Genomic DNA, 56642 nt, shown 5'->3' with positions numbered 1-56642 from the left:
GCGATCTTCGCGAGCGGCAGGCTCGTCGCCTTCGACACGTACGGCACCGTGCGCGACGCGCGCGGGTTCACTTCGAGCACGTAGATCACGTCCTCTTTCGTGCCGTCCGCGCGCGGCACCTGCTGGATCGCGAACTGCACGTTCATCAGGCCGACCACGTTCAGCGCCTTCGCCATCGCGGCGGTCTGGCGCTTGAGTTCAACCACGGTTTCCGTCGACAGCGAATACGGCGGCAGCGAGCACGCCGAATCGCCCGAGTGCACGCCCGCCTGCTCGATGTGCTCCATCACGCCGCCGATGAACACCGCGTCGCCGTCGCAGATGCAGTCGACGTCGCATTCGATCGCGTCGTTCAGGAAGCGGTCGAGCAGCACCGGCGAATCGTTCGACACCTTCACCGCCTCGCGCATGTAGCGCTCGAGGTCGCGCGGCTCGTGCACGATCTCCATCGCGCGGCCGCCGAGCACGTACGACGGACGCACGACGAGCGGATAGCCGATCTCGTCCGCGAGCTTCAGCGCCTCGTCCTCCGCGCGCGCGGTGCGGTTCGGCGGCTGGCGCAGGCCGAGTGCCTGCAGCAGCTTCTGGAAGCGCTCGCGATCCTCGGCCGCGTCGATCATGTCCGGCGACGTGCCGATGATCGGCACGCCGTGCGCCTCGAGGTCGAGCGCGAGCTTCAGCGGCGTCTGGCCGCCGTACTGCACGATCACGCCGGCCGGCTTTTCCTTGTCGACGATCTCGAGCACGTCCTCGAGCGTCAGCGGCTCGAAGTACAGGCGGTCGGACGTATCGTAGTCGGTCGACACCGTTTCCGGATTGCAGTTGACCATGATCGTTTCATAGCCGTCCTCGCGCATCGCGAGCGCCGCGTGAACGCAGCAGTAGTCGAACTCGATGCCCTGGCCGATCCGGTTCGGGCCGCCGCCCAGCACCATGATCTTCTTGTTCGTCGTCGGCTGCGCCTCGCACTCTTCCTCATACGTCGAGTACATGTAGGCCGTCTTCGTCGCGAACTCGGCCGCGCAGGTGTCGACGCGCTTGTACACCGGGCGCACGTTCAGCTCGACGCGGCGCACGCGCACGTCCTCCGGCTTCGCGCGGAGCAGCTTCGCGAGGCGGCGGTCCGAGAAGCCGCTCTGCTTCAGATAGCGCAGTTCGTCGCGCGAGAGCGACGCGAGCGTGCGACCCGCGAGCGCCTTCTCCTTCAGCACGATCTGTTCGATCTGCGCGAGGAACCACGGATCGATCGACGTTTCCGCGAAGATTTCCTCGGCGGTCATGCCGATCCGGAACGCGTCGCCGACGTACCAGATGCGGTCCGGGCCCGGCTCGTGGATCTCGATTGCGATCTCGTCGCGGTTCGTCGACTTCTCGTCGAGGCCGTCGACGCCGACTTCCAGCCCGCGCAGCGCCTTCTGGAACGATTCCTGGAACGTGCGGCCGATCGCCATCACCTCGCCGACCGACTTCATCTGCGTGGTCAGGCGCGAGTCGGCCTCGCGGAACTTCTCGAACGCGAAGCGCGGAATCTTCGTGACCACATAGTCGATCGTCGGCTCGAACGACGCCGGCGTCTGGCCGCCGGTGATCTCGTTCTTCAGCTCGTCGAGCGTGTAGCCGACCGCGAGCTTCGCGGCGACCTTCGCGATCGGGAAGCCCGTCGCCTTCGACGCGAGCGCCGACGAACGCGACACGCGCGGGTTCATCTCGATCACAACCATCCGGCCGTCCTTCGGGTTGATCGAGAACTGCACGTTCGAGCCGCCGGTGTCGACGCCGATCTCGCGCAGCACCGCGAGCGACGCGTTGCGCAGGATCTGGTATTCCTTGTCGGTCAGCGTTTGCGCCGGGGCGACCGTGATCGAGTCGCCGGTGTGCACGCCCATCGGGTCGAGGTTCTCGATCGAGCAGACGATGATGCAGTTGTCGGCGCGGTCGCGCACGACTTCCATCTCGTATTCCTTCCAGCCGAGCAGCGATTCCTCGATCAGCAGCTCGCGCGTCGGCGACAGGTCGAGGCCGCGCTTGCAGATCTCCTCGAACTCCTCGCGGTTGTACGCGATGCCGCCGCCCGAGCCGCCGAGCGTGAACGACGGACGGATCACGACCGGGTAGCCGCTGCCGCCGGTGACCGCCATGATCTCGCCCTGCACCTTCGTCGCCTCTTCCATCGAGTGCGCGATGCCCGACTTCGCGGAGCCGAGGCCGATCTTCGTCATCGCGTCCTTGAACTTCTGGCGGTCCTCGGCCTTGTCGATCGCCTCGGGCGACGCGCCGATCAGCTCGACGCCGAACTTCTCGAGCACGCCGTGGTGATGCAGGTCGAGCGCGCAGTTCAGCGCGGTCTGGCCGCCCATCGTCGGCAGGATCGCGTCCGGGCGCTCCTTCTCGATGATGCGCGCGACGACTTCCCACGTGATCGGCTCGATGTACGTGACGTCGGCCGTGTTCGGGTCCGTCATGATCGTCGCCGGGTTGCTGTTCACGAGGACGACCTTGTAGCCCTCCTCACGCAGCGCCTTGCATGCCTGCGCGCCCGAGTAGTCGAACTCGCACGCCTGGCCGATGATGATCGGGCCGGCGCCGATGATGAGGATGCTGTTGATGTCTGTGCGTTTTGGCATGGCGTTATATGCAATAAGTAATCGTTGATGCGCGCGGGCGGCGAGGCGCGCGGTCAGTTCATCGTCGCGAGCGCGAGCTTCACGGAAAAGCCGACGAACAGCGTGCCGACGCTGCCCGACGCGCCGGCCGCGAGCCTGCGGCGGCGGCGGAACTGCTCGGCGAGGCGGGCACCCGCGAAGATCAGCGTGCTCAGGTACAGGAAGCTCGCGACCTGCGCGATCGCGCCGAGCACGACGAACGACAGTGCCGGGTGCGCGAACGCCGGATCGACGAACTGGATGAAGAACGACACGAAGAACAGGATCGCTTTCGGGTTCAGCAGGCTCACGACGATCGCCTTGCGGAACGGTCGCTCGCTATCGACCGCGCGCGGCGCGCCGGGCGCTGGGTCGGCCACCGCACCGTCCGGCTGCCGCAGCCTGCGCCACGCGGCGCGCAGCATCGAGCTGCCGATATAGAGCAGGTACGCGGCGCCGCCGTACTTGACGACCGAGAACAGCAGCGGGTTCGCCTTCAACAGCGACGCGACGCCCGCGGCCGACAGCGCCATCAGCACCGTATCGCCGAGAAACACGCCGCACGCGGCGCGGTAGCCCGTCTTCACGCCGCGCTGCGCGGCGAGCGACAGCACGTACATCGAGTTCGGCCCCGGCAGCAGGACGATGACGATCACGCCGAACACGTAGGTCCAGAGATCCGTGATGCCGAGTGCGTGGCCGAACATGATGCGTGTGCTCCTGTCGTGACGTTGTGTGACGTGACGTCGCCCGTTACGCGACGCGCGGCGCCTTCGCGGCGTCCATCAGCGCGGTGAAGCGGTCGAACAGATAGCCGATGTCGTGCGGGCCCGGCGACGCTTCCGGGTGGCCCTGGAAGCAGAACGCCGGACGGTCGGTCAGCTCGAAGCCCTGCAGCGTGCCGTCGAACAGCGACACGTGCGTGACGCGCGCGTTCGCGGGCAGCGAATCGGCGTCGACCGCGAAGCCGTGGTTCTGCGACGTGATCACGACGCGGCCGTCGCCGAGATCCTTGACCGGGTGGTTCGCGCCGTGGTGGCCGGTCTTCATCTTCAGCGTCTTGCCGCCGACCGCGAGCCCCATGATCTGGTGGCCGAGGCAGATGCCGAACGTCGGCACGCCGCGCTCGAGGAACGTCTTCGTCGCCGCGATCGCGTAATCGCACGGTTCCGGATCGCCGGGGCCATTCGACAGGAAGATGCCGTCCGGATTCAGTGCGAGCGCCTCTTCCGCGCTCGCCTGCGCGGGCAGCACCGTCACGTGGCAGCCGCGCTCCGCGAGCATCCGCAGGATGTTGTACTTGACGCCGAAGTCGTACGCGACGACACGGTATTTCGGCGTGGCCTGCATGCCGTAGCCGCTGCCGAGGCGCCATTCGGTCTGCTTCCATTCGAACGGCTTGCTCGTCGACACGACCTTCGCGAGATCCATCCCGGCGAGGCCCGGGAACGAGCGCGCGAGCTCGATCGCTTTCGCCTCGTCGTCGGAGCCGGCGAGGATGCAGCCGTTCTGCGCGCCCTTGTCGCGCAGGATGCGGGTCAGCTTGCGGGTGTCGATGCCGGCGATCGCGACGACGCCTTCGTCGCGCAGATAGTCGCCGAGCGTGCGATCCATCCGGAAGTTCGACGCGAGCGTCGGCAGATCGCGGATGATCAGGCCCGCCGCATGGACTTTCGTCGCTTCGACGTCCTCGACGTTCACGCCGACGTTACCGATGTGCGGATACGTGAGCGTGACGATCTGGCGCGCGTAGCTCGGGTCGGTGAGGATTTCCTGATAGCCGGTGATCGCGGTATTGAACACGACTTCGCCGATCGTGTGGCCTTCGGCCCCGATCGAATAACCACGAAAGACCGTGCCGTCGGCGAGTGCGAGCAAAGCGGGAGAAAAAGACGGCAACACGGGAGGCTCCTTGGGGAGCACCCAGCGGCCGACCTGTCTACCCGGCCGCGCGAGCGACGCGCGGCGAACGCGCGCGAGGTCGCTGGCTTGGCGCGATCCGCGGCGCGAATCCGGTACGCGGCGCGAATCCGGCGCACACGCGGCGCGGGATGTCGCGCCGTCGCCCGATAGACGGCGCGCGGCGGATGAACGGGATGAAGGGGTAGGCGCTAGGGTGCGAGGTTGATCAGCACAAACTTACAAATTATAGCGCGAAAATGCCCCTCTTTTCAATCCAGATTGCGACACGATGCCGCTGGCAATGTCGCTAGCAATGTCGCTGGCACTACCCGCGCGCGCCGGCCCGGGCAGCGCCGGCGCGCGCGGGCCACGCGTACCAGAGCGCGCTCGCGATCTGCAGCGCGATCAGCACGCTCCACGCGCTCAGATGCGCGGCCACCGGATAGCGGCCGTCGACGGGCGACCAGAACGCCAGCACCTCGCCGACGCCGATCTGGAACCCGAAGATCAGCAGGAAGATCACGAGCGTGAGCGTCGTGTTCACGCGGCCGATCAGATGCGGCGGGAAATGCTCGGCCAGCACCGCGTAGCTCAGGATTCCGACCCCGCCGAACATCCCGTACGCGATCCACAGCGCCGATGCCGGCAGCGGCACGCGCACGACGATCGCGAGCTGCGTGACGACGAACAGCGCCATCCCGATCCCGCAAAACGCGTAGACCGACACGCCGCGCCGCTCGAACAGCCGCGCGGCCGCGCCGAAGCCGACGCTGCCCGCCATCATCGCGAAGCCGAGCAGCGACACGAGGCGCGCGGCCGCGTGCGCATCGAAGCCGGCGACGTCACGCAGATACGCGCCGACCCACAGCGACTGCATCGCATAGAACACGCCCTGCGTGACGATCGAGAACGAGCCGATCTTCCAGAACGCGGCGCTCTTCAGGATGTGCCACGTGCCCTTGAACTGGCTGACGAGCGTGCCCTGGTGGCGCGTTTGCCGCGCGTCGGGCGCGCCGGCCCAGATCGCGCCGGCGACCGCGACGGTCAGCACCGCGAGCGCGACGCAGATCGCGCGCCAGTCGAGCACGCCGAGCAGCCAGGTCAGCGGCGAACCGACCGCGACGCCGCCGAGCCCGCCGACCGCCATCACGACACCGTTCACGAGCGGCAGCCGCTCGACCCGGAAGTGCTGCGCGAGCGCCTTGAACGCGGCGCCGAGGCTGACCGACACGCCGACGCCGATCAGCAGGCGCCCGAGCATCATCGCGCCGATCCCGTGCGCGGCGCCGAACACGAGCGCGCCCGCCGCCGCGAACAGCAGCATGCCGGCCGTCACGCGGCGCGGACCGAAATGGTCGAGCAGCACGCCGGCCGGCAGCTGCGCGCCCGCGAAACCGAGAAAGTAGAGGCTCGTCAGCAGACCGAGATCGGCCGCCGACAGCCCGAGATCGCGCGTGATGAACGGCGCGAAGCCGAGATTGACGCCCCGGAACACGTACGACACGAAATACCCGAGCGCGAACAGCACGAGCACCCTCCACTGCATCGACGACATGCACCCTCCTTCAGGCCAAATGCGCTGCACAAACGAAAAACGCCGTCACCTCGGTGACGGCGTTTCGTCGGACGTTTCGTCGAATGTTAGCAAATTCGGGCCGCGCGGGCCCGGCGCTCATTTCTTCTTCTTGCCCTTGTGCGACTCGGTCGACTTCGACGCGGCCTTCGGTTCGGACTTGGAAGCGGCGGCTTTCGCCGGCGCGGCGGCCTTCGGCGCCTTCGCGCCCTTCGATGCCTTCGCGGGGGCGGACTTGCCGCCGCTCGCCGCCCGCTCGCCGCGCCCGGCCTTGCCGCCGCCGACGTGCAGGCTCGCGCGCTCGATCCGCGCGCCGCCGATCGACGTCGCGATCCGCTCCGGCCCCGGCTCCGCCGGCACCGCGCGGCCGACCGGCACGTGCAGCACCATCGTCTGGCCCGGCATCACGATCTCGCGGCGCGTCTTGTTCCACGCCCGCAGCTGGCCGACCGACACGCCGTAGCGGCCCGCGATCGCCTCCATCGACTGCTTGCGGCGCACGCGGATCAGCATCTTGCGCGTGTCCGGCACGTCCGGCTCCATCGCGAGCACCGCGTTTTCGGCGACGTCCGCGCTGATGTCCTCGTCGTCGTCGTCGGTGCGCGGCACGACGAGCGTCGAGCCCGACTTCAGCCGCATCCCGGCCGGAATCTTGTTCACGCTCATCAGCGTATCCGCGTCGACGCCGATCTTCTCGGCAAGCGCCTGCGGCGTGATCCGCTCGTCGACCGTGTACGTCGTCCACGTCGACAGCTGGCCGCCGTACGCCTTCAGATTCTTCTCGAACGCGGACGCATTGTCGAACGGCAGCAGGATCTGCGGATCGGTCGCGCCGAGAATCACCGGTTTCTTGAACGACGGGTTCAGCGACTTGAACTCGTCGAGCGACAGGTTCGCGAGCTGCGCGGCGACGTTGACGTCGATGTCATGCGACGTCGTGACGGTCACGAAATACGGGTGGTTCGGGATGTCCGGCAGCGTGAGGCCGTACTGCTGCGGGTGCGCGATCAGATTCTTGACCGCCTGCAGCTTCGGCACGTAGTTGCGCGTCTCGCTCGGCAAACGCAGGCTCTGGTAGTCGGTCGGCAGGCCGGCCGCCTGGTTGCGCGCGATCGCGCGCTGCACGTTGCCCTCGCCCCAGTTGTACGCGGCGAGCGCGAGATACCAGTCGCCGAACATGTCGTGCAGGCGGGACAGATAGTCGAGCGCGGCGCTCGTCGACGCGAGCACGTCGCGGCGCTCGTCCTGCCACATGTTCTGCCGCAGGTTGTACGTGCGGCCGGTGCCGGGCACGAACTGCCACATGCCGGCCGCCTTCGCGACCGACAGCGCCTGCGGGTTGTACGCGGATTCGATGAACGGCAGCAGCGCGAGCTCGGTCGGCATGTGGCGCGCCTCGAGCTCCTCGACGATGTGATACAGGTATTTCTGCGACCGCTCGGTCATCCGCTGCACGTAATCGGGGCGCTGGACGTACCACTGGGTCTGCATGTCGACGAGGTCGCTCTGCAGGTCGGGCATCTGGAAGCCGCGGCGGATGCGCGCCCACAGATCGGTGTCGGCGCTCGTGAGCTCGCCGACGGATTGCTTGTCGACGTCGACGGTTTCTTTGGCGGTGGCGGACTTGCGGAGGAAGTTGGACGCCGCTTGCGGATCGGCGGCGGTATTGGCGGTGGGTCCCTGGCTCGCGCACGCGGCGAGCAGCAGGACCAGCAACGCACTCAGTAATAGTCGCATGAAAATCTCGGATTACGGCGGCGGGTAAATTGGAGGCGATGGTACGGAAGTGCGTCCTTCACGTCAATAAAAACGCCGAAAATCTAGGCAAATCCAGTATTTGGGGCCGATTTTGCAGATTCGGGATGAACTTTTTTCCGATGCGGCGACGCTCATCGGAACCGGTTTTTCCACTCCCGCATCAGCGTGAATGCGGCCAGCCGATCCGGCACCGTTTCGTGCAGCTGCGCCTCGAGCGTCGCGCGGATCTCGCCGCTGTCCGCGCGCAGGAACGGGTTCACCGCGCGCTCGTGCGCGATCGTCGTCGGCAGCGTCGGCACCCCTTGCGCGCGGCGTGCCTGCGCGGCGTCGCGCCACGCGGCGAGCGCCGCGTTGCCCGGCTCGCACGCGAGCGCGAAGCGGATGTTCGACAGCGTGTATTCGTGCGCGCAATGCACCCGCGTATCGCCGGGCAGCGCCGCGAGCGCGTCGAGCGACGCGAGCATCTGCGCGGGCGTGCCCTCGAACAGCCGCCCGCAGCCGCACGAGAACAGCGTGTCGCCGCAGAATACGTGCGGTGACGTCGGGCCCGGGCCGGCCGGGCCTGCGCCGGCCGCGCCTACCCCGGCCGGGCCTGGGCCGGCCGCCTGAAAATACGCAATGTGGCCGCGCGTGTGGCCAGGCACGTCGATCACGTCGAACGTCAGCGCGGGCGACGCGAGCGTCACGCGATCGCCGCCCGCGAGCGGCCGCGTGACGACGCCGATCCCCTCGGCCGCGGGGCCGTAGACGGGCAGCGGCCGGTCGGCCGATTGGCCGGCGATCAGCGCGGCAACGCCGCCGACGTGGTCGGCATGGTGGTGCGTGAGTAAAATAGCGGTCAGCCGCCAGCCTCGTTCAGCGAGGGCGCGGCGCACCGGAGCGGCTTCGCCCGGATCGACGGCGATCGCGTCGCTGCCGTCCGACACGAGCCAGATGTAGTTGTCCTCGAATGCCGGGACCGGCATGTATTCCAGCTCGTTCATGGCACGCAACAATCGATATGGCTGATCGTCCAATTATAGACTGGCCCGAATGGACCGACTCCCCGCCCGGGCGCTACGTGCTCGGCTGGGAGCAGGCGCAGCTCGATCGCTTCGTATCCGACGTGTTCGGTTTTCACGCGCTGCAGCTCGGCCTGCCGCAGCTCGACGCACTGCGCGAGAACCGGATGCCGTACCGCGGGCTCGTGCTCGATCCGGCCAGCGGCGCGAGCGCGCCGTACCAGTACCCGTGGGCGCGCGAAACGCCCGGCCCGGAGCATGCGCCGGCCGGGCGCAGCACGCTCTGGTGCGATCTGCTCGACCTGCCGTTCGAGTCGCAGAGCGTCGACCTGATCGTGATGCCGCACACGCTCGAGTTCACGTCCGACCCGCACCGGCTGCTGCGCGAGGCCGAGCGCGTGCTGATGCCCGAGGGCCAGCTCGTGATCACCGGCTTCAACTCGCTGAGCCTGTGGGGGATGCGCCAGTCGTTCGGCAAGATGGCGAACCGGCCGTTCGTGCCGTCCGCGCGCGACCAGATCGCGTTCATCCGGCTGAAGGACTGGATCAAGCTGCTCGGCTTCGATCTCGAGCGCGGCCGCTTCGGCTGCTATCGCCCGCCGCTCGCGACCGACAAGTGGCTCGCGCGCTGCGCATTCATGGAGGCCGCCGGCGACCGCTGGTGGCCGATCCTCGGCGCCGTTTACATGGTGACGGCCGTCAAGCGCGTGCGCGGCATGCGGCTCGTCGGCCAGATCAAGATGAAGAAGCCCGTGCTCGCGCCCGGCCTGACGCCGGCGGCTTCCCCGACCACCCACCAAGAATCCTCATGACGACCCACGATACGATCGACATCTACACCGACGGCGCCTGCAAGGGCAACCCCGGCCCCGGCGGCTGGGGCGCGCTCTTGCGCTACGGCGACACCGAGAAGGAGCTGTTCGGCGGCGAGCCGAACACGACCAACAACCGCATGGAGCTGATGGGCGTGATCGCCGCGCTCGACGCGCTGAAGCGCCCGTGCCGCATCGTCGTGCACACCGACTCGCAGTACGTGCAGAAGGGCATCACCGAGTGGATCCACGGCTGGAAGAAGAAAGGCTGGATCACCGCGTCGAAGACGCCCGTGAAGAACGCCGATCTGTGGAAGCGGCTCGATGCGCTCGTCGCGCAGCATCAGGTCGAATGGCGCTGGGTCAAGGGCCATGCGGGCCATCCGGGCAACGAGCGCGCGGATGCGCTCGCGAACCGCGGCGTCGAGTCGCTGTCGGCCGCCTGAGCGGCGCGGCCCTTTATTGGTTGTTTTATCGGCTGTTTTATCGGTTGTTCACGTTTTTCTCGTTTCATACGCCATGCGCCAGATCATTCTCGATACCGAAACCACCGGCCTCAACGCCCGCGCGGGCGACCGCATCATCGAAATCGGCTGCGTCGAGCTGCTGAACCGGCGGCTCACCGGCAACAACCTGCACCTGTACGTGAACCCCGAGCGCGACAGCGATCCGGGCGCACTCGCGGTGCACGGGCTCACGACCGAATTCCTGCGCGACAAGCCGAAATTCGCGGAGATCGCCGCGCAGCTTCGCGACTTCGTCGGCGACGCCGAGCTGATCATCCACAACGCGCCGTTCGACCTCGGCTTTCTCGACGCGGAATTCGACCGGCTCGGCCAGCCCCCGTTCGCCGGGCCCTGCGCGGGCGTGATCGACACGCTCGTGCAGGCCAAGCAGATGTTCCCCGGCAAGCGCAACTCGCTCGACGCGCTGTGCGACCGCTTCGGGATCAACAATGCGCACCGCACGCTGCACGGCGCACTGCTCGACTCGGAGCTGCTCGCCGAAGTCTATCTCGCGATGACGCGCGGCCAGGACAGCCTCGTGATCGACATGCTCGACGACGGCGCCGACGCGCAAGGCGCCGCGAACGGCCAGCGGATGTCGTTCGCGGCGCTCGACCTGCCGGTGCTCGCGGCGAGCGAAGACGAACTGGCCGCGCATCGCGCGCAGCTCGACGCGCTCGACAAGTCGGTCAAGGGCGCATGCGTGTGGCGGCAGACGGCCGCCGCGCCCGGCGACGACGCGTGACGTTGCGTGTCGGCACGTGTCGGTGCGTGTTGATGCGTGACAGTGCGTGTGTTGTGTGACGTTTTGACACAATCCGGCGCGGGTCACGCTTGACAGCGCTCAGCCGCGCGGCTGCAGCGCGATGACCGCCATCCCGGCGAGCGCGAGTGCGGCGCCCGCCGCATCCCAACGCGTCAGCGCGACACCGTCGACCGCGCGCAGCCACACGAGCGCGACCGCGATGTACATCCCGCCGTACGCCGCATACGTGCGCCCGGCGGCACTCGGATGCAGCGTCAGCAGCCACGCGAACAGCGCGAGCGACAGCGCGGCGGGCGCGAGCAGCCACGCGGAGCGCCCCGCCTTCAGCACGAGCCACGGCAGATAGCAGCCGACGATTTCCGCAAGCGCGGTGGCGGCGAACAGCGCCGCGATTTTCGCGAATCCGATCATTCCGAACAGGCCCTCCTTCGGCACCCATTTTGCGGGTGCCGGCGCCCGTTCGCACGCGCTCGACGATGCGCGCGACGCCCACCGGGCGGGCCTTCGGCGGCAATTTGCGCGATCGTCGCTCATCGTGCTATCATGTGAATCGTTTCAACACTCAATATCCATCATTTCGATTCCGCAGAATGTCCGCCCGCGCATGGCGTGCGCGGCACGTCGACCGGAATCGCTTCCACAGGAACGCAAGCCCGCCGGGCCTGTTTTCCTCGTTTCATCGCTCCATTGCGGAGTGCCCTGCCGCGTGCTTCACGCGGCGTTTTCTCATGAGCGTCATGTCGCGACGACCCACCGGGTCCGCCTTGCCGGGGCCGGTTTTGCAGTAAGCACTTAATGCCTTGCTTGCTGCATCGCTCGCGACATCGCGCTTGCCGGCAAACCGTGTCGGACGGGCCCCGCCCGTCTCGGCCGCAGTCCAAGGAGTCCCTGACCTTGACCGCTACACACGTCAGCCCAGCCGCTGTGTCCCCCTCCCCGTCCGCGTCGCAGCACGACGCGCCGTCCGCCGCCGACATCACCGTCGTCGATCAGAGCCTGCTGAAACGCGCGGTCAGCGCGATGGCGATCGGCAACGCGATGGAATGGTTCGATTTCGGCGTCTACAGCTACATCGCCGTGACGCTCGGCAAGGTGTTCTTCCCGTCGAGCAGCCCGTCCGCGCAACTGCTCGCGACGTTCGGCACGTTCGCGGCCGCGTTCGTCGTGCGTCCGCTCGGTGGCATGGTGTTCGGCCCGCTCGGCGACCGCATCGGCCGCCAGCGCGTGCTCGCCGCGACGATGATCATGATGGCCGTCGGCACGTTCGCGATCGGCCTGATCCCGAGCTACGCGTCGATCGGCATGCTCGCGCCGGTGCTGCTGCTCGTCGCGCGTCTCGTGCAGGGCTTCTCGACGGGCGGCGAGTACGGCGGCGCCGCGACCTTCATCGCGGAATTCTCGACCGACCGCCGCCGCGGCTTCATGGGCAGCTTCCTCGAATTCGGCACGCTCGTCGGCTACGTGCTCGGCGCGGGCGTCGTCGCGCTGCTGACCGCGTCGCTGCCGGAAGACGCGCTGCTGTCGTGGGGCTGGCGCGTGCCGTTCCTGATCGCGGGGCCGCTCGGCCTGATCGGGCTCTACATCCGGATGCGCCTCGAAGAAACGCCCGCATTCAAGCGCGAAGCCGACGCGCGCGAAGCGCAGGGCAACGCGATGCCGCGCGCGCGCTTTTACGACACGCTGCTCGCGAACTGGCGCGCGCTGCTGCTGTGCGTCGGTCTCGTGCTGATCTTCAACGTGACCGACTACATGGTGCTGTCGTACCTGCCGAGCTATCTGTCGTCGACACTGCACGTCGACGCGGCGCACGGCCTCGTGCTGGTTCTGCTCGTGATGGTGCTGATGATGCCGATGACGCTCGCCGCCGGCCGCCTGTCGGACTCGGTCGGCCGCAAGCCGGTGATGCTCGCGGGCTGCGTCGGCCTGCTGCTGCTCGCGATTCCCGCGATGAAGCTGATCGGCACCGGCGCGACGCTGCCGATGTTCGGCGGCCTGCTGATGCTCGGCACGCTGCTGTCATGCTTCACCGGCGTGATGCCGTCGGTGCTGCCGGCGCTGTTCCCGACCGGGATCCGCTACGGCGCGCTCGCGATCGGCTTCAACGTGTCGGTGTCGCTGTTCGGCGGCACGACGCCGCTCGTGACGGCCTGGCTCGTCGACACGACCGGCAACCCGCTGATGCCCGCGTACTATCTGATGGGCGCGGCCGTGATCGGCATCGTGTCGGTGCTCGCGCTCGCGGAGACCGCGCGCCGGCCGCTGAAGGGCTCCCCGCCCGCGGTCGCGACGCGCCGCGAAGCGCACCAGCTCGCGTGCGAACTCCGCGCCGACGACGGCGACGTCTATCGCGTCGCGACGACCGCGCGCGCTTGAACACGCGAGCGCAAGCCAGCTCAAGCAAACGCAAGCCACCGCAAGCCGCCGCAAGCCACCGCAGCCACCGCAAGCCACCGCAAAAACGACGCGCCCCGACCGAAGCCGGGGCGCGTCCCGAAATCCCGAAAACCCGGTCGGCACAGGCCGGCCGGGCTATTTCACGCATGCGCCATGCATGTCGTGCCGATCAGCGAGCGTGAATACGCCATCGCGGCCCGCACGACGCGCGCGGCGACGATCAGCCCGACCTGACCGAGGTTGAAATCGTGCGCGACCATCAGCTGCATCAGCATCACCAGCGGCAGCAGGAGCGACGGGTGGTACAGGCTCGATTCGATCCACGCTTTCATCGTCGTCTCCATCGCAAGTCGGTTACTGATGGAACGAATTCTAAGAACCCATCGCGCGCGGATAAACCTCGCAGATCCCAAATCACTTGTCAGCGGCGATGAACAATCGCCGCCGAGCCCGCCGCGACTAGTCGAGCGGCGTTTCGACGAACGCGGGCAGCGCCTCCGCGCGCGCCGAATGCGCGGCGAGCGCCGGATAGCGGGCCGGATCGATCCGCGCGAGATCCGCGTAGGTCGCGGCCATGAACTGCGTGAAGCGCCACGCGACGGCGACCGTCACGTCCGCCTGCGTCGGACGTTCGCCGCCGAGCAGCCAGCCCGGCACGCCGGCGATCCGCTTCTCGAGCTCGCCGTACGCGGCGCCGAGCTGGTCGAGCACGCGGTCGAGCCACGGCTGGTGACGTTTGTCCTCCGGGCGCAGTCCGTACTCGTAGACCACCTGCACCGTCTTCTCCATCGCCGCCAGCGCAAGCCCGATCAGCGCGAGCGCGCGCACCCGCGCATCGAGCGCCTCCGGCAGCAGGCGCGCATCGGGCGCGACGAGACGGTCGAGATAGTCGGCGATCAGCGACGAATCGATCAGCATCGTGCCGTCACCGGTGACGAGCGTCGGCGCCTTCACGACCGGATTGATCGCCTTCACCGCGTCGACGTGCCGGAACACCGACAGCTGTTCGTGTTCGAACGGCAGACCGAGCAGCTTCGCCGAGATGGCGACGCGCCGCACGAAAGGAGAATCCAGCATGCCAATCAGCTTCATCTCGCTTTTCATCGCGTTTTTCGTCACATTTCGCTCCGTTTTCGGGATGGGACCGACGACTCTAGCAGCGCCGGCCCCGCGTGCCTAGCGCATCGCCGCCGCATGCGCGGCGCCGCGCGTCAAATCACCGTCCCACAGCGCCGCCACAATGACCATAATGCAGACTTGTTCCGTCGTCTTCGCCAAGGATCGCCATGTGGTATGACCTCGTCGAGCAGCAGCGCCAGTGGCTGCGCGCGTGGCGTGCGGCGACACGGCACGCGTTCGACGCGTGGCCGGTCGCGACGCTGCCGCACGCCGCCTCGTCCTGCTACGCGGATCTGTTCGAACCCCTTCTCGGCCCGTCCGACGAGCCGCCGCCGTTTGCGATCGGGCCACTCGCGCGCGACGGCGGCTGCGATGCCATCCATGAAGAGATCGTCGCGCGCACGCCGTTCTGTCTGCTGCGCCGCTTCTCGCGCGCGCAAGCGCCGCCCGCGCTGCCCGCACCGCGAGCGGTGCTGCTGAGCGCGCCGCTCGCCGGCCACGCGGCGGTGATGATGCGCGAGACGATCGAGACCCTGCTCGCCGACGGCGACGTCTACGTGACCGACTGGACCAACGCGCGCGACGTGCCGCTCGACGCGGGGCGCTTCGGGCTCGACGAGTACGTGACGATGCTCGACGATTTCGTCGACGCGCTCGCGCGGGACGCACGGCCGCTGCATGTGGTCGCGGTCTGCCAGGCGACCGTGCCGGCGCTCGGCGCGCTGGCGCTGCGCGCGGCGCGCGGCGGCGCGCCGGCGGCGAGCGTCACGCTGATCGGCGGCCCGCTCGACGCGCGGCGCAATCCGAGCACGCTCGGGCTGGCGGCCGCGTCGCATTCGCTCGACTGGTGCCGCCGGCATCTGATCGACGTCGTGCCGGCCGACTTCGCGGGGCGCGGACGCGACGTGTTCCCGACCTATCTGCAGCAGGCGGAGATCGCGATCGTCTATCCGCAGCGCTATCTGACGCTGATCGACCTCTACGCGCAGGCCGCGACACGCGCCGACTCCGCCGCGCTCGCCGACGCCCGCCGCGCGATGCGCGAATACACGGCGCTGCTCGACATGCCCGCCGAGTATTTTCTCGACACGGTCGACATCGTGTTCCAGCGCGCGTGCCTCGCGAACGGCACGTGGCACGTACGGGGCGCGCGCGTCGAACCCGCCGCGCTGCGCGGCACCGCGCTGTTGACCGTCGAGGGCACGAGCGATGCGGTCACGGGCAGCGGGCAAACGCACGCCGCGCACGAGCTGTGCACGGGCCTCGCGGTACACGAGCGGCATCGGCTCGACATCGACGGCTGCGATCACTACGGGCTCTTCACCGGGCCGCGCTGGCGCGACGACGTGCATCCGGCGTTGCAGACGCTGTTTCTGGAAGCGGAAACCCGCACGGCCGCGACGCCGCGCGTCACGGCGCCGCCTCCGCGCGCGCGGCGTCGAGCAGCACGCGAACTTCCTCGTCGGTCGTCTGCGTGAAATCGGCGTAGAACTGGCTGATCCCGAAGAACGTCGGCGGATGCTCGACCGCGACGAACGCATCCACGAGATCGTCGAACCGGCGCGCGGCGCCGGCCGGCGCGACGGGCACCGCCGCGATCACGCGCGCCGGGCGGCGCGCGCGCAGCGTCTGTAGCGCAACGCGCATCGACGCGCCGGTCGCGATGCCGTCGTCGACGACGATCGCGGTGCACGCGTCGACCGGCACCGCCGGCCACGTGCCGCGGTACAGTGCGTCGCGCCGGTTCAACTCGATGGTTTCGCGCGCGATCACCGCGGCAAGCTGTGCGTCGGTCACCCCCATCGACTCGATCACGCCGCGCTGCAGATGGATCGCGCCGCCGCTCGCGATCGCGCCCATCGCGAGCTCCGGATCGAACGGCACGCCCAGTTTTCGCACGACGAGCACGTCGAGCGGCGCGCGCAGCGCACGCGCGACGGGATACGCGACCGGCACGCCGCCGCGCGGCAGCGCGAGCACGACGAGACTCCCGTTGCCCGCACTGCCCGCACTGCCCGCGTAGTCACGCAGCGCGTCGGCGAGCTGGCGGCCCGCGTCCGCGCGATCCGCGAAACGATTGAACACGATCCGCTCCTTGCGCCGGCCGGCGGCCGGCGGCCCTTCAGCGCGCCGATCGGCGCAAGCCCGGAGCCGCGACGCCGGCGACATCGCTTCAATGAGCATGGCTCATGCGATCCGCCAATTCAAGCGGTGACGCGCTCGCACTTTCGCGCGCCGGGGAATCAGGGAAGGAGAATGCGCGGCGTCAGAGCCGGTCGGCCTGCCAGTACAGCCGCCAGAAAGTCTGCCCGTAGGTTTGCGCGAGCTCCGGCGCACGATGGAATACGTTGACCATGCCGGTGCCGGGCTGCGTGTTGTCCGCGTCGGCCGCGAGCGCGACGCTGTCGTCGACGATCACGAAGCGCATGCCCGGCGCCGCGTCGCGCGCGCCGATCGCGACGTCGATGCCGCCGCTCGCCAGAGAGCGTGCGCCACGGCCCGGGCGCGTCGCGCGGTTCAGCACCACGCGCACGTCGACTCCGCGCGCATGCGCGGCGCGCAACGCGTCGGCGAGCGCCGGCGGCAGATGCGCATAACCGGCGACCAGCACGCGATGGCGCGCCTGGCGAATCAGGCCGGTGGCGGCATCGGTCGCTGCGTCGTCGCGGGACAGGTAGGTGCCGACCGTCGCGCTGTCGGGCGGCATCGGCACGGCGTGGGCGGATGCCGCGCAAACGAGCGCGGCGCAAAGGCAGGCGGCGGATTTCATGGCGGCGCCATTGTAGCGACGCCGCATGGCGTTGCAAGTACGCCCATCACAGTGGCGTATCGGCGCAACACGCGGCGCCGGCAGGCGGTTCGCGGGCGTCCGCTCGGGGCTCGATCGGTGTCGCCGGGGGGGCGGCTCGCGAGCCTCCGTTCAGGGCTCGATCGGTGTCGCCGGGGGGCGCCTAGCGAGCCTCCGTTCAGTGCTCGATACGTGCTCGCTTAGTGCTCGATCAGCGCCCGGTGACGCGCTCGAGCCAGCTCGCGACGCCGTCGAGCGAGCGAAAATCGGCGAGGCTGCGAGCCGGCAGCGCCGGATACGCGCCGGCCGCCATCTCCGCGAGCGCGCGGCCCGGCCCGAGCTCGAGAAACGCGGTCGCGCCCGCCTCGACGCAGCCCGCGAGACACGCGGCCCATTCGACCGGCTCGGCGATCTGGCGCGCGAGCTTGTCGAGTCCGTCGCGCGTGTCGAGCACCGCGCTGCCGTCGATCCCGCAGAACAGCCGCGTGCCCGGCAGCGCGCGCCGGATCGGCGCCGCGCCGAGTACGGCACGGAACGCCGGCACCGCGGACGCGAGTCGCCGCGTATGCGACGCGATCCGCACGCCGACCGGCGCGACGCGCTGCGCGCCCGCGCGCGCAGCGTCGGCCGCGATGGCCTCGACCGCGTCGCGGCGCCCCGCGATCACGAACGCGTCACCCGGATTCGCAATCGCGACGGCGGCGTCGCGGTCCGCGCACAGGCGCTCGACGTCGGCGCGCGCAAGCCCGCGAACGAACATCATGCCCTCGTCGCCGCCGCTCGCCGCGTCCATCGCGCGGGCGCGCGCATCGGCAAGATCGAGCGCATCGTGCGGATCGAACAGCCCCGCGATACTCCACGACGCGACCTCGCCGACGCTGTAGCCGGCGACGCAGCGCCGGCGCGGCAAAACCGGATCGAGCAGCGCGGCGGCCGCGAGCGCCTGCAGCGTGCAGAGCAGTTGCGCAGTGCGGTTCTCGCGCAGCGCGTCGGGATCGGCGTCGCGCACCCACGCGCGCGGATCGGCGCCGAGGTGCCGCGCCGCGTGCGCGAACAGCGCGTCGGTGCGCGAATCGGCGCCCGTCAGGTCGAACATGTCCGCGTGCTGGCCGCCCTGGCCCGAGCAGAGAATCGCGAGGGTCATCGCCGGGTCGCCTCAAGGAGGCTGTCGTCGCGCTCCACCGAATCGACGAACACGCTCATCGCGAGCAGGTCGGCCGCGCCGCCCGGACTCAGCCACCGCGCGACGAACGCGCGGTGCAGCGCCTGCGCACGCGCGCGCCAGTCCGGTGCGCGCACGCCGCCGCGCGCGATGAACGCGCGAGCCGACGCGCGCGCGAAATCGAGCCCGTCTTGCCCGCCGCGATGCAGCAGATTCGTGTCGTCGAGCGCGGCGATCAGCGCGAAGCACGCATCGACACGCGCGGCCTCCTGATCGTCGCCCATGTTGCCCACCTCGCGCGCCGCACGCCGCAGCGCCGGCAGCGCGATCCGGTAGACGCTCGGGAAGCCGTCGGCCGCCTCGCGCCGCGCGCCGCCGACGCCGTAGCGGCGCCGCGCGCATTCGCCGTGACTATCGGACGCGCGCGGGCCCGTCAGAATATCCGCGCCCCAGCGGTGCGCGACGAACGCGCCGAGCGTCGGCTCTACGGATGCGCCCGGCATCGCGCGCACGCCGCCGCCGAGCCGCCCCGCCGCCGCGCACAGCAGCCCGAGCCCGAAGATCGCGCCGCGATGCGTGTTCACGCCGCCCGTCGCCGCGAGCATCGCGTGCTCCGCGCGCACGCCGATCTTGCGCAGCGTCGCCATCTCCGCGTCGCGCGCGCCCGCATCGGCGAGCTCCGCGAAATACGGACGCAGCGCGGCCGCGCTGCGCGCGAACGTCGACGCGTCCATGTCGGTGTGGCTGCCGGTGTCGACCTGGCTGACGAGCCCCGGCTTCGGGTACGTATCGATCTCGAGCAGCAGGCTGCGCTCGGCAAGCGCCGCGATCCGCTCGGCCAGCGCCGTGTTCCGCTCGGCCAGCGCCGTGTTCCGTTGTACCGCGCACGGCGGCGCCCATTCCAACGCAAACCGCGACGCGCGCGACGCGGCCGCGCTCATCGCGCCGCTCCAAGAAAATCGTCCGCCGCGCACAGCTCGACGTCGGCCGCGGTCTTCACCGCGACCTCCGGCAGCCGCGCATGCAGCTCGCGCCAGTTCACGCCCGCACCGTCGTCGCGGACGAGCTCGCCGTCGACGCGCATCGGCGCGCGCGCGTCGATCGCCGCGACGCCTTCGAGCAGCACCGCGACGCATGTCGCGCGCGGCAACGGAAACAGCACGTCGAGATCGGACGTCGCGCTCAGGTAGGTCAGCCCCGTCAGCGCCTGCCACGCGAGGCTGCCGAACACGCGGCCCGGCGCGCCGCAGCGCTCGCCGAGCGCGTGCAGCTCGGCGAGCGTCGGCCGCCACGCGCTCGGCGCGACGTCGAGCGTCGCGTCGAGCGCGGGCGGCGGGCACGCGGACGCGAGCGCGTCCCGCGCGACCGTCACCGCGATCCGCCGCTTGCCCGCCGACGGCGGCAGCGGCAGCCCGAGCGGCACCGCCGCGTCGCCTGGCAGCGCGCGCCGCACGACGAGCGGCCAGCCGCGTTCCGCCCACGTGCGCACGAGCGGCTCGCCGGCGAGCGACGCGTCGCCCGCGAGCAGCGCGGCCCACCCGTGCGCGGTCAGCGTGACGAGTGTGTGCCGGCGCAGCGGCACGTCAGACGGCGGCACGCGCGAGTTCATACACGCGCTGCGCGACGTCGGCCGCGACCGGGCGGCCGCGCGCCGCGCGCCGGTCGACGCGGTCGGCCGGCTTGCCGAGCCATTCGGCGACCTGCGCGTCGAGCGGCCGTGCCGGATCGAGCACCGCGTCGACCGCGCCGACCTTCACGAGATTGTCGAGCCCCGGCGCGAACACGGCCGTCGTGCGCGCCTTCTCCTTCAGCACGTCGAGCGGCAGCTTCGTCACGCGCGACATCGACGGCAGATCCATCACCTCCGGCTCCGCGCCGGGCAGCGCGAGCAGCGTGCGCGTCGCGAGCGCGGTCGCGATGAACGCGCCCGCCGCGGTGTGGCCATACAGCAGCCCGATCGTCCGGTGGCCGGCAAGGTCCGCCTGCATCAGGCACTTCGCGAGATGCGACAGCCCTTCGTTCAGGCCGAGCAGCTCGTCGCGCTTGCTCATCCGCTGGCTGTCGCTGTCGACGAGCACGAGGATCGGCGCACCGTCGCCGCGCTCGATCGTATCGAGCACCTGCGACGCGAGCTTCACCGCTTCGTCGATGCCGAACGGCAGCCGGTCCGCGACGCCGATCACGTCGACGCGCGCGCCGTTCAACTCCGCGCGGCCCGTGAGCAGCCCGCCCGCGCGTTCGATCGCGTGGCCGTGCGGAAACAGCGAGGTCAATACTTCATCGAGCGTCATGCCGCGGCTCCTGGAGTTGGTCGGCGAGTTCGGCGAACGCATCGCCGGGCATGCCGGGAATGGCGTCGGGATCGGTTGCGCCGAGCGCGCGCCACACGTCGAGCCCGTCGCGGCAGTCGCCGAAACGCGCGAGACGCGCTTCGAGCCGCGTCTGCTCCGCGCGCAGCATCGCCGTGTCGAACGGCGACGCGTGCGCGATCAGGTCGATCGCGGCCGCGCGGAACGCGTCGGTCGTGTCCTCGACGAAGCGCTCGGCCGCGCCGATCAGCCGCCGATGCTTGCCGCCCATCGTGCGCCAGATCAGCGCACGATCCTTCGCGTCGAATTCCTCGACGCCGCGGTTCGTCTCGATCACCTCGGGCCCGGACACGCTGATGCGCCCCTGCTCCGACACCGCGAGCGCCGAGCAGCACGCGGCCAGCAGCCCGCCGCCGCCGTAGCAGCCCGCACGCCCGCCGATCAGCCCGACGACCGGCACGCCGGCCGCGCGCGCGTCGACGAGCGCGCGCATGATCTCGGCGATCGCGAGCTCGCCCGCGTTCGCCTCCTGCAGCCGCACGCCGCCGGTGTCGAACAGGATCAGCACCGGCGCCGAGCCGAGCTCGCGCGCGGCGCGCAGCAGGCCCGTCAGCTTCGCGCCGTGCACCTCGCCGAACGCGCCGCCCATGAAGCGGCCTTCCTGCGCGGCGACCAGCACCGGCTTGCCGTCGAGCGTGCCGTGCCCGACGATCATCCCGTCGTCGAATTGCTGCGGCAGATCGAACAGCGGCAGGTGCGGGCTCGTCACGCGCGCCTGCGGGCCGATGAATTCGTCGAAGCTGCCCGCGTCGAGCAGCCCGTCGATCCGCTGCCGCGCGGACGCCTCGTACCAGCTCGACGGATTCGCGACGAAGCCGGGAAAATGAAATTCGCGGGACACGTCGTTCATTGCCCGTCCCCCTCGATCGCGCGCACCGCCTGCGCGAGCCGCAGCGCCACCATGTCGGGCCGCGCGCCGCCGTCGTTGATCGACAGCTTCAGCCCGCCCGGCTGCCGCCGCTCGACGAAATCCGACACGACCGCCTGCCACACGTCGCCGAAGCCGACCGCCGCGGTGCGGATCTCGACTTCGCAGTCGGTGCCCGACAGCACGCGCTCGACGAGCACCTCGAGATTGCCGGACGCGACAACGCCGACGAGCGCCGCGTCGCGCTCGCCCTTCGCGCGCGCACGCGCGGTGTAGCGATAGTTCAACTGTTCCATTGTCGAATGCCTCACCAGTTGCGGAACTTGGCCGGCGGCGCGTACAGGCCGCCCGACCAGTGCACGAGATCCTTGATCGAACGCGCGGCGAGCCAGCGGCGGTCCGCGTCGAGCGGATCGATGCCGAGATCCTCCGGGCGGCGGATCACGCCGCGCTCGCGCAGCCGCTCGACCATCTTCCGGTCGCGACCGCGGCCGATCTCGGTGTAGCCGGCGACGCCGCGGATCGCGTGCTCGCGCTCGTCCTTGTCGCGGCACAACAGCAGGTTCGCGATCCCTTCCTCGGTGACGATGTGCGTGACGTCGTCGCTGTACACCATGATCGGCGCGAGATCGAGCTCGAGCTTGTCCGCAAGCCGCATCGCGTCGAGCTTCTCGACGAACATCGGCACGTTCTTGTCGCCGAACGTCTCGCCGATCTGCACGACGAGCTTGCGGCCGCGCCGCAGCTGCGGATGCGTGTCGGGATCGGCCTCCTCGCCCGCCTTCAGCCACGGCTCGCTCGTGTGCCGGCGGCCGCGCGCGTCGCTGCCCATGTTCGGCGCGCCGCCGAAGCCCGCGATCCGGTCGGCGGTGATCGTCGACGAATGGCCGGCCAGGTCGATCTGCAGCGTCGAGCCGATGAACATGTCGCACGCGTACAGCCCCGCCGTCTGGCAGAACGCGCGGTTCGAGCGCAGCGACCCGTCGGCGCCGGTGAAGTAGATGTCCGAGCGCGCGCGGATGTAGTCGTCCATCCCGACCTCGGAGCCGAAGCAGTGGATCTGCTCGACCCAGCCGGACTCGATCGCCGGAATCAGCGTCGGATGCGGATTCAGCGCCCAGTGCGAGCAGACCTTGCCCTTCAGCCCGAGCTTCTCGCCGTAGGTCGGCAGCAGCAGCTCGATCGCCGCGGTGTTGAAGCCGATCCCGTGGTTCAGGCGCTTGATTCCGTACGGCTCGTAGATGCCCTTGATCGCGAGCATCGCGGTCAGGATCTGCGTCTCGGTGATCGCGGCCGGATCGCGCGTGAACAGCGGTTCGACGTAGAACGGCCGTCCCGCCTCGACGACGAAGTGCACGCGGTCGCCCGGGATGTCGACGCGCGGCACCTTGTCGACGATCCTGTCGACCTGCGCGATCACGATCCCGTCCTTGAAGGCCGTGGCCTCGACGACGGTCGGCGTGTCCTCGGTGTTCGGGCCGGTGTACAGGTTGCCGTCGGCGTCCGCGCTGACCGCGGCGATCAGCGCGACGTTCGGCGTCAGGTCGATGAAGTAGCGCGCGAACAGCTCGAGATACGTGTGCACCGCGCCGAGCGCGATCTTGCCGCCGAACAGCAGCTTCGCGATCCGCCCCGACTGCGGGCCCGAATACGCGAAGTCGAGACGCTTCGCGATTCCGCGCTCGAACACGTCGAGATGCTCGGGAAGCACGATCCCCGACTGCACCATGTGCAGATCGTGGATTTTCGCGCTATCGACGTCCGCGAGCGCGGTCGCGAGCAGGTCCGCCTGCTTCTGGTTGTCGCCTTCGAGGCAGACCCGGTCGCCGGGCCGCAGCACCGCTTCCAGCAAGGCGACGGCGTCGCGCGCGTCGACCCGCTTGCCGCGCGCGAACGGCGCGCCGGCCGCGATGCGTGCATCGCGCGCTTGCCGCGCGTGATTCCATCTCGTCATAGAGTTTTCTCCTGTCGACCAGAGTTGGCGCTTCAGCGCTTGGTCTGGTCCCATGCAAAGCCGCGATGCCTTCCGGGGGTTCTGCGGCATTCTAAGCCCGCCGCCGCCGCCGATTGATGATGATCGCCAATGCGACTCAGAAGCGGCCCCGATGGATCGCAGGCCGGCGCCGATTGGCGAATCGTGGCCGAATCGTGGCCGGATCGTGGAATCATCGGCCGCGGCGGAAGTTTCTGGCCGGCCCGCACTTGCCGTAGACTGCTGACGCGGCCGGACGACGCGCGGCGCCATACCCGGGCTCAGGGCCCGGCGTTCCGCGCCGCCCGTTCCGGTCATTCGTGCAGTCGTCGACATCGATCCAGTAGGTCCAGCAATGCGTCCGTTACCGCCCGAGCTGCTGCGCAGCTTCGTCGCCGTCGCCCAGTCCGGCAGCTTCACCGCCGCCTCCGAGCGTGTGAACCTGTCGCAATCCACGGTCAGCCAGCACATCCGCCGGCTCGAGGAGCTGCTCGACAGGCCCCTGTTCGAGCGCGACACCCGCAACGTGCGGCTGTCGCAGCACGGCGACGCGCTGTACCGCTACGCGGTGCGCATCCTCGAGCTGATGGACGAAGCCGTCACGTCGGTCTGCGGGCCGCCGCTGTCGGGCAAGGTGCGGCTCGGGATGTCGGAGGATTTCGCGTCCGCGCACCTGACCGCCGCGCTCGCGAGCTTCGTGCAGCGCAATCCGGAGGTCGAGCTCGCGATCGCGACCGGGCTGTCCGGCGAGCTGTTCGACGCGCTCGACGAAGGCCGGCACGACCTCGTGTTCGCGAAGCGGATCGCCGGCAGCCGGCGCGGCCGCGTGATCCGCAGCGAGCCGCTGTACTGGTGCATCGGCCCCGATTCGCCGCTCACCGGACGCGAGACGGTGCTGCCGCTCGCGCTGCATCCGGAGCCGAGCGTGTCGCGCCGCCGCGTGCTCGAAGTGCTCAACTCGATCGGGCGGCCGTACCGGATCGCGGTCGTGAGCAGCAGCATCGCCGTACTGCGCGCGGCTGCGAGCGCGGGGCTCGGCGTCAGCGCGTTCGCGGGCTACGTGATCCCGGCCGGGCTCGCTCGGCTCGACGCCGGCCTGCCCGATCTCGGCGAGCTCGAATACGTGATCGACCGCCCGGCCGCCGCGTCGCGCTCGACGCTCGCGCTCGAGGCCACCCTGATCGCCGCCGCCGCGGAGCTGTGACGGCGGGGTCGCGGGTGCGGGCCGCTGAGCGCCACGCGCGTGAGTTCAAGCGTCGCGCACGGACCTCGGACTGCCAAGCGCGAGGGTTCAAGCGCCGCGCACGGACCTCGGACCACCACGCGCGAGGGTTCAAGCGCCGCGCACGGGCCTCGGACCGCCACGCGCGAGGGTTGAACCTTGGCACACGAACCTCCGACCGCCATATGCACGAGGGTTTGAACTCGGTGCACGGCCGCTGACCGCCGTACGCGAGTGTTTGACCGTGACGCGCGAGCCTCCGACCTCCGCGCACGGACCTCAGACCTCCGTATGCACGAGGGTTTGAACTCGGCGCACGGCCGCTGAGCGCCGCGCGCGGGGGTTTGTCCCCGGCGCGCGACCGTTTTACCTCGGCACGCGACGGTTTGTGCTCGGCGCGCGAGTTCTTGACCGCCGCACGCGACGGTTTGACCTCGGCCCACGCGCCTCCGTCCGCCGGCCTTGACTGACAAGGGCCCTCATGCGGAAACCCTCGCGGGCCGGGAGCATGAAACGCCTTCGTCAACAAACGAAACTATAATGACGCCCCGGCCATCAGCCCGGCCTTTGAATGACGCCATGCCCTACCGACTACGCCTGTTCCCTGTTTCCTGTGCGCTCACGCTCGCGACGCTGCTGACGGCCTGCTCGTCGACGTCGACCCAGCCGCTCTATCAGCAGGAGCAGTTCGACGCGGCGGCCAGCCCGTACGCCCGCACGTTCCATGCGAAATCCGACGCGACCTGCGAGGCCGCGCGCCGCGCGCTGCTGAGCCAGGGTTACGTGTCGACGTCGATCCGCCCGGACGCGATCGACGGCAGCAAGAATTTCCAGCCGAGCAACGATTCGCACGTCGTGATCGAGTTCCATGTCGTCTGCGCGGATGCGGACACGGACGGCGCGTCGAGCATCGCGTATGTGAACGCGGTTGAGGACCGCTATGCGCTGAAGAAGTCGAACACGTCGGCGAGCGTCGGCTTGAGCGTGTTCGGGTCGCTGTCGCTGCCGATCGGCTCGAGCGACGACGCGATGGTCAAGATCGCGAGCGAGACGATCCCGGCCGGCGTGTTCTACGAACGCTTCTTCAATCTCGTCGATCACTTCCTGAAGGTCGATCCGACCCGGCGCGACCGCGCGACCGTGAAGGCCGCCGAGAAGGAGAAGGTCGCGCCGCTGCCCGAGCCCGCGCCCACGCATCAGGGCGAGCCGCTGAAGCTGACGACGCCGGTCGCGCCGACGCCGCCCGCGCCGCCGATGCCGGTCGCGGTGCCGACTGCCATGCCTGCCGCGCAGCAGACGCCGGCGGCGGCGCCGTCGCCGGCCTCCGCCGCTTTGCCGGCTTCCGCGCCTTCGCCGGCCTCCACGCCTTCGCAAACGCCGGGCGCGACGACGCCCGCCGCGTTGCCGGCGTCGAGCGCCGCGCCGGCAGCCCCGGCGTCGGCGACATTCGCACCGCCGCCCGCCGCGACGTCCGCGTCCGCGCCGACCTCGACCTCACCCTCGACTTCACCGACGCAAAGCACAAAAACGCCCGCCGCTGCCCCCGCACCGGCGAGCGCATCGTCGTCGTCCGGCGCAAGCGCCGGCGGCACGAACTGAGCACGCGCAACCGCCCCACTCAGCCGAAAAACAACCGCAGCAGGTGCGTCGCATACGTCATCGCGTCGGTGAACAGCTCATGAAAATCCACGCCCGCCATATGCAGCAGCACCGTCAGCGGCAGGATCCACACGAGCGCAACCACGGCTTCTTTCATCCGGCCTCCCCAGGGTTCGAGCGTCGGCGCCCGACCTTGCCGCCTCACCGGGCAGCCGCACGAAGGAAATGCCGGCAAAACGGGCCGGTGGCGCGAGCCGGAAAAACGTAACGGCGAACGAAGCCAGGCCGTCACGCGCCACTGCCCCGTTCGCCGTCATCGACGACGCTCCCTCGCCACCATGCGCGCAACCCCGTGCGCGCGGCAGGTCGTGTCCGCTGGGCGCGACATTGCCGCGCCGCCCGGCTCGATATTTTTCATCCACCCCATTGGCAAGCACGAACCGCACCATTCGGCCGGAACCGGCGACCGGCATGGCGCGGCGCCGGACGGCACATCGAAGCCGGCCGCCGGGCGAATCCGATGTTTCAAAAATGAAACGCCACGCAGGCGGCAACGCCGGCGGCGAACCAACGGCCGGCGCGCGCGGCCGGCCCGCCACGCCCGCGCGGCGGGCCTTTCACGGCCCGGCCGCCAAGCGCCGCACCGCATGCGTGCGATGCGCGGCACGCCGGGTTCCCCCTGAGCGATGTTTCCGAACCGTAACAGCCGCCCGGCGGCGGCGCGCCGCCGCTCAAGCCGCGACGCCCGCCTCGTCGAACAGCCGCAGCACCGGCCAGCCGCGCGCGGCCGCGATCGCCGCGAGCCGTGCGTCCGGATTCGTCGCGACCGGATCCGTCACGCGCTCGAGCAGCGGCGCGTCGTTGATCGAATCGCTGTAGAACCAGCTCCGCTCGAAATCGCCAAGCGTGCGGCCGAGCGCCGCGAGCCACGCATCGGTCCGCTCGATCTTCCCTTCCCGGAAACTCAGCACGCCGACGCTCTTGCCCGTGTACTCGCCGCCCGGCGTGCCGTCGCGTGTGCCAAGCTCGATCGCGAGCAGATGATCGACGCCGAGCGCCGCCGCGATCGGCGCGGTGACGAACGTGTTCGTCGCGGTCACGATGCAGCAGAGGTCCCCCGCGTCGCGGTGCCGCGCGACGAGCGCGAGCGCCTCGGGCCGGATCGCCGGCGCGATCACATCGCGCATGAACTGCGCGCGCCACGCTTCGAGCTGCGCGCGCGGATAGCGCGCGAGCGGCGCGAGCGTCACGTCGAGATACGCGTGCATGTCGAGCTCACCCGCCGCGTACGCGCGGTAGTGCCGGTCGATTTCGTCCGCGTGCCGCGCGCCGTCCGCGAGACCGAGCCCGGTGAGGTAATGCGCCCACGCCTGATCGCTGTCGAGCGGCAGCAGCGTGTGGTCGAGATCGAAAAGCGCGAGATTCCTTTGCATGAATACATTCCGTCATGGAAAGCCCGGCCGCGCGTCGCCGCGCGCGCCGGGCGGTTGTCGTGGCCGCGCGCGGGCGCGGCGCCGTCACTACATGCCGATCGTGCGCTGGACCGCCTTCACGCCGTCCTGGCCGTCGATCGTCGTCACGCCGTCGAGCCACTTCGCGAGCACGTCCGGATTGCTCTTGAGCCAGGTTTTCGCGACCGCGACCGGATCCGCGTGGTTCATGATCGGCACCATCAGCCGGTTCTCCTCGTCGGTCGTGAACTGCAGGTTCGTCAGCAGGCGGCCGACGTTCGGGCAGCGCGCCATATAGCCGGGCGCGACGATCGTGAAGACCTTCGCGGAGCCGTAGTTCGGCCCGAACACGTCGTCGCCGCCGGTCAGGTACGTGATCTTGTAGTCGAGGTTCATCGGATGCGGCTCCCACGCGAGGAACACGACCATCCGGTGCTCGCGGATCGCGCGGTTCACCTGCACGAGCATCCCCGCCTCGCTCGACTCGACGAGCTTGAAGCCGCCGAGCCCGAACTCGTTCTTGTCGATCATCCGCTGGACCAGCGCGTTGCCGTTGTTGCCCGCGCCGATCCCGTAGATCTTGCCGTCGAGCTGGTCGCGAAACTTCGCGATGTCCGCGAAGCCCTTCAGCCCGGCGTCCGCCGCGAAGCTCGGCACCGCGAGCGTGTAGCGCGCGCCGACGAGGTTCGGATGCGGCAGCAGGTCGACCGCGTGCGCGTCGACGAACGGCTTCACGGTCGGCGTCATGCTCGGATCCCAGTAGCCGAGGAACGCGTCGATCTGGGCCTTCTTGAGCCCCGCGAGCACGATCGGCGGCGACGCGATGGTCTTGCTCGCGTCGTAGCCGAGGCCTTCGAGCAGCGCGGTCGCGATGCCGGTCGTCGCGGCGATGTCGCTCCAGCCGACGTCCCCGAGCGTCACCTTCCTGCACGTCTCGCCATCCGACGCGTGCGCACCGCCCGCCATCAGCAGAGACGCGAGGCACGCCGCCATTACCTTCCCGATCTTCTTCATTGCATGGACTCCCGACGAACAGAATTCATTGATTGGTCTGATCAAACACCCGCAGCACGCGGCCCGACGACACACTTGCGTCGCCGGACATAACGTAGTTTAAAATACACAAAAGTGCAATAACGCACAAAAATACAACTTCGCCGATCACGGCGTCGAACCATTCGTCTAACCAAAACAGGAGACAACCGATGATCAGCCAACTCGAAATCGTGTCGCGCCTCGTGCTCGCCGCCGCGCTCGGCAGCGTGATCGGCATCGAGCGCGAGCGCCTGTCGTGGGCGGCCGGCCTGCGCACGCACATGCTCGTGTGCGTCGGCTCGGCGCTCGTGATGATCGTGTCGGCGTTCGGCTTCGCCGACGTCCAGGGCATGCCGAACGTGTCGCTCGATCCGTCGCGGGTCGCCGCGCAGGTCGTGTCGGGCATCGGCTTTCTCGGCGCCGGGTCGATCCTGCTGCGCGGCGAGATGGTCCGCGGGCTGACGACGGCCGCGAGCGTGTGGGTCGTCGCGGGCGTCGGGCTCGCGGTCGGCGGCGGGATGTACACGGCCGCGATCGCCGCGACCGTGATCGTGCTGCTGATCCTCGCCGGCCTGAAGCCGCTCGAGCGCCGCTACTTCACCGCGCGCCGCCGGTGCGGCGTACGCCTGATGGCCGCGCGCGGCACCGTGAAGCTTTCGACGCTAGAACGGCTCGGCATGGGCGAAGGCCGGATCGTCCGCTTCATCGTCGATCACGACGACGCGAAGCCGGACGTCGACCAGATCCAGATCGCGTTCTCGCGGATGTCGGACCACGAGTTCGGCGCGATCCGCCAGCGACTGCAGCAACTGAGCGGCGTGCGCGACCTGCACGACCTCGCGCCGTGACTTGCGCGGCCCATGACTTGCGCGGCCCGTGACGTGCGTGGCCCATGACGTCGGCCCGTGACGTCGACCCATGAAGCCCGCACGCCCCGCGCGTTTCCCACGGTCGGCCGGATGCTCTACCATGGGCGCCGACGCCGCCGGCTCGCGGCCGCTCTCCATCGTTCTGGGCTCCCCTATGTGGCAGGAAGACCGTTATCAAAGAATCCGCGCGCTGCTGTCGACGCTGCAGCGCGTGTCGACCGAACGCATCATGGCGGACCTGAACGTGTCGCGCGAAACGGTGCGGCGCGATCTGCTCGATCTCGAGGCGCTGGGCGAGCTCAAGCGGGTGCACGGCGGCGCGATCCGCGTCGACGACGAGCCGCCGATCGCCGAGCGCGCACACACGCGGATCAAGGCGAAGGCGGCGATTGCGCACGCAGCGGTCGGCGTGATCGCCGGCGCGCAGACGCTGTTCATCGACGCGGGCACGACAACCGCACTGCTCGCCGAGGAGCTCGCGTCGCTGTCGAACCTGACGATCGTCACGAACTCGATCGACGTCGCGCTGAAGCTGCGGCCGATCGGCGACGCGACGCGCGCGCGCAACGACGTGATCCTGCTCGGCGGCACGATCAGCGACCGCGCGGCGGCGACGGTCGGCGATGCGACGGTCGCCGAGATCCATCGCTATCGCGCGGACGTCGCGCTGCTGTCGCCGGTCGGCGTCGACCACCTGCACGGCGCGACCAACTACGATCGCGCGGACGCCGAAGTCGCGCGCGCGATGGTCGCGAACGCGCGCGACGTCGTGATCCTCGCGGATTTCGGCAAGATTGGCCTCGGCAGCCGGATCAGCTTCTGCGGCGTCGAGCGGATCGGCACGCTGATCACGAACCGGAAGGCCGAATCCGTCGATACGTTCCCGCTGCTCAGCCAGGCGGTGAAGCGGATCGAGTTCGCGTGAGCACGTCGTCCGTTCGTCTATCCGCGACGGAGTTTCCGGGGTAAGGTTCGCAGCATGCGGCTGCCTTGCCGGTTCGAGTCCGGCCTCAGGCACCGCCCGTCCAACCTTCGCTCAGGATTCAGCATGGCCAACATGACCGTCGCCGCGCATCTCGGCAGGATTCCATACCGCGTCACCCTGAACGCCGGCGCGCACGAATTGACCGCCGACGTGGTGGAGCGCCTCGGCGGCCACGACGCCGGCCCCGATCCGCACGAGCTGCTGCTGTCCGCGCTCGGCGCATGCACCGCGATCACGGTCGCGATGTACGCGCAGCGCAAGGAGATCGCGCTCGACGGGATCGACGTGCGCCTCGAGATCACCGACGAGCGCACCGGCCAGCCGACGAAGATCGCACGCGCGATCACGCTGTCCGGCGCGCTGACCGACGCGCAGCGCGCGCGTCTGCTCGAGATCGCGAACATCTGCCCGATCCATCGCCTGTTGACGGGCACCGTCGAGATCGACAGCCATCTGACCGCGTAACGCCCCCGACGAGGACCTTCGCGATGACATCACCGAACCCGAACGCCGCCGCAGCCGCGCAGCCGGCCGCGTGGCGTTGACGGGGGCGCGCCGATGGATCGCCTCGTCGCGATGGAGACTTACGTGAGCGTCGTCGAGGCGGGGTCGTTCTCGGCCGCCGCGCGGCGCCTCGACCTCGGCCAGCCGGCGGTGTCGAAGACGATCGCGCAGCTCGAGGCGTGGCTCGGCACACGCCTGCTGTTGCGCTCGACGCGCGGGCTGGCGACGACCGACGCGGGCCAGCGCTTCTACGAGCACGCGAAACGCGCGATCGAGGAAGCGCTCGAAGCGGAGCAGGCGGTGCGCGACACGTCGGCGGGCCTGACCGGCCGGCTGCGCGTGTCGGCCGCGGTCACGTTCGCGCGCCTGCACGTGCTGCCCGCGATGAAGACGTTTCTCGCGGAGCACCCGAAGCTCGACGTCGACGTGATACTCGACGACCGCAACATCGACCTGCTCGAAGAAGGGATCGACGTCGCGCTGCGAATGGGCGCGCTCGACGACAGCACGACGATGACCGCACGCCGCATCGCGCAGTGTCCGCGCTACGTCGTCGGCACGCCGTCGTATTTCGCGGCGGCGGGCCTGCCGGCGACGCCGGCCGATCTGAGCCGACATGAGGCGATCATCTATACGGTGCGCGGCGGCGGGCAATCGTGGGCGTTCAGCCGGGACGGCACGGAAGTCGCGATCGCCGTGTCCGGGCGGCTGCGCGTCAGCGCGGCCGAGGGGATGCGCGCGGCGGTGCTCGCCGGCATGGGCATCGCGGTCGCGTCCGAGTGGATGTTCGCGCCCGAGCTCGCGAACGGCACGGTGCAGGCGGTGCTCGCCGACTGGCGGCTGCCGCCGATCGATCTGTGGGCGGTCTTTCCCGCGGGCCGGCTCGTGACGTCAAAGGCGCGCGCGTTCGTCGCGTTCGTCGAGCAATTGATGAGCGCACCGCGCGGATAGTGCGCGTAGTGCGCGTAGTGCGCGCGGTGCGCGGCACGCGCGCCCCCCCTCGTCGCCCGAACGGCGCGCGCCCTCGCCCGTCACGCGGCCTGTGCGAGCTTTTCGAGCACCGGCAGCATCTCCGACGGATCGGGGCGATGCGTGTAGTCGGGATTCACGTCCGAGTAGACGACGATCCCGTCGGTCCCGATCACGTAGCGCGCGGGCATCGGCAGCGTCCAGCTCGCATCGCCGTTGAACGCGGGCAGCTCGTTCTTCAACTTCCTGTACAGATCGACCAGATAGTCGGGCAGCGCGAAGCGCAACCCGAACGCGGCCGCGACGTCGTTGCGCGGATCGCCGAGCACCGGGAACCCGAGCCCGTTCGTGCGCACCGACTTGCGGCTGTTGACGGCCGTCTGCGGCGAGATCGCGACCACGCTCGCGCCGAAGCGGCGCAGATCCGGCAGCGCTTCGTTCAGCGCCTGCAGGTCGAGGTTGCAGTACGGGCACCAGACCCCGCGATAGAACGACACGATCAGCGGCCCGTCGTCGAGCAGCGCATCGGACGACACTTCGTTGCCGTCCTGATCCTTCAGGCCGAACGCCGGCGCGCGGTCGCCGGCCTTGATCGCGCGCGCCGCCTGGCCGGAGGCGATCAGTTCGGCGGTTGCGCGCTCCATGATCGGGTGAATCTCGGGCGGCGCGTTGTACGGGGGCTTGCCGGCCTTGAAGTCGGCCTTGAATGCGTCGAGTCTGTCCTGAAGCGACATGGCGGTTCTCCGATGAGTGAAGGGCTCTGGGGCTACGTCTGGGGCTACGTGTGACGCACCGTGCGGTACGTCGTGACCCGATCATCGGCGCGCCGCCGCGAGTCAGATAGAACCGGCGAGGAATATCTCGCATTCCCGCGCGGCATGGGCCGGGGCGCGGGCGCCCCGCATCGGGTATCCCAACCCTTTGTTTCGCCGGGCATTTTTCCTAAAATTCATCGCATATACCCGTTTTCGATCGCACATCTCCTGTTACTCAAAAAGAACAGGGAGGAGTCTGATCCATGTTCCAGCAGATCCTCGATCCCGCCGGCAACCTGTTCGTTTCGTGGCTGCTCGCGCTCATCCCCGTCATCGTCCTCCTCGTGCTGCTCGCGGTGTTCCGGCTGTCCGCATGGCTCTCCGTGCTGGCCGGCGCGATCGTCACGTTCCTCCTCGCGGCCGCGGTCTGGCGGATGCCGGTCGCCACCGGTCTGCGCGCCTATCTGTACGGTGCGATGACCGGCATCTGGTCCGTCGACTGGATCACGTTCTGGGGCGTGATGCTGTTCAACTCGCTGGTGCTCACCGGCACGTTCGACCAGTTCCGGCGCTGGCTGACGAGCCTCGGCACCGCGGACGTCCGCGTGCAGACGATCCTGTTCGCGTGGGCGTTCGGCGCGCTGCTGGAAGGGCTCGTCGGCTTCGGCTATCCGTGGGCGTTCGTCGCGCCGATCCTGATCGGGCTCGGCATTCCCGATCTCGACGCGATCCGCGTCGCGGCGATCGCGAACAACGCGCCGGTGTCGTACGGCGCGCTCGGCGTGCCGATCGTTGCGCTCGCAGCGGTGACCGGCCTGCCGCTGATGTCGCTGTCCGCGTCGGTCGCGCACATCGTCGCGGTGCTCGCGCTGCTGCCGCCGTGGATCCTGATCTATCTGGTCTCCGGACGCACCGGCCTGCGCGACGGCTGGCCGCTCGCGGTGGTTGGCTCGCTCGCGTACATCGCCGGGCAATATCCGGTCGCGGTGTTTCTCGGGCCGTACCTGCCCGACGTCACCGGCTCGATCGTCTGCTTCGCCGCGCTACTCGTGCTGCTGCGGTTCTGGCGCCCGAAGCGCGTGCTCGGTTACGGCGGCCAGCCGATCGAGACGTCGCTCGCCGTGGCCGGCAGCGAATCGCACGGGCTCACCCGCACGCAGCTGTTCCGCGCGTGGCTGCCGTTCCTGATCCTGATCGCGGTCGTCGTGCTGTGGACGGGCCCGTGGTCGCCGCTGCCGCGCGTCGTCTGGTTCAAGTTCGGCGTCGACGCGGGCTCGTCGATCCACGCGGGCGCGAAGGTCGCCGCCGCGTTCTCGTTCTCGCCATTCGTCGGCGGCTCGGCGATTCTCGCGTCGTGGCTCGTCATCACCGTGCTGCTCGGGATGAAGCCCGCGCAGTACGTGGAAGCGTTCCGCCGCACGTGGCATCAGATGTGGGGGGCGATGCTCGTCGGCATCTTCATCTTCGGCCTCGCGTTCATCTTCAACTTCTCGGGGATGGCCGCGTCGCTCGCCGAGGGCTTCTCGAAGATCGGCATCGCGTACATCGTCGTCGCACCGATCCTCGGCTGGATCGGCGTCGCGCTGTCCGGCAGCAACACGTCGACCAACGCGATGTTCGGCTTCTTCCAGGTCACGGTCGGGCGCCTGCTCGGCGTCCCGACGCTGCTGCTGCCGTCGCTGAATTCGGTCGGCGCCGAAGTCGGCAAGCCGGTCGCGCCGCAGACCGCGAGCGTCGGCGTGTCGACCAGCCGTTTCGTGCGCAACGAAGGCGACGTGATCCGCCACAACATGGGGTGGACGTTCGTGCTGCTGCTGTATCTCGTCGTGATCGGCGTCGGGTTCTATCTGCTCGCGCCGGGATTGATGGCGGCGCCGGGCGGGCGATAGGATCGCATCGGCAATGCGCGCCTATCGAAGCATTCTGACCGCGTTCCCCGTCGATTCGCGCGCAAGCTCGACGAACGCGCTCAGGTAATCGATCGACGCGTCCGCCTCCCGGACGCCGAGGAAAATCTGCTTCGCGATCCCCCCCTTGCCGAGCTTGACCGGCTCCACCGGTATCCGGTCCGCGTATTCGTCGGCGAGCCATTTCGGCAGCGCGGCCACGCCGCGCCCGCTCGCGACCATCTGCAGCATGATGTCGGTCGTCTCGATCGTCTTGTGCCGCTTCGGCACGACGCCCGCCGGTGTCAGGAACTGGTTGTAGATGTCCAGCCGGTCGGTTTCGACCGGGTACGTGATCAGCGTTTCGTCCGCGAGCTGCTCCGGTGTCACGTAACGCGCGCCCGCCAGCCGATGCCCGTCGGCGACGACCAGCACCTGCTCGTAGTCGAACACCGGCTCGAAGCGCAGCCCGGGCCGATTCAGCGGATCCGGCGTGACGAGCACGTCGACGTCGTAGCCGAACAGCGCGCCGATGCCGCCGAACTGGAAGCGCTGCTTGACGTCCACGTCGACGTCCGGCCAGCGGGACAGATACGGCGACACCACCTTCAGCAGCCACTGGTAGCACGGATGGCACTCCATCCCGATGCGCAGCGTGCCGCGCTCGCCGTTCGCGTACTGCTTCATCCGCGCCTCCGCATGCTCGAACTGCGGCAGCAACCGGCCGGCGAGCGCGAGCAGGTACTGCCCCGCCTGCGTGAGCCGCAGCGAGCGCCCATCGCGATCCCAGACCGGCGTGCCGAGTTGCTGCTCGAGCTTCTTGACCGTATGGCTGAGCGCCGATTGCGTCAGATGCAGTTCGTTGGCCGCCGCCGTCAACGACCCCTGACGCTCCACTTCGCGGATGAGGACGAGATGAAACCGTTCTAGCATGGCGGGCGCTCGTGAAAATAGATCATGAAGAAATCTAATGGATCAATGAAATAAAGCCATTTTATTTCATGAAGTGAAAATCCTATCATTGCTGCCGGATCTTTCAAACCTCTTGAACGGCAGCACTCATGGTCACGACACACAACCTCGGCTTCCCGCGCATCGGCGCGAAACGCGAACTGAAGTTCGCCCTCGAAAACTACTGGAAGGGCCAGTCGTCGCGCGACGAGCTGAAGGCGCTGGGCGCGCAACTGCGCGAGCGTCACTGGGCCGACCAGCGCGATCTCGATCTGGCGCCGATCGGCGACTTCTCGTTCTACGACCAGGTGCTCGACATGAGCTTCACGCTCGGCAACCTGCCGAAGCGCGTGCAGGGCTTCCACGGCGACACGCTCGACAACTATTTCCGTGTCGCGCGCGGCCGCTCGACCCAGTCGGCGGAAGACCATGCGGCATGCTGCGGCGGCGTCGCGGCCGGCGAAATGACGAAATGGTTCGACACGAACTATCACTACATCGTGCCGGAATTCCACGCGGACACGAACTTCTCGCTCGACCCGTCGCGCCTGCTCCAGCAACTGGCGCAAGCGCAAACGCAGGGCGTGAACGCCAAACCCGTGATCGTCGGCCCCGTCACGTACCTGTGGCTCGGCAAGGCGAAGGACGATTCGGATCGCCTCGCGCTGCTGCCGAAGCTGCTGCCCGTGTACGGCGCGCTGCTCGACACGCTGACCGCGCAGGGCGTCGAATGGGTGCAGATCGACGAGCCGATCCTCGTCACCGAGCTCGACGCCGAATGGCGCCAGGCGTTCAGGACCGCCTATGCGGCGCTCGAGACGCGCCGGATCAAGCTGCTGCTCGCGACGTACTTCGGCCAGCTTCAGGACAACCTGACGCTCGCGTGCTCGCTGCCCGTCGACGGCCTGCACATCGACGCGATCAACGCACGCGACGAAATCGGCGCGCTGATTCGCGAACTGCCGGTGAACCGCGTGCTGTCGGTGGGCGCGATCAACGGCCGCAACATCTGGAAGACGGACCTGGGCGCCACGCTCGACTGGCTCGAGCCGCTCGCGAGGCAGCTCGGCGAGCGTCTGTGGATCGCGCCGTCGTGCTCGCTGCTGCATGTGCCGGTCGATCTGTCGAGCGAGCAGAAGCTCGATCCGGAGATTCGCTCGTGGCTCGCCTTCGCGCTGCAGAAGCTCGACGAGCTGAAGGTGCTCGCGTGCGCGCTCAATCATGGCCGCGCGTCGGTTGCCGATGCACTGGCGGCCGATGCGGCCGCGATCGACAGCCGCCGCGCGTCGCCGCGCGTGCACAATCCGGTCGTCAAGGCCGCGGTGGAACGCATCACCGCCGCGCTCGGCCAGCGCCAGAGCCCGTACGACGTGCGTGCGCCGAAGCAGGCCGCACGGCTGAAGCTGCCCGCGTTCCCGACCACGACGATCGGCTCGTTTCCGCAGACGGCCGACATCCGCCACGCACGCAGCCAGTTCAAGGCCGGCGAGCTGAACGAAGCCGGCTACCAGGCAGCGATGCACGCGGAGATCGCACGCAGCGTCCGCGAGCAGGAAACGCTGAATCTCGACGTGCTGGTGCACGGCGAAGCCGAACGCAACGACATGGTCGAGTACTTCGGCGAGCAGCTCGACGGCTACGCGTTCAGCCAGTTCGGCTGGGTGCAGTCGTACGGCTCGCGCTGCGTGAAGCCGCCGATCCTGTTCGGCGACATCAGCCGCCCGAAGGCGATGACCGTCGAGTGGATCCGGTACGCGCAATCGCTGACCGACAAGCCGATGAAGGGGATGCTGACCGGGCCGGTGACGATTCTGAACTGGTCGTTCGTGCGCGACGACCAGCCGCGCTCGGTGTCGTGCCATCAGCTCGCGCTCGCGATCCGCGACGAAGTGCTCGACCTCGAGCAGGCTGGCATCCGCGTGATCCAGATCGACGAGGCGGCGCTGCGCGAAGGCCTGCCATTGCGCCGCTCGCAGTGGAACGCCTATCTGGACTGGGCGGTCGAGTCGTTCCGCATCACCGCGAACGGCGTGCGGGACGAAACGCAGATCCACACGCACATGTGCTATTCGGAGTTCAACGACATCATCGCGTCGATCGCCGGCATGGATGCGGACGTGATCACGATCGAGACGTCGCGCTCGGACATGGAGCTGCTCGATGCATTCGACAGCTTCAAGTATCCGAACGAGATCGGGCCGGGCGTGTATGACATTCACTCGCCGAACATCCCGAGCGAGGCGCATATCGTCGAGCTGATGAAGAAGGCGGCGGAGCGGATTCCGGCGGAACGTCTGTGGGTGAACCCGGACTGCGGGCTGAAGACGCGCCAGTGGGCGGAAGTGCTGCCGGCGCTGACGAACATGGTCGCCGCCGCGAAGACGCTACGCAGCCAGGTGCTGTGACGGGTGCTGACGTACGCTAGCGTACGCTCACGTGCGCTGACGTTCGGACGCCCCGCCGCGCATCATCCGATGCGCGGCGGGGCGTCCTTCATTGAACCCGCGTCGGGTTCCGCCGGCGTCACACCTTCGGGGTTTCGAGCGCGCCGCGCTGGATCTGATCGCGCTCCAGCGACTCGAACAGCGCCTTGAAGTTGCCTTCGCCGAACCCCTCGTCGCCCTTGCGCTGGATGAACTCGAAGAACACCGGCCCGAGCAGCGGTTGCGAGAAGATCTGCAGCAGCAGTCGTTTGCTGCCGTCCTGCGTCGAGCCGTCGAGCAGGATGCCGCGACTTTGCAGCTCCGCGATGTTCTCGCCATGCCCCGGCAGCCTCGCCTCGATTCCGTCGTAATAGAACGTGTTCGGCGCGGTCATCACCGGCACGCCCGCCATCTGCAGGCGATCGACGGCATCGAAAATGTCATCCGCCAGCAGCGCGATGTGCTGGATGCCCTCGCCGTTGAACTGCATCAGGAATTCCTCGATCTGACCGCCGCCTTGCTTGGCCTCTTCGTTCAGCGGGATGCGGATCTTGCCGTCCGGCGCCGTCATCGCCTTCGACGTGAGCCCCGTGTATTCGCCCTTGATGTCGAAGTAGCGGATCTCGCGGAAGTTGAACAGCTTCTCGTAGAAGCCGGCCCAGAATCCCATGCGGCCGCGATAGACGTTGTGCGTCAGGTGGTCGACGATCTTGAAGCCATGACCCTTCGGATGGCGGTCGACGCCCGGCAGGAATTCGAAATCGATGTCATAGATCGACTTGCCATCCTCGAAACGGTCGATCAGATACAGCGGCGCGCCGCCGATGCCCTTGATCGCGGGCAGGCGCAGTTCCATCGGGCCGGTGGGAATCTCGACCGGCTGCGCGCCCAGTTCCAGCGCGCGCTGGTAGGCCTTGTGCGAATCCTTCACGCGAAACGCCAGACCGCAGGCCGACGGACCATGCTCGGCCGTGAAGTAAGCCGCCTGGCTGCGGGGTTCGCGGTTGACGATGAAGTTGATGTCGCCCTGGCGGTACAGCGACACATCCTTGGAGCGATGGCGCGCGACCTCGGTGAAGCCGAGCTTTTCGAAGAGCGGTTCCAGCACATTGGACTGGGGCGATGCGAATTCCACGAACTCGAAGCCGCACAAGCCCATCGGATTGTCGAAAAGATCTGTCATGGTGGGTCCTCTTAAAAGTCAGTATTCAGAATGATGCACAATTAATTTTGGCTTCCGCGCGTGCTCGCGGCCCGCATCGCAGCCAGACTCGCGATCGCTTCCGCCTCGCTCTCGAATATGTACGGCGCGAGCTTGCGGCGCGACAGCGCTTCACCCAGCTTGGCCCGCATGAACGCGCTCGCCGTGAACCGCGTCACGCCCGAGTAGTAGCGCTCGACACACTCGCGCACCATCTCGGCGTAGCAATCTTCCAGATCGCGATCCAGCACGAAGCCTTCGTAGTTGACGACGACCTGCACACGCTGGCCCCGCGATACGATCGGCTCGCAAATCGCGTCGACCTTCGCGCGGATGGCGTCGATGATCTGCGGCGTCTTGATCTCGAAGTGCTCGAAGTTCAGGTAGAGCACGTTCTTCGCGGCGTCGTACGCAAATCGTGCGTCGAACGGCAAGCCGACGAGGCGCTTGCGCAGGTTCATCGGCTCGTCGCGGAAGATGCGCGCGTCCATCAGCCGCGGGCCGTCGATGCGCGGCCGGAACGCCATGTGCGCGAGCACGTCGCGCTCCAGCTCCACACCGGGCGCGATCTCGGTCAGCACCAGACCGTCGTCGCGCAGTTCGAACACGCATCGCTCGGTGACGTACAACACCTCCTTGCGCTGCGCGGCGGCGTGACGGCCCGAGAAGGTCCGGTGCTCCACTTCGGCGACGAACTTCGAGGTGCGCGCGTCGCGCGCGATACGCAAGCCATCGGCCGTGACGGCGATCTCGCACGCGCCGCTCAGAAAAGTGCCGGCGAAAACGACCTTCTTCGCGCTCTGGCTGATGTTGATGAACCCGCCCGCCCCCGCCAGCCGCGGCCCGAACTTCGACACGTTCACGCTGCCTTCGGCGTCGACCTGCGCGAGGCCGAGCACCGCCACGTCCAGCCCGCCGCCATCGTAAAAGTCGAACTGGTAAGGCTGATCGATGATGGCCTGCGGGTTCAGGGCCGCGCCGAAATTCAGCCCGCCGGCCGGGATGCCGCCGATCACGCCGGGCTCGGCCGTCAGCGTGAACAGATCGGCCATCTTTTCCTCGGCCGCCACCGCCGCCACGCCCTCCGGCATCCCGATGCCCAGATTGACGACGCTGCCGGCGCGCAACTCCATCGCGGCGCGGCGCGCGATCACCTTGCGCAGGTCCAGCGCCATCGGCTGCGCGCTGTCGTCGGGCACGCGCAGTTCACCCGCATAGGCCGCGCTGTAGTGCGTCGCGAACGTCTGCTGGTGCAGTTCAGCCGGCGCCAGCACGACGCAGTCGACGAGAATGCCGGGAATCTTGACCTGCCTGGGATTGAGCGAGCCGCGCGCGGCCAGCCGCTCCACCTGGACGATCACCAGCCCGCCGCTATTGCGCGCCGCCATCGCGATCGACAGCATTTCCAGCGTCAGCGCCTCGCGCTCCATCGTGATGTTGCCGTCAGGATCGGCCGTGGTACCGCGCACGATGGCCACGTCGATCGGCAGCGTCGGGTAGAACAGATACTCGTCGCCACGCACGTGCATCAGCGACACCAGATCCTCGGTGGTGCGCGCATTGAGCTTGCCGCCACCATGACGAGGATCGACGAACGTGCCGAGACCAATCCGGCTCAGATGCCCCGGCTTGCCGGCGGCGATGTCGCGGAACAGGTGCGCGATCACACCCTGCGGCAGGTTGTACGCCTCGATCTGATTGTCGATCGCGAGTTTCTGCAGCTTGGGCACCAGGCCCCAGTGCCCGCCGATCGCGCGCCTGACGAGGCCGGCGTGACCGAAGTGATTCAGCCCTTGTTGCTTGCCGTCGCCCTGACCGGCCGCATACAGCAGCGTGAGTCCGCCGGGCTTCTCCTCGGCCGGCACGTGCGGATCGAGATACAGGGTCTCCAATGCGACGGCCACCGCCTCCGGGAAGCCGATCCCGACGAAGCCGCCCGTCGCGACCGTGTCGCCCGGCCGGATCAGGCGCACGGCATCGGCGGCGGGGACGACCTTGCTGCCGTCACCCTCTGAGAGCCGGGCGGCGGAACCGTTGAGCAAACGCGTCATGGTGCACTCCTTCAACGAACCGTCCCGCCGCCTTCGACCGGCAACGGGATGCCGGTGACCGACTCGGCCACGGACGAACACGGAAATAATACGATGTTGCCGGTCACCCGCGATTCGACGAAGCTCATGGTCTGGCCCACGCTTTCCTCCGATCAGACCGACGCCCTGTCGATCGCCTGAACCTCGATCTCCACGCCGACGCCGAAGACCAGTTGCGCCTGCACCAGACTCCGCACCGGGTAGCGCCCTTCGTTGAAGTAGCTGCGATACACGTCGTTGAACGCCGCGAAATGCGCGAGGTCACTCAGCCAGATGTTGACCTTGACCACGTCGTCCAGCGAGCTGCCGAGCGCCCGCAGCGTGTTCGCGATGCTTTTCATCACCGCGTGCGTCTGCGCGTCGATGGGGCCGGTCAACGGGCGCATCTCGTCGTCGAACGGAATCTGGCCGGACAGCATCAGGAAGCCGCCGGCGCGAACCGCGGAAGAGAACGGCACCGCGCCGTTCCCGGGATAGAAGGTAGGGGTGGAAGTCATCCGGGTTGCCTCGAAGAAGTCTGCAAATGGGTTCACGTCAAAGTGCGTCCGAGACACGCTGGGCCGGCTGCCGAAAAACCGCCCGATACGCCGCGTAGACCACCACGATCCACACCGGGATGGCCAGCGCCGAGCTGCGGATATCCGGCGTCAGCAGCATCACGACCACCACCAGCACCATCGCAGCCAGGCACAGGTAGTTGGACAGCGGCGAGAACGGCGCGCGGAAGCTCAGGCTGGTGCCCTTCGCGTCCTGCACCTGGCGATACTTCAGGTGCGTCAGGATGATGATGACCCAGGTGATCACCAGCGCCGCGACGATGAGCGACATCAGCAGCTCGATCACGCCGGCCGGCGCGACATAGTTCAGCACGATGCACAACGCGGTGAAGATGCCCGGGTAGACGATGGCCCGCACCGGCACGCCGCGCTTGTTGACTTCCATCAGCGACTTCGGCGCGTTGCCTTCGGTCGCCATGCCGTACAGCAGACGGCTGCTGCTGTAGACCATGCTGTTGTAGACCGACAGCGTGGCCGTCAGGATCACGAAGTTCAGCACGTTGGCGGCCATGTGCGCGCCGATGCCGGCGAACACGAGCACGAACGGGCTGCCGCTGTAAGTGCCGCCGCCGGCCTTCAGGTGCGCGACCAGATCGCTCCACGGCGTGAGCGACAGCAGCACCGCCATCGAGCCCACGTAGAACAGCAGCACGCGAACCACGAGCTGATTGATCGCCTTCGGAATCACCGTGCGCGGATGATCCGTTTCGGCGGCCGCGAAGCCCAGCATCTCGACCCCGCCGAACGCGAACATGATGAACGCGAACGCCATCACCAGCCCCGACACGCCGTGCGGCAGGAAACCGCCGTGCGCCCACAGATTGCTGACCGTTTGCGTCGGATTGTGGGTGGTCGACAGCAGATAGATGCCCGTGATGATCATCGCGATCACGGCCACGATCTTGATCAGCGCGAACCAGAACTCGAATTCGCCGTACGCTTTCACGTCGATGAAGTTCACCGCATTGATCAGCACGAACAGCACGGCCGCCGTCGCCCAGGTCGGAATCCCGGGCCACCAGAACTGGACGAACTTGCCGCAGGCCGTCAGTTCGAGCATGCCCACGAGCACGTACAGCGCCACGCAATTCCAGCCCGACAGAAAGCCCGCGAACCGGGACAGGTAGCGATTCGCGAAGTAGCTGAACGAGCCGGCGGTGGGCTCCTCGACCAGCATCTCGCCGAGGAAACGCATGATGAGGAAGATGATCAGGCCACCGATCGCATAACCGAGCAGCACACCCGGCCCGGCGAGTTCGATGATCCCGGCCGAGCCCAGGAACAGGCCCGTGCCGATCGTGCCGCCAAGGGCGATCAGCTGGATGTGGCGGTTCTTGAGCTTGCGCTCGAGATGCCCGGAAGTGGTTTTCATCGGTATGTCTCCTCCAATGGATAGTGGATGGATGGGGCAGCCCGCCTCGTGGGCCAGGGCCTGGATCATTGCTCGGCGCGGCCGCGCCACATGTCCCACATCAGCGTGAGCCCCACGCCGATGTCGCGCACCGGGCGCGGCGGGATGGTGTTGGCCGTGCCTTCGATCAGGAAGTCGTCGATCAGCGGGTTGTCGCGGCCCAGCGCCAGGTCGGCGATCAGCATGCCGGCCGCGGTGTGGCGCACGATGCCCGACCCGTTGCAGCAGGACGCAGCGAACGCGTTGTCGGCGATGCGTCCGAACGCGGGCGCGTGGTTCCGCGACACGGCGAGCCAGCCCATCCAGAAATGCTCGAGCCCGATCTCGCCCAACTGCGGAAAGCGCCGGCGCAGCAGATCCAGATTCATCGCCTTCGCTTTCGCGCGCCGCGCTTCGTTGGTGCGCAGGCTCGGCGAATATTCGAAGCCCTGGCGGATCATCAGCCGCCGATCCCGGGTCAACCGCAGCGTGGAACCGGCCACGCCGTGCGCAGGCGTCACGCCCCAGACGTTTTCCGTGCCGAGGCTCGCGAATTGCGCGTCGGTGAGCGGATGCGTGAGACTCACGAACAGCAGCACCGGCACCTGACGCTCCTGGTACACGCCGAACGATTGCGAGAATGCATTGACGGTCAGGATCAGCTTGCGCGCCCGGACGCGGCCCTGCGCGGTGCGCACATACGGCGATGCGCCGTTGAATTCCGCCTCGACGACCGGCGAGTGCTCGAACAGGCGCACCTGCGGCGGCAGGCTGTCGGCCAGGCCGCGCACCAGCGCGGCCGGGTTCAGCAAATGCGTGCCCGGCGTGTACACCGCGGCCGTGTAGTAGTCCGTACCCAGGCGCTCGCGCAGCGCGGCGCGCCCCAGGTATTCATAGGGCTCGCCCCACGCATCGAGGTTGTGCGCGTAGGTCACGAGCGACGCGGCGGCCACCGCATCGGTGACGGCCGCGTGATAGCGCCCGCGCTTTTGCCAGTCGCACGCGATGCCGTGCTCGGCCACCAGCCGATCCAGCGCATCGACCGCGAAGCGGTTGACGCGGATCACGCTGCGCCCCTGCTCCACGGCGGCGTCCGACGGCGACGAGCTGTGCGGCAGATCGATCGCAAACCCGGAATTGCGGCCCGACGCGTTCTCCCCCACCACGCCCGCCTCGACCACCACAATGGACGCGTCCGGCTGCCGCTCGGCCAATTGACGCGCGGCGGCGAGCCCGGCGTATCCCGCGCCGACGATCACCCAGTCGGCTTCCACGTCGCCTTGCAGCGCCGCGCGCGGCTGGCGCGGCGCCAGCAACGCGCTCCAGCCGTTGGTGCGGTCATCATTGGGCAGGCGGTCTACGGTGCGCGACATGTCGGGTTTCCTCTCACCCCGGATCAGGGGCATGCGTGGGTGGCGCGTGGGTGACACGGGTGGGTGCATCGCTGCGCAATTTACACAATAATAATTTATTATTGTTTTGATGTTTACACCTGTTGACAGCCCTGATCAAAAAGCGGTAGCGGCCCCGGCGCGCGCGGCGCAATCACGCTCCTCGCGGCCTTCAGCGCGCGCCCGCCTCTGCCTCCGACCCACCGAGCGGGTGCCTCATGCAAACAAAAAGCATTTACTATTATTGATTCTTTGGAGTTTCAGCCATGACGACGGCCGCCCCTCAGCGGCGTGTGCGCACGCCCCAGAATGAACGCGTTGAAGCGACGCAACGCAAGATCATCGACTCCGCGCTGCACCTGCTGCGGGAGGAAGGATTCAAGAGCGCCACGCTCCAGGCGATCGCCCGCGGCGCCAACGTCTCGATGGGTGCGCTGCAGCACTATTTCGAGAGCCGCGATGCGCTGATGGAGCGGCTCGTCGACGAAGTCATGGAGCCGCTGAGCGACCAGGGCAGCGTCTGGCCGGACAAGGCCTTGCCGCTGCGCGCGCGGGCCGAGGCGTTCGTCAGCCGGGCATGGGGCAACATATTCGGCGCGCCCAACTATCTGGCGGCCTGGAGTCTGTTCTTTGGCTGCAAGTCCACGCCCACGCTCTTCGAGCGCATCGACGCCCATCGCGGCGACGTGGACCGGACGTTCTACGCCCGCTTCCTGGATGTCTTTCCCGAACTGAAGCAAAGCCATCCGCATCCGCAGGGCTTTGCGGTACTGGTCTTCAGCAGCCTGCGGGGGGCGGGTGTGCTGGAGCTGTTCAGCGTGGACCCCGCGGAAAAGGAAGGCAGCATGCAGGCGCTGGTCGAACTCATCGTTCACGCGTGCGGTGGCGTGGAGGGGGCCTGACGGCATGGGATGCGTGCAAATGCGCTAAGCTGGGCGCGCATTTTTTCTCAGGAGAGACGTCATGGTTCATGAATTCGCAATGATCGAAGTGCTCCCCGGCAAAGAGGCCGATTTCGAAGCGGGCGTGCGGCGGGCGGTTCCGCTCTTCAGCCGCGCGAAAGGGTTCCGCGGCGTGAAGCTGCATCGCGTGATCGAGCATCCTGGCCGCTATCACCTCGAAGTCGAATGGGACACGCTCGACGATCACCTCGTCCACTTCCGGCAGTCCGAAGACTTCCAGGAATGGCGCCGGATCGTCGGTCCGTTCTTCAAGCAGCCGCCGGAAGTCATTCACACGGACGTCGTCGTCGAGTAAGCGCGAGGGCGAAGCGCGGCGTTGCCGGCGCGTGTGCGCCGGAGAGCGGCGGCGGCGCAAAAAAAACGCTGAGCCTGACGCATCAGCGGGTTTCATGGCTTCGTCGGAACGTGCCGGAAGCATTCCTGGTGCCGGGGACCGGACTCGAACCGGCAAGCCGTAAGGCGGCGGATTTTCGTCACACTACCTCTTTCGAAGCCGGCGTCGCGCGTGCGGCGCCGTTCGTGCGCTGGACTATGCCTTCGCCGTAGCCCGCGAGCGATCCCGCCGCCCACGCGCCTTAGGCGCCCCCCGTCTAGTCTCTACACCTTCCCCGCATGGCGCCACCTTTCGCGTGCCGCATCGCGGGGCTTGGCTCGGCGTTGCCTCGACGCGCGGGCGTCAGGGGTTTCACCGAATTTGAAGGGTTCTGCACCGGCCGTTTCCGGCCGGGCACTCAATCATTCAAGTCCGCTATGTCTACCAATTTCATCACCCCGGCAAGGGCGGACGCGAATTCTACCACTGTCGCCGACCGTCTCCCATCCGACCACCCCGCTCCACGGGGCCGGACATCGCGACGGCCTGCCCGCCGCGCGAGCGCCGTCATCGCACGCACGCGGGATTCACGCTCTCGCACCAATCGATGACCCGGCGCGCCCCGGATACGTCGGCGCATTAAAACTTTTACAATCCTTAATCCGGGATAAATCGCCAGGAATATTTCACGATCATCGTCAATCGAAAATACACCGATCGATTCCAATCCAAATAAACGATTCTGCGATTTCCGCAATCGTTTTCTCCGACCCATCGCGGCGCTCGGTCGCGCAACTCCGCGATCGCCCGCGCGGCGGGGCACAACGCGTTGTTAAAGCGATTTTCTCGCGGTCGAAACTCCCTTACATCCGAGCAACATCCGGTAATTTCGACGCGCACCGGAGCGGCATTCGCCTATTCCTCATAAATATCGCGCGCTGCCGTCTCATTTCTTTTTCCAGTTTGTCTCACGGAACGTCTGCGCGACTCGCGTCATGTATAGTGAATCCGGCCCTTCATATACATCGCGGGGATCGACATTCGACGGGTGCAGTTCCCGATCCGCGCCGGCTGCATCGCAAAAAAAACACAAGACGCAAAGACCAAGAGTGCTTCATGAAGTACACGGAGTTATTCATTTCCACCGACTCGGTTGAACCCGAACAGCGCAATGACTTCTGGCGAGAAGTGACGCGGCCGGTCTGCGACACTACGCTCGCCCCCCTCGACGCGGACGCAACGCTGCAGGGCACGATCCGGACCCGCCCGCTCGGCGAGCTCGTCCTCGGCGCGACGACGTTCAACGCGCAGCGCTACCAGCGCAATCGCCGGGTGATCGTGCAGGGCGACCTCGATTTCTATCTGCTGCAGATGATCGTCGCCGGCACGCTGCGCGGCAATTTCGGCGATCGCAGCGTGTCGGCGGGCCCGGGCGACATCTGCGTCGTCGATCTCGCGCAGCCGTACGAAAGCGAAGCCGACGCCGGCGCGCGGCTGACGGTCGCAGTCCCGCGCATGCATCTCGAGAAGGCGCTCGGCAACCGGAATCTGCACGGCCTCGTGCTCCGCGGCGATCGCCCGATGACGCGCCTCGTCGTCGATTATCTGCAGAGCCTGATGACCGTGTCCGGGCAATTGTCCGTCAGCGAATCGTTCGCCGCGCAGGATGCCGCGGTGCGGCTGCTGGCGGCCGGCCTCGCCGGAGAAGCCGCCGCCGCGCGCGAGGCGACGTCGGCGCTCGGCGTCGCGCTGCGCGCGCGCGTGCTCGAATTCATCGACGCGAACATCTCGCGACCCGAACTGTCACCCGAGCTGCTGGTGCGCCGCTTCAGGATTTCGCGCGCGCATCTGTACCGGACGCTCGCCGACGACGGCGGCGTCGCGCAGATCATCCGCGACAAGCGCCTGAACCACGCGTACGCGGCGCTCACGCGCCATCCGGAGCAGGCGCGGCCGATCGCGGAGGTCGCGCGCGCGTGCGGATTCTCGAGCACCACGCAATTCGTGCGCGCGTTCCGCTCGCGTTTCGGCATCGCGCCGGGCGACGTGCGGCTCGCCGATCCGGAAGCGATTCCGGACGTCCGCACGACGCTCGACTTCCGCAGCCATCTGGCCCACTACGACGCCGCGTCGAACGAGCGCGCGACGCCGCCCGACGCCGACCCGGGCCCCGAATGACGCCCGTCGACGACCGGCCCCGCTCACCGCGCGGACGCTGACCGCGGTCGCGGGCCCGCGCGGTTCCGGCCGCCGAGCCGATGCCGAAGCGGCGACGCAACCGGCATGCGGCTTTGTCGTCACCCGCCGCCGCCCGCTGTTGCACGCCACGTTCAACCCCTATCCGTCCCATCGACATGAATACGCACTCGATCGCGCCGCGCGGCACGCAGACCGCACGATGCAGGAACAGACGATGCGGCTGACCGAGCACGTCCGCCGCCCGGGCGATGCCTATCTGAACCTGTCGTGCCCGGTGTGCGGGTGCGTGGCGGTGCCGTACTTCCGGCGCGGCCGCACGCATTTCGACCGGTGCCCCGAATGCGCATTCGTGTACGCGCGCTTCGTGCCGTCCGGCGACACGCTCGCGACGCTGCGCCCGGCGCACACCGGGCCGGCCACCGCCGCTGACACCGCCGACACCGGCGACGACACCGGCGACGGCGACGCACGACGCGCGTCCGCGCGGCTATCGAGCGCGATCGGGGACTGGTGGCATGCGCGCGGGATCATCCGCTGCGCGCAAGGGCGGCGTCGGCTCCTCGTGATCGGCGACAGCGGAGGCCGCCTGCCGGGCACGCTCGAGCGCACCGGCCACTTCGATATCGAGCGCGCAGGCGCAACCCGGGCTCAGCCGCTGCCGGACCGGCCCGCGCAGCCGGACGACGCATTGTTCGACCGTCGCTACGCGGATCGGCAGTTCGACCTGATCGCGGGCTTTCACGTGCTCGATGGCGTGCAGCACCTGGGCGAATTCATCGACGAGATCCGGCGGATCCTCGCGCCGCGCGGTCGCGTGTATTTCGTCGCGCCGCGCGGCGCGACTGCCGCAACCGCGCACGGCGCGCGCAGCGACGCCAGGCGCTTCGAAGCGCCCGGACGCTTCTGGTACTTCTCGGTCCCGGCAATCCGGCAATTGATGACGGACCGCGGCTTCCGCGTGCATTCCGCGCGCGGCCTGCCGGGCCGCCCGCACCTGACCGTGATCGCCGAAAAAACCGACTAGGTTGTGCCCGGGTCCCGGCCGCACCGCCTCGTATAGGCCGGAACTCGTTTGCCGACCGGTTCGCGCCGGTCGGTTTTTTTTACGCTTCGCAAAACGCGGGAATTCGCGCCGTCGTTCCCAGGCGACATGATTACGAAATATTTCAAGAATACGCTCGCGTCGCTTCTCGATAAACGTCGATCGGCATCCGGAAATACCAGATTACTCATACCAATCCATCAGGAAGCCTAATGAACGGAAAGCTTTTTCTCATCGCGCTGTCGGCGACCGCCGCGCTCGCCGCCTGCGGCGGAGACGGCCCGTCCGCGACGCCCGGCGTCGCGCCGAACAGCACCGCCGCCGTGCCGAACACCGCGACCGCGGCCGGCTATTCGCTGTCGGTGTTCGCGAAAGCGCCGACGGCGAACGACAAGCCCGACTCGATCGTCCGGTTCAACGACACCGTGTTCATCGGCTACCAGAAGGCCGGCGACGTCAAGGACGGCTCCGTGCCCGGGCTGACCAACGACATCGTGCAGTACGACCTGAGCGCCAACGTGCTCAAGTCGTACACCGTGCCGGGCCACGTCGATGGACTGCTCGCGCGCACCGACACGAATACGCTATGGGCGATGGCCAACGAGGACGGCAATCCCGAGCTGACGATCATCGATCTCGCGTCCGGCACGCAGAAGACCTATACGCCGACCGTCAACCCGACCGCACACGGCGGCGGCTTCGACGACATGCAGTTGATCAACGGCGTGCTCTACGTGAGCGCGTCGAACCCGACGACGCCGGGCGTCGCGCCGACCATCGTGTCGCTGACGCTCAATCCGAACGGAACGACGTTCGACGTCGCGCCGGTACTCGCGGGCAACGCGCAGGCGACTGACATCACGCCATCGGTCGGCGGCTCGCCGAATCCGACTTACAACCAGGCCGTCACGCTGAGCCTGACAGACCCCGATTCCGAAGCGATCGATACCGCCGGCGATCTCGTGCTCGACAGCCAGGCTGACGGCAAGCTCGTGTTCGTCCACAACCCCGGCCCGAGCCAGTCGGTCAATGTGCTGACGCTGACGCTGTTCAACGACAAGGACGGCCCGGTCTATCCGGTCGACGACACGCGCTGGGTACCATCGCCGGGGCCGCAGGGCAAGACCTTCATGCTGTTCACCGACGCGAGCAACACGACGTACCGCGTCGATGCGCCGTTCAATCCAGGCGACGCGTACAGCGCGGGACAAGGTCAGGTGATGAAGCTCGACACGACGACCGGCCATCTGACGCCGGTCGCGACCAGCATCGGCAACGCGTCGGCGCTGCAGGATCCGCACGGCGTGCTGTTCGTCGCGCTCTGATCGTCGCGTACGCGCTTTCGCGCCGTTCATCCTGACGGTCGCCGACGCCGAAGCGCATCCGCTCCTCGACGCGCTCGACGCGCTCGACCGCGACGGGCCGCGCTACGTGCTGATGCACAACGACACGCCGCATCGCCCGTCGGTGTCGATCGACAACCGGCGTGCCGCGTACGACGGTGTATGCGCGCTGATCGCGCGCGGCCACCGGCGCGTGCGGATGCTCGCCGGTTCGCTCGCGGCGTCGGACCGCGCGCGGCTGCGGCATCTCGGCTACGCACAGGCGCTCGACGAAGCCGGGCTCGCGCCGCTGCCGCCCGTCGAAGTCGGCTTCAACGCGCGCGAGCTGCCCGACGCGGTGCTGGCCCACCTGAGCGCCGCCGCGACGCGTCCGACCGCGCTCTTCTGCAGCAACGACCTGCTCGCGATGGTCGTGATGCGCGGGCTCGCACGCGCGGGCTTCTCCGTGCCGGGCGACCTGTCGGTGCTCGGCTTCGACGGCCTTGCGATCGGCGAGCTGCTCGCGCCGTCGCTCGCGAGCGTCGCGACGCCGAACCGCGACATCGGCCGCCACGCGTGGCGGCGCCTCGTCGAGCGGATCGACGGCGCGCGGCCCGCCGATGCCGCGCTGATCCTGCCGCACAGCGTGCGCGACGGCGCGACGATCGCGCCACCCGCGGACATCCAGGTCGAGATGATGGACAGCCGAACCCACGGCGCCGGCGAAGTGGCAAACTGACAACCATGAGCGCCCGCGAAGCGCGCCGCCGACGCACCGATCACCGACAACCGACCGATCCGAGGAACCTCCGATGCTGCTCGCCCACATCAGCGATCTTCACATCAAGCGCGAAGGCCAGCTCGCGTACCAGTTCGTCGATACCGCGTCGGCGCTCGTGCGCTGCGTCGCAAAGCTCAACGCGCTCGCGCCGCGCCCGGACGCTGTGCTGATCACCGGCGACCTGACCGATTTCGGGCACGATGACGAATACCGGCATCTGCGCGACCTGCTCGCGCCGCTCGAGATGCCGTACTACCTGCTGATCGGCAATCACGACGACCGCGCGGCGCTGCGCCGCGTGTTCGCCGATCGCGCGGAATTGCAGGACGGCGAGTTCGTCCAGTACGCGCTCGATCTCGGCCCGCTGCGCGTGCTCGCGCTCGATTCGCAGGTGCCGGGCGCGAGCGCCGGCGACCTGTGCGACGCGCGGCTCGCGTGGCTCGCCGGGCAGCTCGACGCGGCTCGCGACCGCCCGGTGCTCGTCGCGCTCCATCATCCGCCGTTCGTGTCCGGCATCGCCCACATGGACGCACTGCGGCTCGCGCCCGACGCCGCCGCGAAGCTCGACGCGCTGCTGCGCCGCTATCCGAACGTCGAGCGCGTGCTGTGCGGCCACGTGCACCGGACGATGCTCACGCGCTTCGGCGGCACGATCGCGATGGCGGTGCCGGCGCCCGCGCATCAGGTCGCGTTCGATCTGCGCGAAGACGCGCCGGCCGCGTTCCGCTTCGAGCCGCCCGCGTTCGCCGTGCATCGCTATACGCGCGAAGACGGGCTCGCGTCGCACCACGTGTATGTCGACGAATTCGAGGGGCCGCATCCGTTCTTCGAACCGAACGGCACGCTGATCGACTGACCGGCCGCCATGTCCGCCTCACCGAGCGCCGATCGCCCCGCCCCCGACGCCGCGTCGACCCATTATTCGCGCGGCCTGTTGCTGCTGCTCGCGACGATCGCGGGCGTGTCGGTCGCGAACATCTACTACAACCAGCCGCTGCTCGACAGCTTCCGCGCATCGTTTCCGTCGCAGGCATCGTGGATCGGCGCGGTGCCGACCGCGACGCAGCTCGGCTACGCGACCGGGATGCTCGTGCTCGCGCCGCTCGGCGACCGCTTCGACCGGCGCCTGCTGATCCTGCTGCAGATCGCGGGCCTGTCGGTCGCGCTGATCGCGGCCGCGAGCGCATCGTCGCTCGCCGTGCTCGCGGTCGCGAGCCTTGCGATCGGCGTGCTCGCGACGATCGCGCAGCAAGCGGTGCCGTTCGCGGCCGAGATCGCGCCGCCCGCCGAGCGCGGCCACGCGGTCGGCACCGTGATGAGTGGCCTGTTGCTGGGTATCCTGCTCGCGCGCACCGCGGCCGGCTTCGTCGCCGAATACTTCGGCTGGCGCGCGGTGTTCGGCGCGTCGGTCGCGTCGCTCGTCGCGCTCGCGGCCCTCGTCGCGGTGCGGCTGCCGCGCAGCACGCCGACGTCGACGCTGCCGTACGGCAAGCTGCTCGCATCGATCTGGCATCTCGTGGTGGAGCTGCGCGGGCTGCGCGAGGCATCCGCGACGGGCGCCGCGATCTTCGCGGCGTTCAGCGCGTTCTGGCCGGTGCTGACGCTGCTGCTCGCCGGCGCGCCGTTCCATCTCGGACCGCAGGCGGCGGGGCTGTTCGGGATCGTCGGCGCGGCCGGCGCGCTCGCCGCGCCGTATGCGGGACGCTTCGCCGACCGGCGCGGCCCGCGCACGATCATCTCGATCGCGATCGCGCTCGTCGCGCTCGCGTTCGCGATCTTCGTGCTGTCGGGTACGAGCCTCGGCGGGCTCGTCGTCGGCGTGATCGTGCTCGACGTCGGCGTGCAGACCGCACAGATCTCGAACCAGTCGCGAATCTACGCGCTGAAGCCCGACGCGCGCAGCCGCGTGAACACGGTGTTCATGGTCTGTTATTTCATCGGCGGCGCGCTCGGCTCGTCGGTCGGCGTCGCCGCGTGGCGCATCGCCGGCTGGCACGGGATGTGCGCGGCCGGGCTGCTGTTCGCCGCGCTCGCCGGCTGGTCCCACCACCGCGGCAGCCACGCGCGTGGCTGAGCGGGTGCTCCACCGCGGCAGCCACGCGCGTGGCTGAGCGGGTGCTCCACCGCGAACCGCTACGGCCCGCTACCGACCGCTACCGACCGCCATCGACCGCCACGACGGGCTCAACCCGCTACGACCCACCGCGACGCGCCGGATCGAACGCGAACGACAGCCCGACGCTGCCGAGGATCGCGACGGTCGCGACGACGGTCGACATCGTGACCGGCTCGCCGAGCAGCAGCGCGCCGAGCGCGACCGCGACGATCGGATTCACGTACATGCAACTGCTCGAGATGATCGGGCTCGTGTGGCGAATCAGATAGCCGTACGCGACGTAGCCGGCCATCGTGCAGAACAGCATCAGATAGACGGACGCGATCACCGGCAGCACCGCGAGATGGTCGATGCGCTCGCCGAGCACGACCGCCGCGAGCGTCGACAGCAAACCGCCGAGCCCGATCTGCAGCGCGGTCGACAGGAACAGGTCGGACGGCAGCGCGAGGCGCGTCGCGAGATGCGCGCCGCCGGCCCAGAACAGCGAGCCGACGAGCACCGCGATGGTGCCGAGCACCGAATGCGTGACCGCGGCGCCGCCCGAATTCAGCACGACGATGCCGACCATCCCGAGCGCGACGGCCGCCCACTCGCCTTTGGTGACCGGGCGCCCGGCGACCGCGGCAATCACGGTCGAGAACAGCGGAACGGTCGCGACCATCACCGCGGCCGAGCCGCTGCTGACGGTGCGCATCCCGAGCGCGATCATCCCGGACGACAGCGCGACGAGCATCGTCCCGACGATCGCCGCGTTGCGCACTTCGACCATCGTCGGCCACACGGGCTGTCGGCGGCGCAGCGCGAACGCCGCGAGGCCGATGCCGCCGAACAGGTTGCGCAGCCCGGACAGCAGCAGCGGCGGGAACGACTCGAGCGCGACGTGCAGCCCGAGATAGGTCGAACCCCAGACGACGTAGATGAACGCGAGCGCGAGCGCGACACGCCCGCCGCGGCTTTGCGGAAACCGGAACGGATGGCGGGCGGGGGAATCGGGGCGACGGTCGGACGGCGTCATCGTCATGCCCGCGCGGCGCGGCGCGTGCCCCGGAGAAGAGCGCCGGAAAAACCGGCGGGCGGCCAGAACGGGACCAAAGCGGCTGACGGGAGCGTGCGGAACGGCATCACGAGGCTAACGGCGACGGAAACGGAAAAAGCGCGGATGAAAAGCGCGAATGAAAGCGCGCAAACGGCAAGCGCATGCGTGTGCAACCATTACGGTCGGGCACGCACGGCATTATGCATTAAGGAATCGAAAGGGAATGCGAGCGTTGGCTGAAAGGATAGCGGGTGATGTTTCGGCGCGACATGCCGGGCCTGTTCAACCGCGCGTCGTGCTTGTTCGAAGCGGTCGCCACACCCCGTCGATCACGGTCGACCGCCAGAAAACGCAGGCACCACATCCCATACAATATTTTGTATAATCTCGACATGCTCGATCTCAAGCCCGTCGAATTCCGTGGCAGCGCCCTCGATGATCTCCGCGCCTTTCCATTGGCTGCCCGTCGCGAGGCGGGCCACCAGCTCGATCAGGTGCAGCGCGGCCAGGCGCCCGACGACTGGAAACCGATGAACACGGTTGGGCGCGGCGTGCGCGAGATCCGCATCCGGGATGCCAGCGGTGCGTTCCGGATTATTTATCTGGCGAAACTGGCTGACGTGGTGTACGTCCTTCACTGCTTCCAGAAAAAATCGCCCAAGACGAGCAAAGCCGACATCGATCTGGCCGCCAAGCGTTACCGCGACGTACTGAAGGAGCAGGGGCAATGACCAAGCAACGCTATTCGAGCGTCTGGGACGCAATCGAGGATACGCCGGCCGAAGCCGAGAACATGAAGCTGCGCTCCGAGTTGATGATGGCGCTCAAGCATCACATCACGCGGATGGAGATGAGTCAGGCGCAGGCCGCGGTGCTCTTCGGCGTCACGCAGCCGCGCGTGTCCGATCTGATGCGCGGAAAGATCAATCTGTTCGGTCTCGACGCCCTCGTCAACATGGCGGCGGCGGCCGGCCTGCACGTCGAATTGCGTGTAACGGAATCGACGTGACGCCTGTCAGGACCCTGCCCGTCACGACCCGCCGAACCAGTTGTACCCCTGATCGACCCAGTACCCGCCCGGATACGTGTTCGTCACGAACATCTCCATGATGTGCTTCGGGTTCTTGTAGCCGAGCTTCGTCGGCATCCGCAGCTTCATCGGGAAACCGAACTCGGGCGGCAGCCGCCGGCCGTCGTATTCGAACGCGAGCAGCGTCTGCGGATGCAGCGCGGTCGGCATGTCGATGCTCTCGTAGTAGTCGTCCGCGCACTTGAAGCCGACGTACTTCGCGCTCGTGTCCGCGCCGACGCGCCGCAGGAACGCGCCGAACGGCGTGCCGCCCCAGCGGCCGATCGCGCTCCACCCTTCGACGCAGATGTGCCGCGTGATCTGCTCCGCGTGCGGCAACGCATATAGCTCGTCGAGCGTCCAGCTCCGCTTGCCGGTCACGAGGCCCGACACCGCGAGCCGGTACGTCGACGCGTCGACGTGCGGCACGTCTTCGATCCCGTAGTACGCGTTGAACGGAAACGGCCGCGTCAGATCGCTTTCCGTGTAGGTCGGCGCGAGCCGCGCGCCGCTGAACAGCCACGCCTGCACGCGGTCGTTCATCCGCGACACCTTCTCGAGAAAATGCTCGACCGACGAGTCGTCCGACAGCGTGCAGCCGCTCAGCATCGCGAGGCCGCCGAGCGTCAGGATCCGGCGGTTGAACAGGCGCCGCGCGGGCATCTCCAGCTCGCGGCGCACGTCGATCGCGAGCGCCTGCCTGTCGATCGGCGACGGCACGCGCACGCGTTTCGGTTCGGCATTCGACATGATTCTCTATATGAACGCGTCCCGTTTGCAACAGTTTTCGTGTGTTCCGACAGACAGGATGGGCTGCAGCTCTATATCCGGCCTTGTTGCAGGCGGTCGTGCCGCTGCGGGCCCGTATGAAATCCGCTGACTCGCACCTCAT

General features: G+C 68.4%; 51 protein-coding genes and 2 pseudogenes (1 of these 53 running past the window's edge). 23 read left to right on the top strand and 30 right to left on the bottom strand.

Annotated elements, in window-relative coordinates; genetic code table 11:
• From carB to gloB, 6 genes are all read right to left on the bottom strand, one after another.
• On the bottom strand, positions 1–2624 hold the 5' portion of the coding sequence (gene carB / locus HZI36_RS13935) for a carbamoyl-phosphate synthase large subunit (RefSeq protein ID WP_179403228.1). The gene continues 631 nt to the left of window position 1, outside the view; 2624 of the gene's 3255 nt are visible here — the first part of the coding sequence; its start codon is at positions 2622–2624; its stop codon lies beyond the left edge, outside the window.
• A gap of 53 nt (positions 2625–2677) precedes the next feature.
• Complete coding sequence (gene leuE / locus HZI36_RS13930) at positions 2678–3349, bottom strand: leucine efflux protein LeuE (protein WP_179403227.1); 672 nt, start codon at positions 3347–3349, stop codon at positions 2678–2680.
• Between the two features lie 46 nt (positions 3350–3395).
• A complete protein-coding gene (carA, locus tag HZI36_RS13925) occupies positions 3396–4544 on the bottom strand; it encodes a glutamine-hydrolyzing carbamoyl-phosphate synthase small subunit (protein ID WP_179403226.1) in 1149 nt (382 codons plus the stop codon).
• Between the two features lie 325 nt (positions 4545–4869).
• The gene (locus tag HZI36_RS13920) at positions 4870–6099 is read right to left on the bottom strand and encodes an MFS transporter (protein WP_179403225.1); all 1230 of its coding nucleotides are present in this window, start codon (positions 6097–6099) and stop codon (positions 4870–4872) included.
• Between the two features lie 117 nt (positions 6100–6216).
• Positions 6217–7854: a transglycosylase SLT domain-containing protein gene (locus HZI36_RS13915; RefSeq protein WP_179403224.1), complete on the bottom strand. Its 1638-nt coding sequence runs from the start codon at positions 7852–7854 to the stop codon at positions 6217–6219.
• A 152-nt stretch (positions 7855–8006) separates the two neighbouring features.
• Positions 8007–8858 carry a hydroxyacylglutathione hydrolase gene (gene gloB, locus HZI36_RS13910; protein WP_179403223.1) on the bottom strand — a complete coding sequence of 284 codons (852 nt, stop codon included), beginning with the start codon at positions 8856–8858 and terminating at the stop codon, positions 8007–8009.
• A gap of 17 nt (positions 8859–8875) precedes the next feature.
• Between gloB and HZI36_RS13905 the strand changes: the two genes are divergently transcribed.
• From HZI36_RS13905 to dnaQ, 3 genes are all read left to right on the top strand, one after another.
• Positions 8876–9688, top strand: coding sequence for a class I SAM-dependent methyltransferase (locus HZI36_RS13905; protein WP_179403222.1), 813 nt, complete (start codon positions 8876–8878; stop codon positions 9686–9688).
• On the top strand, positions 9685–10134 hold the full coding sequence (rnhA, locus tag HZI36_RS13900; RefSeq protein WP_179403221.1) for a ribonuclease HI: 450 nt from the start codon (positions 9685–9687) through the stop codon (positions 10132–10134). The genes HZI36_RS13905 and rnhA overlap by 4 nt, the downstream gene beginning before the upstream one ends.
• Before the next feature lie 73 nt (positions 10135–10207).
• The gene (dnaQ, locus tag HZI36_RS13895) at positions 10208–10939 is read left to right on the top strand and encodes a DNA polymerase III subunit epsilon (RefSeq protein ID WP_179403220.1); all 732 of its coding nucleotides are present in this window, start codon (positions 10208–10210) and stop codon (positions 10937–10939) included.
• A 99-nt stretch (positions 10940–11038) separates the two neighbouring features.
• On the opposite strand, the gene HZI36_RS13890 is transcribed toward dnaQ, so the two are convergent.
• Positions 11039–11371: a YnfA family protein gene (locus HZI36_RS13890; protein WP_179403219.1), complete on the bottom strand. Its 333-nt coding sequence runs from the start codon at positions 11369–11371 to the stop codon at positions 11039–11041.
• Positions 11372–11848: 477 nt separating this feature from the next.
• Between HZI36_RS13890 and proP the strand changes: the two genes are divergently transcribed.
• Positions 11849–13333, top strand: a complete 1485-nt coding sequence (gene proP / locus HZI36_RS13885) for a glycine betaine/L-proline transporter ProP (RefSeq protein WP_179403321.1) — start codon at positions 11849–11851, stop codon at positions 13331–13333.
• A gap of 161 nt (positions 13334–13494) precedes the next feature.
• Here proP and HZI36_RS13880 read toward each other — a convergent pair whose 3' ends face one another.
• Together HZI36_RS13880 and HZI36_RS13875 are read right to left on the bottom strand one after the other, a co-directional pair.
• Positions 13495–13686 (bottom strand): hypothetical protein, encoded by a 192-nt coding sequence (locus HZI36_RS13880; RefSeq protein ID WP_179403218.1) that lies wholly within the window; start codon positions 13684–13686, stop codon positions 13495–13497.
• Between the two features lie 127 nt (positions 13687–13813).
• Entirely contained in the window at positions 13814–14446 is a 633-nt protein-coding gene (locus tag HZI36_RS13875; protein WP_179403320.1) for a glutathione S-transferase family protein, read from the bottom strand.
• A 194-nt stretch (positions 14447–14640) separates the two neighbouring features.
• On the opposite strand from HZI36_RS13875, the gene phaZ reads away from it, so the two are divergent.
• A complete protein-coding gene (gene phaZ / locus HZI36_RS13870) occupies positions 14641–15951 on the top strand; it encodes a polyhydroxyalkanoate depolymerase (RefSeq protein WP_179403217.1) in 1311 nt (436 codons plus the stop codon).
• On the opposite strand, the gene HZI36_RS13865 is transcribed toward phaZ, so the two are convergent.
• The 9 genes from HZI36_RS13865 to mdcA all read right to left on the bottom strand — a co-directional run bounded on the left by HZI36_RS13865 (position 15884) and on the right by mdcA (position 23614).
• Complete coding sequence (locus HZI36_RS13865; protein ID WP_343050176.1) at positions 15884–16558, bottom strand: phosphoribosyltransferase; 675 nt, start codon at positions 16556–16558, stop codon at positions 15884–15886. The two genes, phaZ and HZI36_RS13865, sit on opposite strands and share 68 nt — an antisense overlap.
• Before the next feature lie 181 nt (positions 16559–16739).
• On the bottom strand, positions 16740–17243 hold the full coding sequence (locus tag HZI36_RS13860) for a phospholipase D-like domain-containing protein (RefSeq protein ID WP_179403215.1): 504 nt from the start codon (positions 17241–17243) through the stop codon (positions 16740–16742).
• Between the two features lie 229 nt (positions 17244–17472).
• Positions 17473–18405, bottom strand: a complete 933-nt coding sequence (gene mdcH / locus HZI36_RS13855) for a malonate decarboxylase subunit epsilon (RefSeq protein ID WP_179403214.1) — start codon at positions 18403–18405, stop codon at positions 17473–17475.
• On the bottom strand, positions 18402–19364 hold the full coding sequence (gene mdcB, locus HZI36_RS13850; RefSeq protein WP_179403213.1) for a triphosphoribosyl-dephospho-CoA synthase MdcB: 963 nt from the start codon (positions 19362–19364) through the stop codon (positions 18402–18404). Before mdcB ends, mdcH begins: the two co-directional genes overlap by 4 nt.
• Complete coding sequence (gene mdcG / locus HZI36_RS13845) at positions 19361–20020, bottom strand: malonate decarboxylase holo-[acyl-carrier-protein] synthase (RefSeq protein ID WP_179403319.1); 660 nt, start codon at positions 20018–20020, stop codon at positions 19361–19363. The genes mdcB and mdcG overlap by 4 nt, the downstream gene beginning before the upstream one ends.
• The gene (gene mdcE, locus HZI36_RS13840; protein ID WP_179403212.1) at positions 20007–20714 is read right to left on the bottom strand and encodes a biotin-independent malonate decarboxylase subunit gamma; all 708 of its coding nucleotides are present in this window, start codon (positions 20712–20714) and stop codon (positions 20007–20009) included. Before mdcE ends, mdcG begins: the two co-directional genes overlap by 14 nt.
• Complete coding sequence (locus tag HZI36_RS13835) at positions 20701–21642, bottom strand: biotin-independent malonate decarboxylase subunit beta (protein ID WP_179403211.1); 942 nt, start codon at positions 21640–21642, stop codon at positions 20701–20703. Before HZI36_RS13835 ends, mdcE begins: the two co-directional genes overlap by 14 nt.
• On the bottom strand, positions 21639–21956 hold the full coding sequence (gene mdcC / locus HZI36_RS13830) for a malonate decarboxylase acyl carrier protein (protein WP_179403210.1): 318 nt from the start codon (positions 21954–21956) through the stop codon (positions 21639–21641). Before mdcC ends, HZI36_RS13835 begins: the two co-directional genes overlap by 4 nt.
• A gap of 11 nt (positions 21957–21967) precedes the next feature.
• Positions 21968–23614 carry a malonate decarboxylase subunit alpha gene (gene mdcA / locus HZI36_RS13825; protein ID WP_179403209.1) on the bottom strand — a complete coding sequence of 549 codons (1647 nt, stop codon included), beginning with the start codon at positions 23612–23614 and terminating at the stop codon, positions 21968–21970.
• A gap of 373 nt (positions 23615–23987) precedes the next feature.
• Between mdcA and HZI36_RS13820 the strand changes: the two genes are divergently transcribed.
• Both HZI36_RS13820 and HZI36_RS13815 read left to right on the top strand, forming a co-directional pair.
• Positions 23988–24836, top strand: coding sequence for a LysR substrate-binding domain-containing protein (locus tag HZI36_RS13820; RefSeq protein ID WP_179403208.1), 849 nt, complete (start codon positions 23988–23990; stop codon positions 24834–24836).
• A gap of 597 nt (positions 24837–25433) precedes the next feature.
• Positions 25434–26453, top strand: a complete 1020-nt coding sequence (locus HZI36_RS13815) for a DUF2242 domain-containing protein (protein ID WP_179403207.1) — start codon at positions 25434–25436, stop codon at positions 26451–26453.
• Positions 26454–26472: 19 nt separating this feature from the next.
• Here the strand turns inward: HZI36_RS13815 and HZI36_RS13810 are convergent, their stop codons facing one another.
• From HZI36_RS13810 to HZI36_RS13800, 3 genes are all read right to left on the bottom strand, one after another.
• On the bottom strand, positions 26473–26610 hold the full coding sequence (locus HZI36_RS13810; RefSeq protein ID WP_179403206.1) for a hypothetical protein: 138 nt from the start codon (positions 26608–26610) through the stop codon (positions 26473–26475).
• Between the two features lie 574 nt (positions 26611–27184).
• Entirely contained in the window at positions 27185–27886 is a 702-nt protein-coding gene (locus HZI36_RS13805) for a histidinol-phosphatase (protein ID WP_179403205.1), read from the bottom strand.
• An 87-nt stretch (positions 27887–27973) separates the two neighbouring features.
• A complete protein-coding gene (locus HZI36_RS13800; RefSeq protein WP_179403204.1) occupies positions 27974–28918 on the bottom strand; it encodes a choline ABC transporter substrate-binding protein in 945 nt (314 codons plus the stop codon).
• Positions 28919–29109: 191 nt separating this feature from the next.
• Here HZI36_RS13800 and HZI36_RS13795 point away from each other — a divergent pair, with 191 nt between their 5' ends.
• The 4 genes from HZI36_RS13795 to HZI36_RS13780 all read left to right on the top strand — a co-directional run bounded on the left by HZI36_RS13795 (position 29110) and on the right by HZI36_RS13780 (position 32248).
• Entirely contained in the window at positions 29110–29787 is a 678-nt protein-coding gene (locus HZI36_RS13795) for an MgtC/SapB family protein (RefSeq protein ID WP_179403203.1), read from the top strand.
• Between the two features lie 175 nt (positions 29788–29962).
• Positions 29963–30733, top strand: coding sequence for a DeoR/GlpR family DNA-binding transcription regulator (locus HZI36_RS13790; protein ID WP_179403318.1), 771 nt, complete (start codon positions 29963–29965; stop codon positions 30731–30733).
• Positions 30734–30856: 123 nt separating this feature from the next.
• On the top strand, positions 30857–31258 hold the full coding sequence (locus HZI36_RS13785; protein WP_179403202.1) for an OsmC family protein: 402 nt from the start codon (positions 30857–30859) through the stop codon (positions 31256–31258).
• A gap of 93 nt (positions 31259–31351) precedes the next feature.
• Positions 31352–32248 (top strand): LysR family transcriptional regulator, encoded by an 897-nt coding sequence (locus HZI36_RS13780; RefSeq protein ID WP_179403201.1) that lies wholly within the window; start codon positions 31352–31354, stop codon positions 32246–32248.
• An 80-nt stretch (positions 32249–32328) separates the two neighbouring features.
• On the opposite strand, the gene HZI36_RS13775 is transcribed toward HZI36_RS13780, so the two are convergent.
• A complete protein-coding gene (locus HZI36_RS13775) occupies positions 32329–33000 on the bottom strand; it encodes a peroxiredoxin-like family protein (RefSeq protein WP_179403200.1) in 672 nt (223 codons plus the stop codon).
• A 284-nt stretch (positions 33001–33284) separates the two neighbouring features.
• On the opposite strand from HZI36_RS13775, the gene HZI36_RS13770 reads away from it, so the two are divergent.
• Positions 33285–34910 carry an L-lactate permease gene (locus tag HZI36_RS13770; protein WP_179403199.1) on the top strand — a complete coding sequence of 542 codons (1626 nt, stop codon included), beginning with the start codon at positions 33285–33287 and terminating at the stop codon, positions 34908–34910.
• A 21-nt stretch (positions 34911–34931) separates the two neighbouring features.
• On the opposite strand, the gene HZI36_RS13765 is transcribed toward HZI36_RS13770, so the two are convergent.
• Complete coding sequence (locus HZI36_RS13765; RefSeq protein ID WP_179403198.1) at positions 34932–35840, bottom strand: LysR substrate-binding domain-containing protein; 909 nt, start codon at positions 35838–35840, stop codon at positions 34932–34934.
• Positions 35841–35968: 128 nt separating this feature from the next.
• On the opposite strand from HZI36_RS13765, the gene metE reads away from it, so the two are divergent.
• Positions 35969–38263 carry a 5-methyltetrahydropteroyltriglutamate--homocysteine S-methyltransferase gene (gene metE, locus HZI36_RS13760; RefSeq protein ID WP_179403197.1) on the top strand — a complete coding sequence of 765 codons (2295 nt, stop codon included), beginning with the start codon at positions 35969–35971 and terminating at the stop codon, positions 38261–38263.
• Between the two features lie 118 nt (positions 38264–38381).
• Here the strand turns inward: metE and hppD are convergent, their stop codons facing one another.
• From hppD to HZI36_RS13735, 5 genes are all read right to left on the bottom strand, one after another.
• Positions 38382–39464 (bottom strand): 4-hydroxyphenylpyruvate dioxygenase, encoded by a 1083-nt coding sequence (gene hppD / locus HZI36_RS13755; RefSeq protein ID WP_179403196.1) that lies wholly within the window; start codon positions 39462–39464, stop codon positions 38382–38384.
• A 41-nt stretch (positions 39465–39505) separates the two neighbouring features.
• Positions 39506–41533, bottom strand: a complete 2028-nt coding sequence (locus HZI36_RS13750; RefSeq protein ID WP_179403195.1) for an acyl CoA:acetate/3-ketoacid CoA transferase — start codon at positions 41531–41533, stop codon at positions 39506–39508.
• Between the two features lie 152 nt (positions 41534–41685).
• Entirely contained in the window at positions 41686–42069 is a 384-nt protein-coding gene (locus tag HZI36_RS13745) for a RidA family protein (RefSeq protein ID WP_179403194.1), read from the bottom strand.
• A gap of 37 nt (positions 42070–42106) precedes the next feature.
• Positions 42107–43501 (bottom strand): amino acid permease, encoded by a 1395-nt coding sequence (locus HZI36_RS13740; RefSeq protein ID WP_218883904.1) that lies wholly within the window; start codon positions 43499–43501, stop codon positions 42107–42109.
• 65 nt (positions 43502–43566) lie between these two features.
• The gene (locus tag HZI36_RS13735; protein WP_179403193.1) at positions 43567–44892 is read right to left on the bottom strand and encodes an NAD(P)/FAD-dependent oxidoreductase; all 1326 of its coding nucleotides are present in this window, start codon (positions 44890–44892) and stop codon (positions 43567–43569) included.
• 284 nt (positions 44893–45176) lie between these two features.
• Here HZI36_RS13735 and HZI36_RS13730 point away from each other — a divergent pair, with 284 nt between their 5' ends.
• The 8 genes and pseudogenes from HZI36_RS13730 (at position 45177) to HZI36_RS13695 (ending at position 53603) form a co-directional block, all read left to right on the top strand.
• A complete protein-coding gene (locus HZI36_RS13730; protein ID WP_179403192.1) occupies positions 45177–45812 on the top strand; it encodes a TetR/AcrR family transcriptional regulator in 636 nt (211 codons plus the stop codon).
• Positions 45813–45873: 61 nt separating this feature from the next.
• Positions 45874–46167, top strand: coding sequence for an antibiotic biosynthesis monooxygenase family protein (locus HZI36_RS13725; RefSeq protein ID WP_179403191.1), 294 nt, complete (start codon positions 45874–45876; stop codon positions 46165–46167).
• A gap of 1134 nt (positions 46168–47301) precedes the next feature.
• Positions 47302–48363 (top strand): AraC-like ligand-binding domain-containing protein, encoded by a 1062-nt coding sequence (locus tag HZI36_RS13720; protein WP_179403190.1) that lies wholly within the window; start codon positions 47302–47304, stop codon positions 48361–48363.
• Positions 48364–48583: 220 nt separating this feature from the next.
• Positions 48584–49408: a methyltransferase domain-containing protein gene (locus HZI36_RS13715; protein WP_179403189.1), complete on the top strand. Its 825-nt coding sequence runs from the start codon at positions 48584–48586 to the stop codon at positions 49406–49408.
• A gap of 230 nt (positions 49409–49638) precedes the next feature.
• Positions 49639–50751 (top strand): hypothetical protein, encoded by a 1113-nt coding sequence (locus HZI36_RS13710; protein WP_179403188.1) that lies wholly within the window; start codon positions 49639–49641, stop codon positions 50749–50751.
• A gap of 28 nt (positions 50752–50779) precedes the next feature.
• Positions 50780–51487 (top strand): annotated as a pseudogene (locus tag HZI36_RS13705) (substrate-binding domain-containing protein); the annotation flags it as partial.
• A 73-nt stretch (positions 51488–51560) separates the two neighbouring features.
• Complete coding sequence (locus HZI36_RS13700; RefSeq protein ID WP_179403187.1) at positions 51561–52385, top strand: phosphodiesterase; 825 nt, start codon at positions 51561–51563, stop codon at positions 52383–52385.
• A 9-nt stretch (positions 52386–52394) separates the two neighbouring features.
• Positions 52395–53603 carry an MFS transporter gene (locus HZI36_RS13695; RefSeq protein WP_179403186.1) on the top strand — a complete coding sequence of 403 codons (1209 nt, stop codon included), beginning with the start codon at positions 52395–52397 and terminating at the stop codon, positions 53601–53603.
• Positions 53604–53733: 130 nt separating this feature from the next.
• Here the strand turns inward: HZI36_RS13695 and HZI36_RS13690 are convergent.
• Positions 53734–54660: pseudogene (locus tag HZI36_RS13690) on the bottom strand (EamA family transporter); the annotation flags it as partial.
• Positions 54661–55058: 398 nt separating this feature from the next.
• Between HZI36_RS13690 and HZI36_RS13685 the strand changes: the two are divergent.
• Both HZI36_RS13685 and HZI36_RS13680 read left to right on the top strand, forming a co-directional pair.
• Entirely contained in the window at positions 55059–55412 is a 354-nt protein-coding gene (locus HZI36_RS13685; protein WP_246327078.1) for a type II toxin-antitoxin system RelE/ParE family toxin, read from the top strand.
• A complete protein-coding gene (locus tag HZI36_RS13680) occupies positions 55409–55690 on the top strand; it encodes a helix-turn-helix domain-containing protein (RefSeq protein ID WP_179403185.1) in 282 nt (93 codons plus the stop codon). The genes HZI36_RS13685 and HZI36_RS13680 overlap by 4 nt, the downstream gene beginning before the upstream one ends.
• A 21-nt stretch (positions 55691–55711) precedes the next feature.
• Here the strand turns inward: HZI36_RS13680 and HZI36_RS13675 are convergent, their stop codons facing one another.
• Positions 55712–56500 (bottom strand): molybdopterin-dependent oxidoreductase, encoded by a 789-nt coding sequence (locus HZI36_RS13675; RefSeq protein WP_179403184.1) that lies wholly within the window; start codon positions 56498–56500, stop codon positions 55712–55714.
• Positions 56501–56642 lie beyond the last annotated feature (142 nt).

It is taken from the genome of Burkholderia guangdongensis (assembly GCF_013403875.1).
GTDB classification, from domain to species: domain Bacteria; phylum Pseudomonadota; class Gammaproteobacteria; order Burkholderiales; family Burkholderiaceae; genus Burkholderia; species Burkholderia guangdongensis.
This window is presented reverse-complemented; position numbering and strand designations above follow the sequence as displayed.

What these genes read in the sequence shown, in the direction of transcription:
- leuE (WP_179403227.1), bottom strand. Translation starts at nt 3,349, where the DNA reads ATGTTCGGCCACGCACTCGGCATCACGGATCTCTGGACCTACGTGTTC.
- HZI36_RS13920 (WP_179403225.1), bottom strand. Translation starts at nt 6,099, where the DNA reads ATGTCGTCGATGCAGTGGAGGGTGCTCGTGCTGTTCGCGCTCGGGTAT.
- HZI36_RS13915 (WP_179403224.1), bottom strand. Translation starts at nt 7,854, where the DNA reads ATGCGACTATTACTGAGTGCGTTGCTGGTCCTGCTGCTCGCCGCGTGC.
- gloB (WP_179403223.1), bottom strand. Translation starts at nt 8,858, where the DNA reads ATGAACGAGCTGGAATACATGCCGGTCCCGGCATTCGAGGACAACTAC.
- HZI36_RS13905 (WP_179403222.1), top strand. Translation starts at nt 8,876, where the DNA reads ATGGCTGATCGTCCAATTATAGACTGGCCCGAATGGACCGACTCCCCG.
- rnhA (WP_179403221.1), top strand. Translation starts at nt 9,685, where the DNA reads ATGACGACCCACGATACGATCGACATCTACACCGACGGCGCCTGCAAG.
- dnaQ (WP_179403220.1), top strand. Translation starts at nt 10,208, where the DNA reads ATGCGCCAGATCATTCTCGATACCGAAACCACCGGCCTCAACGCCCGC.
- HZI36_RS13890 (WP_179403219.1), bottom strand. Translation starts at nt 11,371, where the DNA reads ATGATCGGATTCGCGAAAATCGCGGCGCTGTTCGCCGCCACCGCGCTT.
- HZI36_RS13880 (WP_179403218.1), bottom strand. Translation starts at nt 13,686, where the DNA reads ATGAAAGCGTGGATCGAATCGAGCCTGTACCACCCGTCGCTCCTGCTG.
- HZI36_RS13875 (WP_179403320.1), bottom strand. Translation starts at nt 14,446, where the DNA reads ATGAAGCTGATTGGCATGCTGGATTCTCCTTTCGTGCGGCGCGTCGCC.
- phaZ (WP_179403217.1), top strand. Translation starts at nt 14,641, where the DNA reads ATGTGGTATGACCTCGTCGAGCAGCAGCGCCAGTGGCTGCGCGCGTGG.
- HZI36_RS13860 (WP_179403215.1), bottom strand. Translation starts at nt 17,243, where the DNA reads ATGAAATCCGCCGCCTGCCTTTGCGCCGCGCTCGTTTGCGCGGCATCC.
- mdcH (WP_179403214.1), bottom strand. Translation starts at nt 18,405, where the DNA reads ATGACCCTCGCGATTCTCTGCTCGGGCCAGGGCGGCCAGCACGCGGAC.
- mdcB (WP_179403213.1), bottom strand. Translation starts at nt 19,364, where the DNA reads ATGAGCGCGGCCGCGTCGCGCGCGTCGCGGTTTGCGTTGGAATGGGCG.
- mdcE (WP_179403212.1), bottom strand. Translation starts at nt 20,714, where the DNA reads ATGACGCTCGATGAAGTATTGACCTCGCTGTTTCCGCACGGCCACGCG.
- HZI36_RS13835 (WP_179403211.1), bottom strand. Translation starts at nt 21,642, where the DNA reads ATGAACGACGTGTCCCGCGAATTTCATTTTCCCGGCTTCGTCGCGAAT.
- mdcC (WP_179403210.1), bottom strand. Translation starts at nt 21,956, where the DNA reads ATGGAACAGTTGAACTATCGCTACACCGCGCGTGCGCGCGCGAAGGGC.
- mdcA (WP_179403209.1), bottom strand. Translation starts at nt 23,614, where the DNA reads ATGACGAGATGGAATCACGCGCGGCAAGCGCGCGATGCACGCATCGCG.
- HZI36_RS13820 (WP_179403208.1), top strand. Translation starts at nt 23,988, where the DNA reads ATGCGTCCGTTACCGCCCGAGCTGCTGCGCAGCTTCGTCGCCGTCGCC.
- HZI36_RS13815 (WP_179403207.1), top strand. Translation starts at nt 25,434, where the DNA reads ATGCCCTACCGACTACGCCTGTTCCCTGTTTCCTGTGCGCTCACGCTC.
- HZI36_RS13810 (WP_179403206.1), bottom strand. Translation starts at nt 26,610, where the DNA reads ATGAAAGAAGCCGTGGTTGCGCTCGTGTGGATCCTGCCGCTGACGGTG.
- HZI36_RS13805 (WP_179403205.1), bottom strand. Translation starts at nt 27,886, where the DNA reads ATGCAAAGGAATCTCGCGCTTTTCGATCTCGACCACACGCTGCTGCCG.
- HZI36_RS13800 (WP_179403204.1), bottom strand. Translation starts at nt 28,918, where the DNA reads ATGAAGAAGATCGGGAAGGTAATGGCGGCGTGCCTCGCGTCTCTGCTG.
- HZI36_RS13795 (WP_179403203.1), top strand. Translation starts at nt 29,110, where the DNA reads ATGATCAGCCAACTCGAAATCGTGTCGCGCCTCGTGCTCGCCGCCGCG.
- HZI36_RS13790 (WP_179403318.1), top strand. Translation starts at nt 29,963, where the DNA reads ATGTGGCAGGAAGACCGTTATCAAAGAATCCGCGCGCTGCTGTCGACG.
- HZI36_RS13785 (WP_179403202.1), top strand. Translation starts at nt 30,857, where the DNA reads ATGGCCAACATGACCGTCGCCGCGCATCTCGGCAGGATTCCATACCGC.
- HZI36_RS13780 (WP_179403201.1), top strand. Translation starts at nt 31,352, where the DNA reads ATGGATCGCCTCGTCGCGATGGAGACTTACGTGAGCGTCGTCGAGGCG.
- HZI36_RS13775 (WP_179403200.1), bottom strand. Translation starts at nt 33,000, where the DNA reads ATGTCGCTTCAGGACAGACTCGACGCATTCAAGGCCGACTTCAAGGCC.
- HZI36_RS13770 (WP_179403199.1), top strand. Translation starts at nt 33,285, where the DNA reads ATGTTCCAGCAGATCCTCGATCCCGCCGGCAACCTGTTCGTTTCGTGG.
- HZI36_RS13765 (WP_179403198.1), bottom strand. Translation starts at nt 35,840, where the DNA reads ATGCTAGAACGGTTTCATCTCGTCCTCATCCGCGAAGTGGAGCGTCAG.
- metE (WP_179403197.1), top strand. Translation starts at nt 35,969, where the DNA reads ATGGTCACGACACACAACCTCGGCTTCCCGCGCATCGGCGCGAAACGC.
- hppD (WP_179403196.1), bottom strand. Translation starts at nt 39,464, where the DNA reads ATGACAGATCTTTTCGACAATCCGATGGGCTTGTGCGGCTTCGAGTTC.
- HZI36_RS13750 (WP_179403195.1), bottom strand. Translation starts at nt 41,533, where the DNA reads ATGACGCGTTTGCTCAACGGTTCCGCCGCCCGGCTCTCAGAGGGTGAC.
- HZI36_RS13745 (WP_179403194.1), bottom strand. Translation starts at nt 42,069, where the DNA reads ATGACTTCCACCCCTACCTTCTATCCCGGGAACGGCGCGGTGCCGTTC.
- HZI36_RS13740 (WP_218883904.1), bottom strand. Translation starts at nt 43,501, where the DNA reads ATGAAAACCACTTCCGGGCATCTCGAGCGCAAGCTCAAGAACCGCCAC.
- HZI36_RS13735 (WP_179403193.1), bottom strand. Translation starts at nt 44,892, where the DNA reads ATGTCGCGCACCGTAGACCGCCTGCCCAATGATGACCGCACCAACGGC.
- HZI36_RS13730 (WP_179403192.1), top strand. Translation starts at nt 45,177, where the DNA reads ATGACGACGGCCGCCCCTCAGCGGCGTGTGCGCACGCCCCAGAATGAA.
- HZI36_RS13725 (WP_179403191.1), top strand. Translation starts at nt 45,874, where the DNA reads ATGGTTCATGAATTCGCAATGATCGAAGTGCTCCCCGGCAAAGAGGCC.
- HZI36_RS13720 (WP_179403190.1), top strand. Translation starts at nt 47,302, where the DNA reads ATGAAGTACACGGAGTTATTCATTTCCACCGACTCGGTTGAACCCGAA.
- HZI36_RS13715 (WP_179403189.1), top strand. Translation starts at nt 48,584, where the DNA reads ATGCAGGAACAGACGATGCGGCTGACCGAGCACGTCCGCCGCCCGGGC.
- HZI36_RS13710 (WP_179403188.1), top strand. Translation starts at nt 49,639, where the DNA reads ATGAACGGAAAGCTTTTTCTCATCGCGCTGTCGGCGACCGCCGCGCTC.
- HZI36_RS13700 (WP_179403187.1), top strand. Translation starts at nt 51,561, where the DNA reads ATGCTGCTCGCCCACATCAGCGATCTTCACATCAAGCGCGAAGGCCAG.
- HZI36_RS13695 (WP_179403186.1), top strand. Translation starts at nt 52,395, where the DNA reads ATGTCCGCCTCACCGAGCGCCGATCGCCCCGCCCCCGACGCCGCGTCG.
- HZI36_RS13680 (WP_179403185.1), top strand. Translation starts at nt 55,409, where the DNA reads ATGACCAAGCAACGCTATTCGAGCGTCTGGGACGCAATCGAGGATACG.
- HZI36_RS13675 (WP_179403184.1), bottom strand. Translation starts at nt 56,500, where the DNA reads ATGTCGAATGCCGAACCGAAACGCGTGCGCGTGCCGTCGCCGATCGAC.